The organism is Novosphingobium profundi, from assembly GCF_018491765.1.
GTDB classification, from domain to species: domain Bacteria; phylum Pseudomonadota; class Alphaproteobacteria; order Sphingomonadales; family Sphingomonadaceae; genus Novosphingobium; species Novosphingobium profundi.
Map to the genome: position 1 here is coordinate 54,999 of NZ_JABWCU010000014.1, position 57,671 is coordinate 112,669.

42 protein-coding genes (2 of these 42 cut by a window edge) are annotated in these 57,671 nt (G+C 68.3%); 29 read left to right on the forward strand and 13 right to left on the reverse strand.

Annotated elements, in window-relative coordinates; genetic code table 11:
* Positions 1–768, reverse strand: the 5' portion of a protein-coding gene (locus tag HT136_RS16820) for a methyltransferase domain-containing protein (RefSeq protein WP_214200974.1). The gene continues 432 nt to the left of window position 1, outside the view; the window shows 768 of its 1,200 coding nt (coding positions 1–768); it begins with the start codon at positions 766–768; the stop codon falls past the left edge of the window.
* A gap of 46 nt (positions 769–814) precedes the next feature.
* Positions 815–3,223 (reverse strand): TonB-dependent receptor, encoded by a 2,409-nt coding sequence (locus HT136_RS16825; protein ID WP_214200975.1) that lies wholly within the window; start codon positions 3,221–3,223, stop codon positions 815–817.
* A 228-nt stretch (positions 3,224–3,451) separates the two neighbouring features.
* On the opposite strand from HT136_RS16825, the gene HT136_RS16830 reads away from it, so the two are divergent.
* Positions 3,452–5,137: a carboxylesterase/lipase family protein gene (locus HT136_RS16830; RefSeq protein WP_214200976.1), complete on the forward strand. Its 1,686-nt coding sequence runs from the start codon at positions 3,452–3,454 to the stop codon at positions 5,135–5,137.
* A gap of 12 nt (positions 5,138–5,149) precedes the next feature.
* Here HT136_RS16830 and HT136_RS16835 read toward each other — a convergent pair whose 3' ends face one another.
* A complete protein-coding gene (locus tag HT136_RS16835) occupies positions 5,150–7,531 on the reverse strand; it encodes a mechanosensitive ion channel domain-containing protein (protein ID WP_214200977.1) in 2,382 nt (793 codons plus the stop codon).
* Between the two features lie 316 nt (positions 7,532–7,847).
* Here HT136_RS16835 and HT136_RS16840 point away from each other — a divergent pair, with 316 nt between their 5' ends.
* The 5 genes from HT136_RS16840 to HT136_RS16860 all read left to right on the forward strand — a co-directional run bounded on the left by HT136_RS16840 (position 7,848) and on the right by HT136_RS16860 (position 15,594).
* Positions 7,848–8,462 carry a TetR/AcrR family transcriptional regulator gene (locus HT136_RS16840; RefSeq protein ID WP_214201056.1) on the forward strand — a complete coding sequence of 205 codons (615 nt, stop codon included), beginning with the start codon at positions 7,848–7,850 and terminating at the stop codon, positions 8,460–8,462.
* Positions 8,463–8,952: 490 nt separating this feature from the next.
* Positions 8,953–9,501, forward strand: coding sequence for a hypothetical protein (locus HT136_RS16845; protein WP_246543808.1), 549 nt, complete (start codon positions 8,953–8,955; stop codon positions 9,499–9,501).
* A 13-nt stretch (positions 9,502–9,514) separates the two neighbouring features.
* Entirely contained in the window at positions 9,515–10,837 is a 1,323-nt protein-coding gene (locus HT136_RS16850; RefSeq protein ID WP_214200978.1) for an efflux RND transporter periplasmic adaptor subunit, read from the forward strand.
* Positions 10,838–10,948: 111 nt separating this feature from the next.
* Positions 10,949–14,146, forward strand: a complete 3,198-nt coding sequence (locus HT136_RS16855; RefSeq protein WP_214200979.1) for an efflux RND transporter permease subunit — start codon at positions 10,949–10,951, stop codon at positions 14,144–14,146.
* Between the two features lie 14 nt (positions 14,147–14,160).
* The gene (locus HT136_RS16860; protein WP_214200980.1) at positions 14,161–15,594 is read left to right on the forward strand and encodes an efflux transporter outer membrane subunit; all 1,434 of its coding nucleotides are present in this window, start codon (positions 14,161–14,163) and stop codon (positions 15,592–15,594) included.
* Between the two features lie 22 nt (positions 15,595–15,616).
* Here the strand turns inward: HT136_RS16860 and HT136_RS16865 are convergent, their stop codons facing one another.
* On the reverse strand, positions 15,617–16,399 hold the full coding sequence (locus tag HT136_RS16865) for a 2-keto-4-pentenoate hydratase (RefSeq protein WP_214200981.1): 783 nt from the start codon (positions 16,397–16,399) through the stop codon (positions 15,617–15,619).
* A 26-nt stretch (positions 16,400–16,425) separates the two neighbouring features.
* Positions 16,426–17,322: a bestrophin family protein gene (locus HT136_RS16870; RefSeq protein WP_214200982.1), complete on the reverse strand. Its 897-nt coding sequence runs from the start codon at positions 17,320–17,322 to the stop codon at positions 16,426–16,428.
* Between the two features lie 333 nt (positions 17,323–17,655).
* Here HT136_RS16870 and argS point away from each other — a divergent pair, with 333 nt between their 5' ends.
* The 8 genes from argS to tatC all read left to right on the forward strand — a co-directional run bounded on the left by argS (position 17,656) and on the right by tatC (position 24,511).
* Complete coding sequence (gene argS / locus HT136_RS16875; RefSeq protein ID WP_214200983.1) at positions 17,656–19,404, forward strand: arginine--tRNA ligase; 1,749 nt, start codon at positions 17,656–17,658, stop codon at positions 19,402–19,404.
* 39 nt (positions 19,405–19,443) lie between these two features.
* Positions 19,444–20,334, forward strand: a complete 891-nt coding sequence (locus HT136_RS16880) for an SPOR domain-containing protein (protein WP_343222222.1) — start codon at positions 19,444–19,446, stop codon at positions 20,332–20,334.
* An 89-nt stretch (positions 20,335–20,423) separates the two neighbouring features.
* Positions 20,424–21,437 carry a beta-N-acetylhexosaminidase gene (gene nagZ / locus HT136_RS16885; protein WP_214200985.1) on the forward strand — a complete coding sequence of 338 codons (1,014 nt, stop codon included), beginning with the start codon at positions 20,424–20,426 and terminating at the stop codon, positions 21,435–21,437.
* A gap of 75 nt (positions 21,438–21,512) precedes the next feature.
* Positions 21,513–22,298 carry a segregation and condensation protein A gene (locus tag HT136_RS16890; protein WP_246543840.1) on the forward strand — a complete coding sequence of 262 codons (786 nt, stop codon included), beginning with the start codon at positions 21,513–21,515 and terminating at the stop codon, positions 22,296–22,298.
* Positions 22,295–22,930, forward strand: coding sequence for an SMC-Scp complex subunit ScpB (gene scpB / locus HT136_RS16895; protein WP_214200986.1), 636 nt, complete (start codon positions 22,295–22,297; stop codon positions 22,928–22,930). Before HT136_RS16890 ends, scpB begins: the two co-directional genes overlap by 4 nt.
* Positions 22,931–22,996: 66 nt before the next feature.
* Complete coding sequence (locus tag HT136_RS16900) at positions 22,997–23,233, forward strand: twin-arginine translocase TatA/TatE family subunit (protein ID WP_214200987.1); 237 nt, start codon at positions 22,997–22,999, stop codon at positions 23,231–23,233.
* A 21-nt stretch (positions 23,234–23,254) separates the two neighbouring features.
* Complete coding sequence (gene tatB, locus HT136_RS16905; protein ID WP_214200988.1) at positions 23,255–23,692, forward strand: Sec-independent protein translocase protein TatB; 438 nt, start codon at positions 23,255–23,257, stop codon at positions 23,690–23,692.
* A gap of 15 nt (positions 23,693–23,707) precedes the next feature.
* Positions 23,708–24,511, forward strand: coding sequence for a twin-arginine translocase subunit TatC (gene tatC / locus HT136_RS16910; protein WP_214200989.1), 804 nt, complete (start codon positions 23,708–23,710; stop codon positions 24,509–24,511).
* Positions 24,512–24,568: 57 nt separating this feature from the next.
* Here the strand turns inward: tatC and HT136_RS16915 are convergent, their stop codons facing one another.
* Together HT136_RS16915 and HT136_RS16920 are read right to left on the reverse strand one after the other, a co-directional pair.
* Positions 24,569–26,296, reverse strand: a complete 1,728-nt coding sequence (locus HT136_RS16915; protein WP_214201059.1) for an amidohydrolase — start codon at positions 26,294–26,296, stop codon at positions 24,569–24,571.
* Between the two features lie 53 nt (positions 26,297–26,349).
* Positions 26,350–27,318, reverse strand: coding sequence for an NAD(P)-dependent oxidoreductase (locus HT136_RS16920; RefSeq protein ID WP_214200990.1), 969 nt, complete (start codon positions 27,316–27,318; stop codon positions 26,350–26,352).
* A gap of 122 nt (positions 27,319–27,440) precedes the next feature.
* On the opposite strand from HT136_RS16920, the gene HT136_RS16925 reads away from it, so the two are divergent.
* The 8 genes from HT136_RS16925 (at position 27,441) to HT136_RS16960 (ending at position 35,922) form a co-directional block, all read left to right on the forward strand.
* The gene (locus HT136_RS16925; RefSeq protein ID WP_214200991.1) at positions 27,441–28,694 is read left to right on the forward strand and encodes a threonine ammonia-lyase; all 1,254 of its coding nucleotides are present in this window, start codon (positions 27,441–27,443) and stop codon (positions 28,692–28,694) included.
* 282 nt (positions 28,695–28,976) lie between these two features.
* Positions 28,977–29,813, forward strand: a complete 837-nt coding sequence (locus tag HT136_RS16930) for an arginyltransferase (RefSeq protein WP_214200992.1) — start codon at positions 28,977–28,979, stop codon at positions 29,811–29,813.
* 79 nt (positions 29,814–29,892) lie between these two features.
* Positions 29,893–30,822 (forward strand): LysR family transcriptional regulator, encoded by a 930-nt coding sequence (locus tag HT136_RS16935; RefSeq protein WP_246543809.1) that lies wholly within the window; start codon positions 29,893–29,895, stop codon positions 30,820–30,822.
* A 104-nt stretch (positions 30,823–30,926) separates the two neighbouring features.
* Entirely contained in the window at positions 30,927–32,177 is a 1,251-nt protein-coding gene (locus HT136_RS16940) for an amidohydrolase family protein (protein ID WP_214200993.1), read from the forward strand.
* Positions 32,178–32,181: 4 nt separating this feature from the next.
* On the forward strand, positions 32,182–33,699 hold the full coding sequence (locus HT136_RS16945; RefSeq protein ID WP_214200994.1) for a bifunctional 3-(3-hydroxy-phenyl)propionate/3-hydroxycinnamic acid hydroxylase: 1,518 nt from the start codon (positions 32,182–32,184) through the stop codon (positions 33,697–33,699).
* Positions 33,696–34,148 carry a GlcG/HbpS family heme-binding protein gene (locus HT136_RS16950; protein ID WP_214200995.1) on the forward strand — a complete coding sequence of 151 codons (453 nt, stop codon included), beginning with the start codon at positions 33,696–33,698 and terminating at the stop codon, positions 34,146–34,148. Before HT136_RS16945 ends, HT136_RS16950 begins: the two co-directional genes overlap by 4 nt.
* Before the next feature lie 2 nt (positions 34,149–34,150).
* Positions 34,151–35,035 carry a VOC family protein gene (locus HT136_RS16955; RefSeq protein ID WP_214201061.1) on the forward strand — a complete coding sequence of 295 codons (885 nt, stop codon included), beginning with the start codon at positions 34,151–34,153 and terminating at the stop codon, positions 35,033–35,035.
* Between the two features lie 53 nt (positions 35,036–35,088).
* On the forward strand, positions 35,089–35,922 hold the full coding sequence (locus tag HT136_RS16960; RefSeq protein ID WP_214200996.1) for a fumarylacetoacetate hydrolase family protein: 834 nt from the start codon (positions 35,089–35,091) through the stop codon (positions 35,920–35,922).
* A 97-nt stretch (positions 35,923–36,019) separates the two neighbouring features.
* Here the strand turns inward: HT136_RS16960 and HT136_RS16965 are convergent, their stop codons facing one another.
* The gene (locus tag HT136_RS16965) at positions 36,020–36,490 is read right to left on the reverse strand and encodes an Lrp/AsnC family transcriptional regulator (RefSeq protein WP_214200997.1); all 471 of its coding nucleotides are present in this window, start codon (positions 36,488–36,490) and stop codon (positions 36,020–36,022) included.
* A gap of 187 nt (positions 36,491–36,677) precedes the next feature.
* Between HT136_RS16965 and HT136_RS16970 the strand changes: the two genes are divergently transcribed.
* Complete coding sequence (locus HT136_RS16970; RefSeq protein ID WP_214200998.1) at positions 36,678–37,868, forward strand: aromatic amino acid transaminase; 1,191 nt, start codon at positions 36,678–36,680, stop codon at positions 37,866–37,868.
* Positions 37,868–38,854: a ketopantoate reductase family protein gene (locus HT136_RS16975; RefSeq protein ID WP_214200999.1), complete on the forward strand. Its 987-nt coding sequence runs from the start codon at positions 37,868–37,870 to the stop codon at positions 38,852–38,854. Before HT136_RS16970 ends, HT136_RS16975 begins: the two co-directional genes overlap by 1 nt.
* Before the next feature lie 100 nt (positions 38,855–38,954).
* Here the strand turns inward: HT136_RS16975 and HT136_RS16980 are convergent, their stop codons facing one another.
* Positions 38,955–41,384, reverse strand: a complete 2,430-nt coding sequence (locus tag HT136_RS16980) for a membrane-bound PQQ-dependent dehydrogenase, glucose/quinate/shikimate family (protein WP_214201000.1) — start codon at positions 41,382–41,384, stop codon at positions 38,955–38,957.
* A gap of 304 nt (positions 41,385–41,688) precedes the next feature.
* On the opposite strand from HT136_RS16980, the gene HT136_RS16985 reads away from it, so the two are divergent.
* Both HT136_RS16985 and HT136_RS16990 read left to right on the forward strand, forming a co-directional pair.
* On the forward strand, positions 41,689–43,302 hold the full coding sequence (locus HT136_RS16985) for a GH39 family glycosyl hydrolase (RefSeq protein ID WP_343222223.1): 1,614 nt from the start codon (positions 41,689–41,691) through the stop codon (positions 43,300–43,302).
* A gap of 43 nt (positions 43,303–43,345) precedes the next feature.
* Entirely contained in the window at positions 43,346–44,986 is a 1,641-nt protein-coding gene (locus HT136_RS16990) for a family 43 glycosylhydrolase (protein WP_214201002.1), read from the forward strand.
* Between the two features lie 91 nt (positions 44,987–45,077).
* Here HT136_RS16990 and HT136_RS16995 read toward each other — a convergent pair whose 3' ends face one another.
* The 3 genes from HT136_RS16995 to HT136_RS17005 form a co-directional block, all read right to left on the reverse strand.
* The gene (locus HT136_RS16995) at positions 45,078–46,397 is read right to left on the reverse strand and encodes a TonB-dependent receptor (RefSeq protein ID WP_343222228.1); all 1,320 of its coding nucleotides are present in this window, start codon (positions 46,395–46,397) and stop codon (positions 45,078–45,080) included.
* Between the two features lie 15 nt (positions 46,398–46,412).
* Positions 46,413–47,387, reverse strand: coding sequence for a TonB-dependent receptor (locus tag HT136_RS17000; RefSeq protein ID WP_214201004.1), 975 nt, complete (start codon positions 47,385–47,387; stop codon positions 46,413–46,415).
* A 262-nt stretch (positions 47,388–47,649) separates the two neighbouring features.
* The gene (locus tag HT136_RS17005; RefSeq protein ID WP_214201005.1) at positions 47,650–50,085 is read right to left on the reverse strand and encodes a zinc-dependent metalloprotease; all 2,436 of its coding nucleotides are present in this window, start codon (positions 50,083–50,085) and stop codon (positions 47,650–47,652) included.
* A gap of 219 nt (positions 50,086–50,304) precedes the next feature.
* Between HT136_RS17005 and HT136_RS17010 the strand changes: the two genes are divergently transcribed.
* The 3 genes from HT136_RS17010 to HT136_RS17020 all read left to right on the forward strand — a co-directional run bounded on the left by HT136_RS17010 (position 50,305) and on the right by HT136_RS17020 (position 55,856).
* Positions 50,305–50,805 carry an Lrp/AsnC family transcriptional regulator gene (locus HT136_RS17010; protein ID WP_246543810.1) on the forward strand — a complete coding sequence of 167 codons (501 nt, stop codon included), beginning with the start codon at positions 50,305–50,307 and terminating at the stop codon, positions 50,803–50,805.
* A gap of 504 nt (positions 50,806–51,309) precedes the next feature.
* A complete protein-coding gene (locus tag HT136_RS17015) occupies positions 51,310–54,174 on the forward strand; it encodes a TonB-dependent receptor plug domain-containing protein (protein ID WP_214201063.1) in 2,865 nt (954 codons plus the stop codon).
* A gap of 32 nt (positions 54,175–54,206) precedes the next feature.
* Positions 54,207–55,856, forward strand: coding sequence for an amidohydrolase (locus HT136_RS17020; RefSeq protein WP_214201006.1), 1,650 nt, complete (start codon positions 54,207–54,209; stop codon positions 55,854–55,856).
* Positions 55,857–56,016: 160 nt separating this feature from the next.
* Here HT136_RS17020 and HT136_RS17025 read toward each other — a convergent pair whose 3' ends face one another.
* Positions 56,017–57,671, reverse strand: partial view of a HAMP domain-containing methyl-accepting chemotaxis protein gene (locus HT136_RS17025; RefSeq protein WP_246543811.1) — the 3' portion only. It continues 79 nt past the right edge of the window; the window shows 1,655 of its 1,734 coding nt (coding positions 80–1,734); its start codon lies off the right edge, out of view; the stop codon is at positions 56,017–56,019.

The following is a 57,671-nucleotide window of genomic DNA, read 5'->3' on the forward strand; positions in this document are numbered from 1 at the left end:
GCCGTTTTCGAGCAGCAGCGGCGAGAGGTCGGCGCCGGTAAGCTCGGCCTCGGGGAAGCGTCCATGAACGGCTTTCAGCGTCGAGACGCCGCCGCAACCCGGTTCGTAGATGCGCGCGTAGCTGTCCTTGGGGAACTGGGCGATGGTCTTCACGCGCTGGTTGACGATGTCGTCGCCGATGCCGACCGCCGCGTAGCCGCCCTTGCTGAAGACGTAAGGGCCCACACCGAAGGCGAAGAGCGCGCCGTAAAGGTCGTAGCCATCCCACCCGCCGGGCTCGAGGTGCCATTCGACCCGGGCGTAGTACCGCGGAATTTCAAGCCCTTCGTCGAGCGTGAGCGAACCGGTTTCGGCGCCTGCGTCCCCCGCTTCGCCCGCCGCGTTCTCCATCGCCGCGTCGTAGGCGAGGAACTGCGCGCGCCGTTCCTCGATCGCGGGAATGCCGCGGTTGAAGTTCTCCTCGGCGACGTAGCGCTGGAAGAAGCGTTCGAGGCGGTAGACCGGATCGTCCTCGCACACGGTGCGCGCCTTGGCGATGCGCTCGCGCTGGGACAGCGCGGGGTGCTCGGCCGCGTGGTCGGCGCTGAGAGCCTCGCCCTGCGGGCTGGTGGCGAAGGTGGCGGCGGCGACCGGGCGCAGCGTGCCCGAGGAAAAGGTCTGGATCGCGCCGAGGATCTCGAGCCCGGCACGTCCGCGCTGCGAGAGCGCGAAGCTGGGGGCATGGCCTTGCTTGAGCGATCCGTCGTCGAGGCGGGTGAGGAATGTCACGTCACGAAGCTCCCTTGTGGTGTGGGACGGGGTGAGGCGGGCAGGATCAGTAGTTGAACGTGGCGGTCACGCCGAAGGTGCGCTGCTCGCCAAGATTGACGTTGTACTGGTAGATCGAGGGCACCACGAAGGAGGCCTCGACATAGGACTTGTCGAGCAGGTTCTTGACCCAGAAGAACGCCTTCCAGGTCTCGGCGCGCACACCCACCCGCCCATTGGTAAGGGCATAGGGTGCGATCGAGGCGGTGTTGGTCTCGTCGGTGTACATCTTGCCGCGGTAGATCTCGTCGGCGGCCAGGAAGAACTCGAGCGTGTCGGTTACCGGGGTCTTGTACTCGAAGCCGAAAGTGCCCTGGAACTGGGGGACGTTGCCGAGGTAGTTGCCCGAGACATCGCCGTTGCTGTTGCACACCACGTCGTCGCAGGTCGAGCTGGCGGTTGGTGCGACCGCGCCTTCCTTGGCGGTGGCGTGCTGCCAGGCGAACGTGGCGTTGAGCGAGAGCGCATCGGCGAGCTGGTAGTTGCCCGAAAATTCGAGCCCATAGCTTTCCGCCGCGCCCCCGCTGACGTAGATGCCCGGCACCGCGCCGCCGCCCGAATTGGTATCGGTGGGCGGCACGTAGCCCGAGGGCGGCGCGCCGATCTGGCGCTTCGACCAGTCGATGTAGAAAGCCGCCAGCGTGTAGAACAGGCGGTTGTTCAGCGCCGATCCCTTGGTGCCCACCTCGTACGTCCAGTTCTCCTCCTCGCCATAGGAGCGCTCGTCCTGGGTCAGTGTGATCGAGCCGGTAACGTAGCCGTTGAACCCGCCCGCCTTCACGCCCTTGGCGGCCGAGGCGTAGACCATGAAATCGGGGCTGGGTTCATAGCGCAGCGAGAAGCGCGGGGTGAGGTTGTCGTAACTGGCGGTCAGCGGGGCGAGGTCGGGGGTCTGGTTGTCGACGGTGCGCAAATGGGTGTGGGTGTAGCGGGCCTCGGCGCCCAGCGTCACGCGCTCGTCGAAGAGCTTGTAGGCGACGCGCCCGTAGCCCGAATCGGTGCGGTACTGGGTGGTGCGGTTGTTGAACAGGATCGCATCGCCCGCCGAACTGGGGTCCCAGTTGTCGCTGGTGATCGGCACGCCCGCTTGCTGGCCGAGCGTCAGGCCGAACAGGAAGCTGTCGTCGGCGAAGGAGTGGAAGTAGCCAAAGTCGAAGCTGAGCGCCCCGCCGTCGTCGAAGGTCAGGCGCGCATCGTGGCTGTCGTAAGTCAGCGTGCCCGCCTCGCGCTGGAGCGAGAAGGAAGGGGTGGTGCCCGCGACGCGGTAGGAGCTGGCGTCGAGGTACCAGGAATTGCTGGCGAAGCTCGACTGCTCGATGCCCTCGCCTTCGACGTGGCCGTAGTCGTAGTTGAAGGTCCAGGCCGGGGCGAAGGCGTATTCGCCCGCGACGTGGATCATCTCGGTCTTCGCGCGCATGCCCGGCTGGGGCACGGTGAACAGGCCCTCGGGGTAGTTGTCGGCGTTGAGGCCCGAACGCTTGCCGTCGGGGCTCGCGGGCAGGTTGCCGCACCACAGGTAGTAGCTGCCGTTGGTGCCCTTGTTGCCGCAGTTGAGCTGGTCCTCGAGAAGGTTGCCGTCGATCGTGTAGAAGGCGCGGATCTTCTCGCGGCGGGTCAGGCGGTAGTAGGTGCCGGTGATCGACATGCCCTGGGTCGGCGTCAGCTTGAGCGAGCCCGAGAAATTCTGGCGGTGGTAGCCGCCGAAGTGGCCCAGGCCGGCCGAATCCGCGCCGGGGAAGTTGTTCTTCCAGGTGCCTTCGTATTGCGAGCGGGCGTAGTAGATGCGCCCCGCCAGGATGCCCGGGATGATCGGGCCGCCGATCCCGGCGCGCAAGTCCGAATAGCCCGCGTTGCCGAGCGAGGCGTAGCCATCGACCTTGAGTTCGTCGCTCGGCTGGTTGAGCACGTAGTTGATCGCACCCGAGAAGGTGTTCTGACCATAGAGCGCGCTCTGCGGCCCCTTCACGATCTCGATGCGCTGCATGTCGGCGAGCTGGCTGTCGACCATGTAGCCGCGCTGGAGGTAGATCCCGTCGATGAACACGCCGGTGTTGCCCACCGCCGATTGCACGTTGGTCTGCGAGAGGCCGCGGATCACCGCGTTGCCGTTGAACTTGGAGAGGAAGTCGGTGAAGCGCAGGCCCGGCGTGGCATTGGCGATGTCCTGCAGGTCGGTGACGCCCTTTTCGGCCATGGCCTCGGAGGACAGCGCGCTCAGCGTCAGCGGCACGTCCTGGATGCGTTCCTCGGAGCGGCGCGCGGTGACGATGATGTCGCCCGACGGGGCACCACCCGTGGCGACGGCGTCCGAAGAACGCGACTGGGCGAGCGCCGGAGAGGCGAGGCTGGAAAGGACGACAAAAGAAATCGTGCCGGCAAGCTGCGGTGTTTTACGCGTGCGTTTCGAACGGACCATGACCATTTCCCCCGATTTTGTTGCTGGTATCTCTCCCGCCCGAAAACCCGTGCCGGTTCGTCGGATGGCGTTTGGGTAGGGGGATTGGGGGCAAAGCCGGAAATGGCGTTTGGACACCTGTTCAAGGAGTGAACAGCGCGCGTGCCGGGCGGTGACCGGGAGGGCCACGCGGGCTCACATCCGGCCAGGGCCCCACGCTTGTCACCCCGCCGGGCCAGGAGAGCGCCCATGCCCAGCCGCCGCGACACCCTGACCGCAGGCCTCGCCCTTTCCACCGGCCCCGTCGCCGCAACGCGGGCCTCCACCGGCCATGCGGTCACGCCCGGTGGATCTTCGGCCGCGCTCGCGCCCTCGGCGGTCTCGACCCCGCCTGGCCTCGTCGTCGAGACCACGGCGGGGCGCGTGCGCGGTTACGAAGCGCGCGGCATCGCCACCTTCAAGGGCATTCCCTATGGCGCCGACACCTCGGGCGAAGGGCGCTTCCTGCCGCCGCGCGCCCCGGCACCCTGGAGTGGCGAACGGCTCTGCCTGGTGCCGGGCGCGATCTGCCCGCAGGAGAGCCGCCGCCCCTCGACGAGCCCGGCGGCCTTCCTGATGCCCACCACGCCCGCGATCGAGGACGAGGACTGCCTCAACCTCAACGTCTGGACCCCCGGAACCGAGGCCGCGCGCCGTCCGGTCATGGTGTGGATCCACGGGGGCAATTTCTCGACCGGATCGAGCCTCGCCTTGCGCGCGACCGATGGCGAGGCGCTCGCGCGCCGGGGCGATGTGGTGGTGGTCTCGGTCAACCACCGTCTCAATGCGATGGGCTATCTCGACCTTGGCGCCGTGAGCGGGGATCCCGCTTTCGCCGCATCCGGAAACGTGGGCATGCTCGATCTCGTGCTGGCGCTCGAATGGGTGCAGGGCAACATCGCGGCCTTCGGCGGCGATCCGGGCAACGTCACCATCTTCGGTCAATCGGGCGGGGGGCTCAAGGTCACGACTTTGTGTGCGATGCCGCGCGCACGCGGGCTGTTCCACAAGGCGATCGCGCAAAGCGGGTGCGAAAGCCAGGTCTTCGCGCGCAGCATGACCGAGCCGCTCGCGCGCGGGTTGCTCGACCAGCTCGGCCTCGCGCCGGGGGAGGTGCGCAAGCTCCAGGCGGTGCCGATCGCGCAGCTCCAGGCCGCCGCGAGCGCAGCGCAAGGCGCCTGGTTCGCCAGGGCACGCCCGCGCGACATCTGGCATCTCGTCGGCTGGGCGCCGGTGCGCGACGGCGCGTTGATCCCCACCGACCCCTACAGCGAGGAAGGGCGCGCGCTCTCGGCCGATGTTCCGCTCATGGTCGGCTCGACCCGCCACGAATTCAGTTTGACGACGTTTGCGCTCGAGGCCGCGCAGCGGAGCTGGGCGGACCTTCGCGCCGATCTCGTCCCGGCCTTCCGGGATCCCGACGCGCTGATCGCGGCCTTCCGCGCGGCCTATCCGCAGGAGACGCCGGTCGCGCTCCAGTCGATGATCTCGGCGGCGAGCTTCAACCGCTTCAACGCGCTCCAGCAGGCGCGTGACCAGGCCGCCGCGGGCCGAGCCCCGGCCTTCCTCTACCGCTTCGACTGGCGGACGCCGATCTTCGGGGGACTGCCCGGCGCCTACCACTGCAGCGAATTGCCGCTTGTCTTCGACAGCATCGAGGCGGTGCCCGAGGCGACCGGGACGGGCGCGCGGGCAAGGGCGATGGCCGCCAGGGCTGCGGACGCGTGGATTGCCTTCGCGCGCCACGGCGATCCCTCGCACCCCGGGATCGGGCGCTGGCCCGCGCTCGCGGCGGGGGGCGCGGCGACGATGGTGTTCGACGACAGGTGCCAGGTGGAGGCGGAGAACACCGCGCTGATCGAGCTGGTGCGCGCAAACGCGCTGTGGCTCGGCTGAAGTGGCCGGGGGTCAGCTCGCGGTGGCGGGCTGCGCCGGGGGCCAGCCCTCGGGCACCGTGCGCACGTGCAGATCGCGCTGGGGGAAGGGGATCGCGATGCCCTCCTCCTGGAAGCGCCGGGCAAGCGCGAAGTTGAGCCGGCTGGAGGTGGACAGGCCCTCGGACGCGGCATGGACGAAGGCATACATGCGCAAGTCGATCGCGCTGTCGCCGAAGCGCTCGAGGATCACGCTCGGCTCGGGGAAGGCGAGCACGCCCTCGTCCTCGCGCGCGATCGCCAGCAGCAGCGCGCGCGCCGTCTCGAGATCGGTGCCGTAGGCGACGCCGACCGCGACCTCGATGCGCGAGGGGCCGCCGGTGAAGGTGCGGTTGTGCACCACGCCCGAGATCAGCTGCGAATTGGGCACAATGATCTGGTGGCGGTCGAACGTCTCGATGTGGGTCGAGCGCACCGAGATCTTGCGCACGATGCCCGAATGGCCGCCGACTTCGATCCAGTCGCCCACTTTGACCGGGCGTTCGAGCAGGAGCAGGATGCCGCTGGTGAAGTTCTCGACCACCGACTGCAGGCCAAAGCCCAGCCCGACCGAGAGCGCGCCCGCCACGAAGGCGAGGTTGGAGAGGTCGAGCCCGGTGGTGGCGATGGCGACGAGCGCGGCGAGCGTGATCCCCAGGTAGCCCAGGAACGTCAGCAGCGCGGCTTGTGCGCCCGCGTCCATCGCGAATTCGGGCAGCACGGTGATCCGCAGGAAGCGCTGCAGCCACCGGGTGAGGAACAGGCCGAGCACGAAGACGGTCGCGAACGTCACCAGGTCGCCGATCGAGATCCGCACTTCGCCCAGCTCCACCCCGTTGCGCAGCAGCCGGACCCCGTCGGCGATCTCCGCGCCGCTGAAGCCCCACACCACCGCGATCACCGGCAGCACCAGGACCGTCAGCACGAAGCCGGTGGCGAGCGGGATGAAGTGCAGCGCGCGGCGATAGGGCGCGAGTCGTCCCTCGCCCAGCAGCCCGGTGACGAGCGCGATCGAGCGGTGGAGGTAGACCGCGATGCCCACCAGCGCGAGGGTGATCAGCGTCGAGGAAAACAGGAAGCGCGCAAGCATCGCGTAGCCGATCAGCGCGGCGACGAACGAGGTGAGCGCGAAGAGGCGCATCAGCCGCGAGATCGGGGTAAGGAAGTCGATCGCCTCGTGCGCACCGGGGTCCTGTGCGGGGGCGGCCTCCTGCGCCGCGCGAAAGGCGCTTACCAGCTGCCACAGCAGCCAGGCGCCCCAGCAGGCGAGGATCGCCGAAAGGATGTGCGAGAGATTGGGGGCAAGAGCGTCGTTCGCCTCGAGCGCGTCGAGCACGAGGATCGCGGCGAGCAGCGTGGTCAGGCGCTGCATGATGCGGTTGGCGCGCGGGGCCTGGGCCGGGGGCAGGGTGATCAGGCGCAGCTGCGCGAAGGGGGAGAGCACGGCGCCCCGGCCCAGCCAGCGCCCCACCGCGATCAGCCCGCCTGCGCCGACCAGCGCGGGCAGGATCCCCTTCAGCAGGTCGCGGGGCATCAGCGGCAACAGGAACACCAGCGTCGCGATCAGCACGACGAGAAGCACGATCGCGAAGAGCAGCGTGGCGGCGCCGTCGAGCAGGAGCGTCCAGCCCAGTTTGCCGGCGATCGTGTCCGAGCCCTCGCGGCGCGCCTCGATCCGACGGGCGAGTCGCGTCCAGCCCAAGAAGCCGAGCGCGGGCGTGGCGAGCGCCACGAGCAGCGCGAGGGCCATGGTGCGCAGCAGTGCGATGTCCTTCTTCTGCGCGGTGAAGGCCTGGAAACGCCCTGCGGTGTTGGCGATGACTTCGCCCAGTTCGCGCGCCGCGCGCAGCCATTGGCGGGGATCGAGCGCGGAGACGTCGTGGGTGAACAGGCGTTGCTTGGTGAGCGCCTTCTGGCGCGCGTCGAGCTCGCTGACGAGCACCGCCGCGCGCGCCTCGGCCGCGTCGAGCGCGAGCGCGGGGCGCATCTGCGCGCTGAGCTGGTCGCCCAGCCGCGCGCGCTGCTCGGCGACGCTCTTGGGTTCGCTCGCGCCCTCTTCCGGAAGCGGGCCGAGGGCGTCGATCTGGGCGTTGAGCACGCGCAGTTCGAGCGAGCCGCGCGCGGCGAGCGCGATGGCCTTCTCGCGGTCGGCGGCGAGCAGCTGGCGCAAGTCGTGGAGGCGCGAGGCTTCGCTGCCGGCGGCGTCGGGATCGGGGCGCGAGCGCAGCGCGGACTCGGCGGCACGGGCGTGCGCGTCGAAGGTTTCGAACAGCGAGGGCGCGTGGCTGGCGGGGGGCGAAGCGGCGGGTGCGGCGCGGGCGGGGGGGCAGAGCAACGTGCAAAGGGTGGCAAGCGCGAGCAGGAGCAGGACGCGCACGGGTTCGCGCAAGACCCCAGGCGCAGGGCACGGGACCCGGCATTCGATTCGCGGCGCTGGCGGATTGGGATGGGGGCGCGGCGCGGGCACCGGTTCTCCTCGGATCGTGGACAGGGAGGCGAGCACGCCTGCACGCACACATAGCCCGCCCGAGAAGGGGCGCACTTCGGTTCTTTCCCCGAATTCCGGCGTGGTTTTGTTGGTAGGGAGGCGACGCCCGGGCCCAAGCTGTGCGTGCCGGCTGCAGCCGCGCTTGCACGCAAGGGCATGCGGTATGACTGGACGCGCGGCGAAAGCTCCCTATATACCGATCGGTATGGAATGTTCGGCAACCAGTACGAAGACGCGTGGCCGGCCTCGGGAATTTGATCCCGATGCCGCGCTCGGGGCTGCGTTGCAGGTATTCTGGAAGCACGGCTACGACGGCGCCTCGCTTGCCGAGCTGACCGAGGCGATGGGCATTACCAAGCCCAGCCTCTATGCCTGCTTCGGCAACAAGGAAGCGCTCTTCAAGAAAGCGCTCGACCTCTACGAGCGTGACAAGCTGGCCTATATCCGCAGCGCGCTTGAGGCGCCCAGCGCGCGCGGCGTTGCCGAGCGGCTGTTCAAGGGCGGAGTCGAGACGTACTGCGGCGCGTCCGAAAGCCAGGGGTGTCTGGGCGTCATCAGTCTGGTAGCCTGCACCAACGAGGACAGCTCGATCCGCGACCACGTGATCGCGCGGCGCCAATCGTCCGAGGCTGCGCTCGTCGCGCGCTTCGAGGAGGCGCTGGCCGATGGCGACCTGCCCGAGGGCACCGACCCCAAGGTCCTCGCCCAGTGCCTCACCACGATGCTCCAGGGCCTCGCCATTCGCGCGCAGGCCGGGGCCGAGCGGGCCGATCTCGAGAAGCTGATTGCGGGATTCCTTGCGATGTGGCCCGGCCGCTGAGCGACGCCCGGGCCCGCCGCCGAGCGGAATGGGGCCCTCGAATCGCGACGTTTCGCACCCGGCCGTCGCGGGATTAAAAAAATTTCATTCATTTCGCGTTCAGCCCCTTGAAACGCGTTTTCCCAGACTAATATACCGGCCAGTATAAAAACTGCTTGACGGATTGGTGCATCGCAATATATACCGACCAGTATAGAATGATGCGACACACTTCGAAGACCTAGGGGAAGCGCCGATTCCCCGTCCCGCGTTCGCGGGGCGGACCGGCTGAAGCGCACCCGGCCTCGCCGCGAGCGGGGCAGGGGGCATACCCGAACCGAACAGATCGGCCGTGGCAGGCTGCCGGATTTTCGTGATCCGACAGGTTCCTGCGGCTGCCTTTTGACACCCGTTTCCCGGCCCCCTTGCGCCGGGGAGCACCCCGGCGCGCGCCCTATCCCCCCTCATTCCGCCGGGGTGCGCGTCGGGCCTTGTTTCAGGGAGCATAGACATGGCCTTTCTCGATTGCCGGGACGGGACGCTTCACGCGCTGCCCGATACCGCGACCACCCCCGAGCTGCACCGCGCAGCACCCTCTGGCGAAGCGCCCCGCAGCGAGATCGCGCCGGTTCTCGGGCCGCTCTACGGACCGATCAGCCGGCTTGTCGCGGGCACGGCCGAGATGCTGGAGCCGCGCTCCGTGCCGGCGCCCGCGTCGGTGCGCGTGGCGCTGGCCGATCCGCTGGCGGGCCTTGCCCCCATCGAACGGCGCGTCGTCGCGATTGCCCGCGAGGACGGGCTCGACAGCCTGCGCACGCCCCGCAAGCGCGGCTGGCTGGCCCGCCTCGTGCTTGGCCCCACCCCGCCCTCGCGCCAACTTGCCAACGAACGGCTGGAGGCCTTGCGGCGCCTTGCCGTCCAGGCCTGGCACAAGGGCCATCTCCTGCCGGTCTCGGCGCTTCGCGAGGCGTCTCACGCCGGCTTCAGCGAAGACCAGGTCGGCGCGGTCATCGACACCATCGGGCGCGCGCGCAGCGCCCGCCAGTTTGCTCCTCTCTGATAAGGAGTTCCTCGTGAACTTTTCGCCCACTTTCGAAACCCCGGCCGAACCCGCATCGGCCGGGACCGACGGCGCTGTCGAAGGCCGTCTCGTCTACGATCCCCAGCCTGCGCGCCGCTTTTCCGGGCGCACGCTCGCGATCGGCGCGGTGGTCCTGCTCGCCGCGGCCGGGATCGGCTGGAAGGCCTTCCACGGCGGTCCGGCCGAGGCCGTGGCGCCGCCCATGGCCACCGTCCAGGCCGCCCATCCGCTGGTGCGCGAGGTGACGCAGTGGGACGACTATGTCGGCCGCTTCGCGCCGAGCAAGACGGTCGAGGTGCGCCCGCGCGTTTCGGGCGCGATCACCGCGATCCACTTCGCCGACGGCGACTACGTGCGTCAGGGCCAGGTGCTCTTCACCATCGATGCGCGGCCCTACCGTGCGGCGCTGGCCGAGGCCGAGGCCGAGGCGGCGCAAGCGCGCAGCGGTCTGGCGCTGGCCAAGTCCGACTACGACCGCGTGGCGGGCCTGACCGGCGACGAGGCTATGGCCGCGAGCGAGGTCGACCAGCTGCGCAGCCGCGTGCGTTCGGCCAGTGCCGCGCTCGCGGCGGCGCAGGCACGCGTCAGCCAGCGCCGTCTCGACGTCGAGTTCGCCACCGTGCGCGCACCGATCTCGGGGCGCATCTCGGACCGGCGCGCCGATGTCGGCAATCTGGTCTCGGGCGACAACAACGCCAACGCGACGCTGCTGACCACGATCAACGCTCTCGACCCGATCTATTTCACCTTCGATGCCTCCGAGGCGCTGTTCCTCAAGACCCAGCGCGACCGCGAGTCCCACCGCGATCCCGCGCAAGTCCAGGTGCGGCTGCAGGACGAGGCGCAGTATCGCTGGCAGGGCAAGCTCGACTTCACCGACAACGGCATCGATCCGCATTCGGGCACGATCCGCGTGCGCGCGGTTCTGGCCAATCCGGAAGGTTTCCTGACGCCGGGCATGTTCGGCAACATGCGGCTTTCCGAAGGGGGCAGTGTCAAGGCGCTGCTGGTGCCCGACGATGCGGTCCATCCCGACCAGGCGCGCAAGGTCGTGCTGACGGTGGGCAAGGACGACACCGTCGTCGCCAAGCCGGTCGAGACCGGCCCTCTGGTGGGTGGCCTCAGGGTCATCCGCAGCGGGCTTTCGCCGCAGGACCGGGTGGTGATCTCGAACTACCAGGCCGCGATGGCGGGCGCCAAGGTCAAGACCGCGCGCGGCGCGATCACGCTCGATCCCAAGCTGGGGGCGACACCTTCGCCCACGGCCGAGGCGGCGAGCGAGCCCGAGGCCGCGCAGGCGACGCTCACGCGGTAACGCAGGACGCGCGGCCAGCGGGCCGCGCCGTCCCTCCCGACTTCTTCCCGAAACGGCCGAGGCCGCACCCTTCGTGGTGCCCGGCTGCGGCGCAGACAGGGCCAATTCCCCATGCGATTTTCCCGGTTCTTCATCGACCGGCCGATCTTTGCAGGCGTCATCGCGGTGTTGATCACCGTGGTGGGCCTCATCGCCTACCTCGGCCTTCCCGTCACCCAGTACCCCGAAGTGGTGCCGCCGACCGTGACGGTCAGCGCGCAATACCCCGGCGCCTCCTCCGAGACCGTGGCCGACACCGTCGCCGCGCCGATCGAGCAGGAGATCAACGGCGTCGACGACATGCTCTACATGAGCTCGCAGTCGACCGGCGACGGCAAGGTCGTCATCACCGTCACCTTCAAGATCGGCACCGACATCGATGCCGCGCAGGTCCTCGTGCAGAACCGGGTGGCGATTGCCGAGCCGCGCCTGCCCGAATCGGTGCGCGCGATGGGCGTGGTTACCAAGAAGGCCTCGCCCGACTTCCTGATGGTGGTGAACCTCCAGTCGCCTGACGGCACGTATGACCGTGATTACCTGTCGAACTACGCGCTGACCCAGGTCAAGGACCGCCTCGCGCGGATCGACGGCGTGGGCGACGTGCAGATGTTCGGTGCGCGCGACTACGGCATGCGCATCTGGATCGACCCCAACAAGGCCGCCGCGCACGACCTGACGGCGGGCGAGATCGTCGCGGCTCTGCGCGCGCAGAACGTGCAGGTATCGGCCGGCGCGCTCGGACAGCCGCCGTTCGACCGGGGCAACGCCTACCAGGTCGGCGTCGAACTGCAGGGGCGCCTGACCAGCCCCGAAGAGTTCGGCAATGTCGTCATCCGTTCGGACGCCGATGGCGGCCAGGTGCGCGTGCACGACGTCGCGCGCGTCGAACTGGGCGCGCAGGACTACACGCTCAACACCTACCTCTCGGGCAAGCCCACGGTCGTCCTCGCGGTGCTCCAGCGCCCGGGTTCGAACGCGCTCGCGGCCGCCACGGCGGTGCGCGGCGAGATGGACAGCCTCCAGGCCTCGTTCCCCAAGGGCCTCGAATATTCGATCATCTACAACCCCACCGAATTCATCGGCCAGTCGATCGACGCGGTCTACCACACGCTGTTCGAGGCGGTGGTGCTGGTCGTGCTCGTCATCCTGGTGTTCCTCCAGAACTGGCGCGCGGCGGTGATCCCGATCGTCGCGATCCCGGTGTCGCTGGTGGGCACCGCGATCATGCTGGCGGCGACCGGCTATTCGCTCAACAACCTCTCGCTGTTCGGCCTCGTGCTCGCCATCGGCATCGTCGTCGACGACGCGATCGTCGTGGTCGAGAACGTGGAGCGCTACATCGAGGAGGGCATGACCCCGCTCGAGGCGGCGCGCCGGTCGATGGACGAGGTTTCGGGGGCTCTGGTCGCCATCGTGCTGGTGCTCTGCGCGGTGTTCCTGCCCACGCTTTTCATCGGGGGCATGTCGGGCCAGTTCTACAAGCAGTTCGCGGTGACCATCGCGACCGCGACGGTGCTTTCGCTGATCGTGTCGCTGACGCTATCGCCCGCGCTCGCCGCGCTGCTCCTCAAGCACCGTGAGCGCCTGCCCGAGACGGCACCGCGCTGGAAGCGCGTGCTGGAGAAGGCGGGTGACCGCTTCAACCACGGCTTCGAGCGGATGAGCCAGGGCTATGCGCACCTGACTTACGTGCTGGTCAAGCGCCCGGCGCGCATGCTCATGGGCTATGCGGCGCTGCTCGCGGCCACCGTCGGCCTGTTCTGGGCAACGCCTGCCGGCTTCATTCCGCAGCAGGACCAGGGCTACTTCCTTGCCGCGATCTTCCTGCCGCCCGGCTCCTCGCTCTCGCGCACCGACGCGGTGACGCAGGAAGTCGCGCGCCGCATCCTGCCCGTGAAGGGCGTCAAGGGCGCGGTGATGTTCGCCGGTCTCAACGGCCCCTCGCAGACCGCCTCGCCCGATTCGGCGGCGATCTATTTCCCCTTCGACAGCTTCGCCGACCGCAAGAAGCTTGGCGTGACGTATGAGGGGATCATGGCGCAGGCGCAGAAGGCGCTGGGCGGCTACGACGCCGCGCAGATCATCCTCGTGCCCCCGCCGACCATCAGCGGCATCGTCCCTCCGGGTGGCTACCGCATGATCGTCGAGGACAAGGGTGGCCAGGGCTATGGCGAGCTGGAAAAGGCGACGCAGGCGCTGATCGCCAAGGCCAACCAGGAGCCCGCGCTCCAGCAGGTCTACACCCTGTTCAACCGCGCCTCGCCACGCGTCCACGCTGACGTCGACCGGCGCAAGGCGGACCTCCTGGGCGTCGCGCCCGAGAAGGTCTTCGAGACGCTCCAGACCTACCTCGGCTCCACCTTCATCAATGACTTCAACTTGCTCGGCCGCACCTACCGCGTCACCGCGCAGGCCGATGCGCCCTTCCGCGGCTCTTCGGCGGACCTTGCCAACCTCAAGACCCGCTCGACTTCGGGAGCCATGGTGCCGATCGGTTCGGTCGCCACCTTCGAGGACGTGACCGGCCCCTACCGTGTGGTGCGCTACAACCTCAATCGCGCGATCGAGGTCGACGGTTCGGTGGCGCCCGGCCACGCGACCGGGCAGGCGCTCGCCACGATGGAGAAGGTGGCGGGTGAGACGCTCCCCTCGGGCTACTCCACCGAGTGGACCGGCATCGCCTGGCAGCAGACCCACGCGGGCAACACTGCAGGGGTGGTCTTCGGCATGGCCGTGCTCTTCGTCTTCCTCGTGCTGGCTGCCCAGTACGAGAGCCTGACGCTGCCGCTTGCGATCATCCTGATCGTGCCGATGTGCCTCTTCGCGGCCATGCTGGGCGTGAACCTCAGGGGCATGGACAACAACATCCTGACGCAAATCGGCCTTGTGGTGCTGATCGCGCTCGCGGCCAAGAACGCGATCCTGGTGGTCGAGTTCGCAAAGCAGGCCGAGGACGAACGTGGGATGTCGCCGGTGGAGGCCGCGGTCTACGCCGCGCGCACCCGCCTGCGCCCGATCCTGATGACCAGCCTCGCCTTCATCCTGGGCGCCGTGCCGCTGGTGATCGCCGAAGGCGCGGGCGCCGAACTGCGCCAGGCGCTGGGGACCGCGGTGTTCTTCGGCATGGTGGGCGTGACCGGCTTCGGCCTCCTCTTCACGCCGACCTTCTACGTGGTGTGCCGCGCGCTTGCCGCAAGGCTCGGGCGCGGGCGCAAGCCCCGCCACGGCCACCACGATCGCGAGAGCCACGCGCTCCAGCCTGCCGAATGAAAGGAACTATCGCCATGAACCTTCGCCTTTCGCTGGCCTCGCTACTGGCCGCGACCAGCCTTTCGGCTTGCGCGGTGGGGCCCGACTACGTCGCCCCCGCCGCGCCCCCTTCCGCACAAGCGCCCTTCCTCGGCAGTGGCGTTGAGGACGCCGGGGTGACCAGCGCCGCGCCCGTGGCGCAGTGGTGGAAGCTCTACGACGACCCCGTGCTCGACGATCTCGTGCGCGAGGCGCTTGCCGCCAACACCGACATTCGCGTGGCGCTGGCGCGGATCGAGAAGGCGCGCGCAAGCCTGCGTGGCAGTCGCGCCGATCGTCTGCCGCAAGGCGCGATCGACGCGCAAGGCGGTTACCGCCGGGCCTCGGAAAGCCAGCTCCTGCCGGGCATGGACCGCGAGGCGCGCTCGGTCGACGGGCAGCTTGCGGTCCAGTACGAGCTCGACCTGTTCGGGCGCGTCAAGCGGGGGATCGAGGCAAGCCGCGCGGATCTGGGCGCGGCACAGGAGGACGCCGATACGGTGCGCGTGACCGTCGTCGCCGATACCGTGCGCGCCTACGTCGATGCCAGTAGCGCGGCCGAGCGCATCGCGGTGGCGCAGCGCACCGTCGACTTGCTCACCAATTCCGAGCGGATCACCCAGGCGCGTTTCGAACGCGGCCTTAACGAGAAGCTCGACGTCATCCGTCTGACCCAGCTGAAAGAGCAGCAGGCGGCCGCGATCCCGGCGCTTCAGGCCGAGCGTGACGCGGCGCTGTTCCGGCTGGCCACGCTGACTGGGCGCACCCCGCAGGACCTTCCGCAAGCCGTCCGCACCCGTACCACCACGCCCGACGTCGCGCAGGCGATCCCGGTGGGCGACGGGCGCGCGCTGCTGGCGCGCCGGCCCGACGTCAAGGCGGCCGAGCGGCGGCTCGCGGCCGACACCGCGCGGATCGGCGTCGCCACCGCCGATCTCTACCCGACGATTTCGCTCGGCGGCACGATCGGCACCACCGCGATCGGCGCGAGTGACGTGCTGGGTGGCGGTCCCTTGCGCTGGATGCTGGGACCGCTGATTTCCTGGGCCTTCCCCAACCAGGAGGCGATCCGCGCGCGGATCGGCGGCGCGCGCGCCGACGCCCAGGCGGACCTCGCCACCTTTGACGGCGCGGTGCTCACCGCGCTCGAAGAGACCGAGACCGCGCTGTCGGCCTATCGCGGGGCCTTGCAGCGCCGCGCGCGGCTTGGCGAGGCGCGCGACGCGGCCGAGCGTGCCGCCAAGGTCAGCCTCGCGCGCCAGAGCCGGGGGCAGATCGACGCGCTCGGTGCGCTCGACGCGCAGCGCACGCTGGCTGGGGCCGAGGCCGACTACGCGACCGGTGTGCGCGACGTCGCCTTCGCGCAAGTCGACCTGTTCCGCGCACTCGGCGGAAGCTGGAGCGCGGCGCCGGAGGCGGCGGGCGACTAGCGGGTGGTGAAGGCGAAGGGCCTCAGGCGGCGACGACGCGACAGGCGAGCGTCCCGCCCGGGGTGAATTCCACGGTGCAATCCTGCCCTTCGGCGACGACGTGGACCCCGGTCACCGCCCCGGTCGAGATCAGGCACCCTTGCGCGACGTCGTGGCCGAGCGCGGCGAGCTTGTTGAGCGCAAAGGCGATCGCCTCGAGCGGGCCGCCCGGGAGCTGGCCCGCCGCGCGCGGCCCGAACCGGCCCTCGCCGATCACGGTTTGGCAGGTCACCGAATCGATCGCCTCGGGCGTGGCCAGCGCGACTTCGGGGCCCAGGATCAGCCCCAGGTTGTTGCCGTAGCCCGCGATCGAGGCGAGCGGCCCCAGGTCGTTGATCGGCGCGAGCGCGCTGCCCGCGACCTCGATGCCGATGTGCCAGGCCGCGACGAGCCCGGCGCAATCGGCCGCGCTCCAGCCCTCGCGCGCGGGGGCGGGGGCGAGGCGGGCGACGAGTTCGGCCTCGAGCGCGGCGAAGCCGCCGCGCGTGGCGGGGAAGGCGGCCGTCTTGCCCGGCTTCGCAGGCCAGACGTCGGGCGCGAAGATCGGCCCGAGGAAGCGATTTTCGCCATGCGCCTCTTCGTGCGCGCCGGTGATCCGCCCGACCTTCCAGCCCGCGATCGCCTCACCCCACAGGTCGATCGCCTCGCGCTGGATCGCGTAGGCCGCCTCCAGCGTCGTGGGCATTGCGCCCGGGAAGGCATCGAAGCCGGTCGCGGTGCGGCGGTGCTCGGCGAAGACGCGGGCGGCGTCGGCGGGGGAAGTCATGGCGAAATGGGTCCTTTCGGCGCGGGTCAGTGCAGAACGAAATCGCGCGGTTCGAGCGCGGGGGGCAGCGCGGCGTGTCCTGCGGCGTGGAGCAGTTCGCGCTCCATCGTGCGCACCATAGCGCTCAAGGGCAGGTCGTTCTCGTCGGTGCCGAAGGGATCGCCCAGCTCGTCGCCCAGCGCGTCGAGCCCGAAGAAGGCGTAGCTGACGAGGAACACGGGGACGATCGTCCACCAGTGCAGCGTCGTCGCCAGCGCGAAAGGCAGCAGCAGGCAGAAGGCATAGGCGGTGCGGTGGAGCAGGAGCGAATAGGAGAAGGGGACGGGCGTCGCCTTGATCCGCTCGCACCCGCCCTGGACGCTCGCCATTTCCGAAAGCTGGATCTCGAGTACGGTGTAGTGCATCGCATCGATCACCCCCGCGTCGGTGAGCTGGCGGCAGGCCTGCCCGACCGCCGAGAGCGCGGCGTCGGTGGGATTGGGAGCCGTGGCCCAGGGGCCGTTCCCGGCCAACCCGGTAATCGCGCGGGTCTCGTCCTCCTCGCGCAGGCGCGCACCGAGCCCGGCGACGAAGCCGGCCACGGTCTCGAGCAGCGGGGCCGCGTCGCCGCGCTCGAGCGTGGCGAGCTGGCGCGCGAAGCTGCGCGTGGCGATGATCAGGCGGCCCCAGAGCTGGCGGCCTTCCCACCAGCGGTTGTAGCACACCGTGTTGCGAAAGCTCATGAAGATCGAGAGCGCGATGCCGATGAGGGTGAAGGGCATGGGCGCGAGATCGGCGAGCAGGGCGGGGGCGGCCGCGCTCAGCACCACCGCGCCGATCGAGACGGCGACGATGAGGGCCAGCGGGCGCACGATGCGCGGCAGGATCGAGCCGCGCAGCGCGGTCAGCACGTCGCGCAGGCGGGGCGTTTCGCGAACGATCATGGGAGGGGAGACTCGGACAGGAAAAAAGGGGCTTGGCACATGGATGGCGCGCCTATGCGCCCAAGCCTCGCGCGAGGCAATGGCACAAGCGCGAGACCCGACGGGGACATGGCAAGGCGTGGCCCGTGCACGCCGGATGGTCGTGCTCGAGGCGCCTTTTCCATGTGTTTTCCGGCACGGAGCGATCGGTGGCAGGCCGCGTGTCGTAGTGCTGCGCTCTCTGCCCCGGCCCCGGCCCAGCGTGCGAAGGTGCCACACCCGGCCCGTTCCCCGCAGGCACGCGCGTTTTGGCCGGTTCCCCTTTGCCCGAACTTGGGCTATCCGCGCGCCATCATGACTGAGATCCAGACCCTTTACGCCGCCTTCGCTGGCCACCTCTCGACCGCACTCGACGCGCTGGAAGCCGCGGGCACGCTGCCCGCAGGCCTCAAGCGAAGCGCGGTCACGGTCGAGCCGCCGCGCGATGCGAGCCACGGGGACCTCGCCACCAACGCGGCGATGGTGCTGGCCAAGCCCGCCGGAATGAAGCCGCGCGACCTAGCCGAAGCGCTCGTCGCCGAACTGTCCAAACTCGAGGCGGTGACTTCGGCCGAGATCGCCGGTCCGGGCTTCATCAACTTGCGCCTCGCGCCCCAGGCCTGGCTCGATGAACTGGGCGCCATCGCCGCGCTTGGCACCGACTACGGCCGCTCGACGCTGGGCGGGGGTACCACCGTCAACGTCGAATACGTCTCGGCCAACCCGACCGGCCCGATGCACATGGGCCACTGCCGCGGCGCGGTCGTCGGCGATGCGCTGGCGACGCTGCTCGAATACGCCGGACACAAGGTCATCAAGGAATACTACGTCAACGACGCGGGCGCGCAGGTGCAGGTCCTCGCGCGTTCGGCGCATATCCGCTACCGCGAGGCGCTGGGCCTTGGGCAAGCGGTGATCCCCGAGGGGCTCTACCCGGGCGACTACCTCAAGCCCGTGGGTGAAAAGCTCGCCGCCGAATTCGGCGATACATACGCTGACGCGCCCGAATCGGAGTGGCTGGCGCTGTTCCGCGTGAAGGCGGTTGCCGCGATGATGGACATGATCCGCGCCGACCTCGCGCAGCTGGGCATCCACCACGACCTGTTCAGCTCCGAAGCCGAACTGCAGGCGAGCGGCAAGCCCGCCGAGGCCGAGGCCTGGCTGCGTTCCAAGGGCCTCGTCTACGACGGCGTGCTCGAGGCGCCCAAGGGCAAGACCCCCGAAGACTGGGAGCCGGTCGAGCTGCCGCTGTTCAAGTCGACCCAGTTCGGCGACGACCAGGACCGCCCGATCAAGAAGTCGGACGGCAGCTGGACCTACTTCGGCGCCGACCTCGCCTACCACTTCCAGAAGGCCCAGAGCGCCGACGCGCTCGTCGACATCTGGGGCGCGGACCACGCCGGCACGGTCAAGCGCATCAAGGCCGCGGTCAAGGCGATGACCGGCGCCGAGGGCGAGGCGACGCCCTTCGAGATCAAGCTGGTGCAGATGGTCCAGCTCCTGCGCGACGGCGAGCCGGTCAAGATGTCCAAGCGTTCGGGCAACTTCATCACCATCGCCGACATGGTCGAGGAAGTGGGCAAGGACGTGGTGCGCTTCACCATGCTCACCCGCAAGCCCGACGCGCAGATGGACTTCGACTTCGCCAAAGTGGTCGAGACGAGCAAGGACAACCCGGTCTTCTACGTCCAGTACGCCCATGCCCGCATCCAGTCGATCCTGCGCAAGGCCAAGGCCGAGCTCGACACCGTCGCCTCGGCCGCGCATCTGGCGCTCCTGGGCGCGGACGATCTCGAGCTGGCCAAGCTGCTCGCGCAGTTCCCGCGCGTGATCGAGGCCGCCGCCGCCGCGCGCGAGCCGCACCGCTTGGCCTTCTACCTGCACGACCTGGCGGCCGCGTTCCACGGGTACTACAATCTGGGCAACGATAGTCCGGACAAGCGGATTGTTAACGCCTCGGATGTTAACCTTACGTCGGCGCGGCTGTTCCTGGCCGTGCAGGTGGGGCAGATCGTGCGCAACGGCCTGGCACTGCTGGGTGTCGAGGCCGTGGAGGAAATGTAACTTATGGCGAATGCGGATGCGGGCAGGACCGGGGAGGGCGTGCCCCTGGACCAGGAACCGGGCACCGGCTCTTCGGGAACCTTCGGGTCCGCGTCCGGGCAGGCCTCGTTTCGCGCCGATCCGTTTGCGCCCGAGAGCGCGGAGCTCGACGATCCTTTCGGCGACGAGACCGATCCCTTCGCGCTTCCGCCGCGCCCCGCCGCGCCTGCCGCCTCGACCTCCGGCTACGAGGCGGGCAGCGAACTTGACCTCGGCGATGGCGAGATGCGCCTGCCCTGGCTCGAGGGCGATGACGAGGACTACGAGGACGAGCGTGGCGGCCTTGGCCAGACCACGCTGCTGCTGATCCTGGCCGTGGTGGCGATCGCGCTGCTCGCGGGCGGCATCGTCTGGGCGCTCAAGGGGCGTTCGGGCGAGACGCTGGTGGCCGATGGCGGCGTGATCGAGGCGCCGGCCGAGCCCTACAAGTCGCGCCCCGCCAATCCCGGCGGCGAAGTGGTCGAGGGCACCGGCGACACCAGCTTCGCGGTCGCCGAAGGCCAGACGCGAACCCCGCAGATCGCCGAGAACACCAACGTGCCCCCGGCACCGGGCTTCAGCACCATGACCGGAAAGGGCGAGAGCCCGGCCGCGTCCAAGCCTGACGCCGCGACGGCGCCGGCCGCTCCGGCCAAGGTCGAGGAACCGGCGGTTTCGGGCGTGGGCGTCCAGGTCGGGGCCTATACCTCGAAGGAAAGCGCGGAGAAGGGCTGGCTCACGCTCAAGGGGCAGTACGCGCCGCTCGCCGAGATGAAGCACCGCATCGTCCAGGGCCAGGCCGACATCGGCACCGTCTATCGTCTCCAGGCGGTTCCGGGCGATCTCCAGGCGGCACGGTCGCTGTGCTCGGGCATGCGTGGCGCGGGGCTGTCCTGCCAGGTCAAGAACTGAGCGCAGGCCCGCGCGCGGCTTGCCGCGTCATCCACACCCCGGGACGCGCGCTTGCTTGCGCGGGGGGCGGGATTGGGCGATAAATCGCCATGGTTCCTGCGATTTTCGGCCTTTCCGGGCTAGCTCTCACGGCGGACGAGACCGCCTTCTTCCGCGACGCCGATCCGGCCGGCTACATCCTGTTCGGACGCAACGTGGAAAGCCGCGCGCAGATGCGCGCGCTTACCGACAGCCTCAGGGCGATCCACGGGCGCGAGAACCTGCTCATCAGCATCGACCAGGAAGGCGGGCGCGTCGCGCGCATGAAGCCGCCGGTATGGCCCGCCTACCCGACCGGCGAGGCCTTCGACCGGCTCTACGACACCGCACCCGCGAGCGCGATCGAGGCGGCGCGGGCCAACGCTGAGGCGCTTGGCCTCGATCTCGCCGAAGTGGGCATCACGCTCGACTGCTATCCTTCGCTCGACGTGCGCCAGAGCGGCGCGCACGACGTCATCGGTGACCGCGCCTTCGGCCACGACCCGATGCGCGTCGCCGCGCTGGGGCGGGCCGCGCTCGATGGCCTGTCGCGCGCGGGCGTGGTGGGCTGCATCAAGCACATTCCCGGCCACGGCCGCGCGATGGCCGACAGCCACAAGGAGCTGCCCACCGTCACCGCCAGCGAGGAGGAGCTGGAGATGGACCTGCGCCCCTTCCGCACGCTGGCCAGCGCGCCCGTGGGCATGACCGCGCACGTGCGCTACACCGCCTGGGACGCGGAAAATCCCGGTACGCTCTCGCCTTTCGTGGTGGGCGAGATCATCCGCAAGCGGATCGGCTTCGACGGGTTGCTGCTCACCGACGATCTCGACATGCAGGCGCTCTCGGGGGCAGTGCCCGAGCTGGCCGCGCGCGCACTGGCGGCGGGGTGCGACATCGCGCTCAACTGCTGGGCGAAGATGGACGACATGGTGGGCATCGCCAAGGCCGTGCCCGCGATCACTGCCGAGGCACAGCGCCGGCTCGAGGCCGCGCTCGGCTCCTGCCCGCAGGGTGTGGGCACGTCCGATCACGCCGCGCTCGTCGCCCGGCGCGACGCGCTGCTGGCCCAGGGCGTCGCCTGAGGCGTGGCGCACGAGCCGGTTCCCGCCGGGCCCTCTGCGCAGGAGGGCGCGCGCCCGTCCGATCCCGGCATCGCGCTGGGCGAGGCGGAAGCGGTGTGGGAGGCGGTCTCCCCGGCCGAACAGCGAAAGCAGGCCCTCTATCTCGAGATCGACGGCTGGGAAGGTCCGCTCGACCTCCTGCTCGACCTTGCCCGGCGCCAAAAGGTGGACTTGCGCCGCATTTCGATCCTCGAGCTGGTCGACGCCTATCTCGACTACATCGACCAGGCGGGCGAAATGCGGCTGGAACTCGCCGCCGACTACCTCGTGATGGCGGCCTGGCTCGCCTACCTCAAGTCCGCGCTGCTGCTGCCCAAGGAGGAACAGCCCGATCCCAGCCCCGAGGAACTGGCGCTGCGTCTGCAACTGCGCCTTCAGCGCCTGGGCGCCATGCGCGAGGCCGCCGCGCGGCTGATGGCGCGCGATCGGCTGGGGCGCGACGTCTTTACGCGCGGCGCGCCCGAGGGCCTGCGCGTCGAGCGCCTCCATCGCTGGCAATGCTCCTGGTTCGATCTCGTGCGCGCCTATGGCGAGGTGAAGCTGCGTTCGCAGCCGGTGGTGCACATGGTGCGCGAGCGCATGGTCATGACGCTCGACAGCGCGATCGCGCGCGTCTCCTCGATGGTCGGCGTGGCGATCGACTGGATGGAACTGCGCGAGTTCGTGCCTCCCTCGCAGGAGGCCTGGAGTCATCCCCAGCTGCGCAAGTCGGCGCTCGCCTCCAGCTTCGTTGCCGCGCTCGAGCTCGCCAAGGCGGGCAAGGTCGAGATCGTCCAGGACACCGCCTTCGGCCCGCTCCAGGTGCGGGCGCTGCGCGCATGAGCCAGGAGGACGAGCTGCTGCGCGCGCTCGAGGCGACGCTGTTCGCGGCCGAGGCACCGATGAGCGTCGAGCAGCTCTCGCGCCATCTGGGCGAGGCCGACGTGCGCGCGGCCTTGCGCGCGTTGCAGGACCATTACGCGCCGCGCGGGGTCAATCTCGTCGAGCGTGGGCGACGCTGGCACTTCGAGACCGCGCCCGACCTTGCGCATCTCCTGCGCCGCGAGAAGGAGGAGGTGCGCCGCCTCTCGCGCGCGGCAACCGAGGTGCTTGCGATCGTTGCCTACCACGAGCCGGTCAGCCGCGCCGAGATCGAGGCGATTCGCGGGGTGCAGACCGCCAAGGGCACGCTCGACGTGCTGCTCGAGGCGGGCTGGGTGCGCGTGGCCGGACGGCGCGAAGTGCCCGGACGCCCGGTGATCTACGCGACTACGGCCGAGTTCCTTGCCCATTTCGGGCTGCAGACGCTTAAGGAATTGCCCGGAATCGACGAATTGCGCGCGGCGGGGCTGCTTGATCCGGTCGATGATGCTATGATCGAGGACGCGCTGGGACCCGAGAATCCGCCGGTCGCCGAGGAAGGTGACCGTCCTGCGACCGAACCGGGTCCAAACGATGACAGGCTTTCAACTTAATCGGAAAGCGCCTAGACGGGCCCAAAGGGGCCGGACTCGGTCGCGCATATATTTGGAGTTGGGATAATGGGTAGCTTCTCGATCTGGCACTGGCTGATTGTCCTGGTGATCGTGCTCGTGCTGTTCGGTCGTGGCAAGGTCTCCGAAATCATGGGTGACTTCGGCAAGGGCATCAAGAGCTTCAAGGAAGGCATGAACGAGGACGACGACAAGCCCGCGAAGCCGGAAAGCAAGCCCGCGCAGATCGCGTCCGGCGAGCCCGCGCCGAGCGCGAGCGAAACCGTCAAGTCCGACCAGGCCTGAGCCTGACGGCCGCGCACGGCTATGCTGGATATCGGAGCCTCCGAACTCCTGATGATCGTCATCGTGGCGGTCGTGGTGATCGGCCCCAAGGACATGCCTCTGGCGATGCGCACCGCGGGTCGCTGGATCGGCAAGATGCGCAAGATCACCGGCCATTTCCGCGCCGGGATCGACGCCATGGTTCGCGAGGCCGAGCTTGAGGAAATGGAAAAGAAGTGGCGTGAGCAGAACGAGGCGATCATGAACGCTGCGCCCAAGCTGCCGAGCGCCGAGGACATGCAGGCGCCCACGCGCGCCAAGACCGACGCGGAGAAGGCGAATTTCGTCGAGGACGCGGCGGGTGGGGAGCCCGCGCTGCCGGCGCCCGCAGAGCCTGAAGGGATGCAGGACACACCCGCGTCCGAGCCCACCGAATCCAACCTGGCGCCGGTCTCCGACCCGGCCCGCAGCGCGTCCTGACCGGGAACGAGGCTCATGGCTTTCAAGATTTCCGACATCGACGACACGCAGGCGCCGCTGCTCGAGCACCTCGTCGAGCTGCGCGCGCGGCTGGTGAAGGCTTTCCTCGCCTTCGGCGTGGCCTTCGCGATCTGTTTCTACTTCGCCAACGACATCTTCGCGATCCTCGTGCGCCCGCTGACCGAGGCCTTCCCGCCGGGTGAGGGCAAGCTGATCTACACCAAGCTCTACGAGGCCTTCTTCGTGGAGGTGAAGATCGCGGTTTTCGCGGCCTTCTTCATCAGCTTCCCGTTCATCGCCAACCAGATCTGGGCCTTCATCGCCCCCGGGCTCTACGCCAAGGAGAAGAAGGCCTTCCTGCCCTTCCTGGTGGCAACGCCGATCCTCTTCACGATGGGCGCGGCGCTGGCCTACTTCGTGGTTATGCCCACGGCCTTCCACTTCTTCCTGGGTTTCCAGGGCAATGCAGGCGGGCTCAAGCTCGAGGCGCTGCCGGGTACGGGTGACTACCTGTCGCTGGTCATGCAGTTCATCCTCGCCTTCGGCATCAGTTTCGAGCTGCCGGTGCTGCTGATGCTGCTCAACCGCGCCGGGATCATCACCCGCCAGCAGGCGGTGGGGGCGCGTCGCTACGTGATCGTGGGGATCTTCATCGTGGCCGCGATCGCGACGCCGCCCGATGTGATCTCGCAGGTCCTTCTCGCGGTGCCGTTGCTGCTGCTGTACGAAGGCACGCTGCTCCTGATGTGGTTCACCGAGCGGCGCGAGGCAAAGGCCGCGACGATCGATGGCGCGGCGGTGGAAGCCCCGGCCGAATAACGAAAAAAGCCCTCGTCCCGATCGGAAAGAGGGCTTTTTTGATGCGGCTTGGCGGCGTCAGCGGTCGGGCGCGGGATCCCCGCCTTGCGAAGCGGGCGCATCGGCCTCGGGCGGACGGATCTGCGCTTCGTCCTGCTGGCTTTGCGCGGCGGCCCAGGCGCGCTGGCCGCCGATCCAGGTTTCCCTGACCGTGATCGTACGCAGCGCCTCGGGGCTGGCGAGCATCGGGTCCTTGTCGAGGAACAGGAAGTCCGCGCGGTAGCCCTTGGCGATGCGGCCGAGGCGGTCCTCGGCGAACATCGCGTAAGCCGCGCCCGTGGTATAGGCGCCAAGCGCGGCCTCGCGGCTGATCGCCTCCTGCGCCTGCCAGCCACCGACCGGCTGGCCATCGGCGCCCTGGCGCGTGACGGCGACCGCCATGCCCACGAAGGGCCGCGCGGGCTCGACCGGAGTGTCCGAGCCGAAGGCCAGCGTTGCCCCGGTCGCGGCGAGCGATTTCCACGCATAGGCGCCGGCCAGGCGCTCGGGGCCGAGGCGCGCTTCGGCCATGGTCCGGTCACTCGCCTCGTGCTGCGGTTCCATCGAGGCGATCACGCCATGCTGGCCAAAGCGCGCGATGTCGGCAGGCGAGACGATCTGGGCATGCTCGATGCGCCAGCGCCGGTCGCCGGTGTAGGTCTGCGAGAGTTCGGCGATGGCGTCGAGCACGACCGCGTTGGCCTTGTCGCCGATGGCGTGGACCGCGACCTGGAAATGGTCGAGCGCGGCCCGGCTCATCAGGTTCGAAAGCTGCGTCTGGTTGAGCAGCGGCAACCCGCTGGTCTCGGGGGCATCGGCGTAAGGGGCCTTGAGCCAGGCCCCGCGCGAGCCGAGCGCGCCGTCGAGGAACAGCTTGACGCCATCGAGCCTCAGCCGGTCGTCGTAGAGCCAGGGCGTGGGCTTGGGGCCGCCGATCAGCTCCATGTTGGCGATCGAATCGGCATAGGCGACGATGCGCAGGCGCAGCCGCCCGCTGTCCCCGGCGCGGCGGAAGGCCTGCCAGTCCTCGATGCTCGTGCCCATGTCGGCCACCGCCGTCACGCCGTGCTCGAGCAGGTCGAGCTGCGCTTCGGCGAGCGCCGCATCGCGGTCCTCGGGGCGCGGGGTCGGGAGCTTGGCCGCGACGAGCGCGGTCGCCGCATCGACGAGCACGCCTGCAGGCTTGCCCGCGCCATCGCGCACGATCCGCCCGCCCTTGGGGTCGTTGGTCTTCGCGGTGATCCCGGCCGCCGTGAGCGCGGCGCTGTTGGCCCAGCCCGCGTGGCCGTCGACGCGCGTCAGCCAGGCAGGCTTGCCGCCGGAGACCGCGTCGAGTTCGGTGGCTGTCGGCAGGTCGGCCGAGGCCCACTCGGTCTCGTTCCAGCCGCCGCCCAGGATCCAGGGCGCGTCGGGGTGGGCGGCGGTCCAGGCCCGGATCCGGGCCAGGGCCTCCTCGCGCGAGCGGGTTCCCGAAAGGTCGAGCGTCAGCTTGGAGAAGCCCAGGCTCATCACGTGGCCATGGGCATCGATCATTCCGGGCACGACCACCTGGCCCTTGCCGTCAAGCCGGTAGTCGGCGTATTTCGGCCGCTTCTCGCCCTGGTGGTAGACTTGCGCGATATGGCCGTCGGGGGTGATCAGGAAGCCGTCGAAGTGTTCGATCCCGCCCTTGCCGTCGCCGGTCAGGCCATCGACGTTGTCGATCAGCGTGCCGGGCACGGCCTTCTCGGGTTCCTCGGCCTTCTTCTTGCGGGCATGGGCGGGCATCGCGACGAGCGCGCTGGAGAGCAGGGCGGCGAGAACCGCCTTCTTCGCGAATGTCACGGACGGCTTTTCCTTGGCAGTCGCTTGATGATCGCGCTGGTGTCGAGGCGGCCCCCGCCCATCGCCTGGATCTCGGCGAAGAACTGGTCGACGAGGCCCGCCACGGGCAGCGAGACGCCCAGGCCCCGGCCTTCCTCGAGGCTGAGACCGAGGTCCTTGCGCATCCAGTCGATGGCGAAACCGAAATCGAACTCGTCGGCGTCCATCGAGGACCAGCGGTTGTCCATCTGCCACGATTGCGCCGCGCCGCCCGAGATCGCCTCGTAGACCTTGTCCATGTCGAGGTGCGAGGCCTGCGCGAAGCGCACCGCCTCGGCCAGTGCGGCGATGTTGCCCGCGATGCAGATCTGGCAGGCCATCTTGGCGGTCTGCCCCGCGCCCGCCTTGCCGACGTGGACGATGCGGCTGGAATAGGCCTCCATCACCGGGCGCGCGGCTTCGATCGCCTCGTCGCGCCCGCCGCACATCAGCGTGAGCGTGCCCTGCTTGGCGCCGCTCTGCGAGCCGGTCATCGGCGCGTCGACGCAGCGGATCTGCAGGTCGCGGGCCTCGACCGAAATCTGGCGGGCGATGCGCGCCGAGACGGTGGTGTGGTCGATGAAGGTCGAGCCCTTGCGCATCGTGCGGAACGCCCCGTTGGGGCCGAGGACGACGTCGGCGAGGTCGTCGTCGTTGCCGACGCACGTGATCACCACGTCGGCGTCGAGCGCGGCGTGCGCCGGGTTGGCCGCGACCCGCGAAGCGAGACCGGGATTGGCCTCCTGCCAGCGCTTGAGGCGATCGGGCGAGCGGTTGTAGATGGTCAGCTCGTGCCCCGCCTCGGCGATGTGCCGGGCGATCTCGCCGCCCATCACGCCAAGGCCGATGAACGAGACTCGCTTGGGGTCCACGGGCGGGCGTTCCACGTTCGTCGCGGTGTCGGCCTCGGGCTCGTCGGGGAGCGGATCACTCAACTGTTCGGTCATGGCCTTGTCCTTAACGTGTTTTGGCCAAATGCAAACCGTCGGCTAGACGGGACTGGAGCGAATGACGATAGGCTGCCCTTTGCCGCCTTTCAATTCCCCGGCAATTCCTTTAGGCGCGCCTAATGGAACAGACCGTATCGAAATCCGCTCCCGCGCTCGCCGAGGCGACGCTCACCCTCGCAGATGTGCGCGGCGCCGCGGAGCGAATTTCGGACAAGATCGTGCGCACGCCGACGATGCGCAGCCAGACGCTGAGCGACATCATTGGCGCCGACATCTGGCTCAAGTTCGAAAACCACCAGTTCACGGCCTCCTACAAGGAGCGCGGGGCGCTCAACGCGCTCATGCAGCTGAGCGAGGAACGCAAGGCGCGCGGGGTGATCGCGGCCTCGGCGGGCAACCACGCGCAAGGGCTCAGCTACCACGGCACGCGGCTTGGCATCCCGGTCACGATCGTCATGCCGCGCACGACTCCGCTGGTGAAGGTAATGCAGACCGAGAGCGTGGGCGGCAACGTCGTGCTCGAGGGCGAGAGCTTCGACGATGCCTACGCGCATGCGCGCAAGCTCGAGGCCGAACTGGGCCTGACCTTCGTCCATCCCTTCGACGATCCGCACGTGGCGGCCGGGCAGGGCACCGTCGCGCTCGAGATGCTCGAGGACGTGCCCGATCTCGACACGCTGGTCGTGCCGATCGGCGGGGGGGGCCTCAGCTCGGGGATGGGCACCGCCGCGCGCGGGATCAAGCCGGACATGCGCATCTTCGGCGTCGAGGCGCAGCTCTACCCCTCGATGTACAACCACCTCAAGGGCACCAACCTGCCGATCGGCGGCGACACGCTGGCCGAGGGCATCGCGGTGTTCTCGCCCGGGCAGTTCACCTCGCGCACGCTGCGCGGACTGCTCGACGACATCCTGCTGGTGAGCGAGCCCGCGATCGAGAGCGCGCTCGCGCTGCTGCTCCAGATCGAGAAGACGCTGGTCGAGGGGGCGGGCGCCTGCGGCCTCGCCGCGCTGATGGACAACCGCGACCTGTTCAAGGGCCGCAAGGTGGGCATCGTGCTCTCGGGCGGGAACATCGACACGCGCCTGCTCGCCAACGTGCTCCTGCGCGACCTGGCCCGCTCGGGCCGCCTCGCGCGTCTGCGCATCGGCCTGCAGGACCGCGCCGGCGCGCTGTTCAAGGTGGCCAAGGTGTTCCACGAGCAGAACGTCAACATCATCGAGGTGTTCCACCAGCGCATCTTCACGCACCTGCCCGCCAAGGGCCTGGTCACCGAGATCGAGTGCGAGGCGCGCGATTCGGCGCAGCTCGATGCGTTGATCGCCGCGCTCCATCGTGAAGGCTACGAAGTGCGCCGGGTCGAAACCGACTGAGTCTCGCAAGTGGAGCGCGCGCTTGGGTTTGGCTCTTATCGTTTGCAAGGCAGGCGGTTAACACATCGCCCCGTGTAACTACCCGGAACCGGGACGCTTCGTTCCGGGACAAACGCAAGGGAAAAGCTCGATTTTCGGGCCAACCGCTGGTGCGCGCTGCCGATTTCGTGGTTAAAACGCTTTCAACGCAGGGCCCGCTCCTGCATATTTGTCTGAACGCAGGCGCCCCCCGGGGGAGGCGATCGCGCAAGCCTGCAAGAGACTAGAGGACGCAACGCTCCCGTGACGGCACCGGTTCGATTTCCCCGCTTCTTCGTTACCAGCCCTGCCCCGTGCCCTTATCTGCCGGGGCGCAACGAGCGCAAGGTCTTCACCGAACTCAAGGGGCCGCACGCGGATTCGCTGAACGACGCGCTCAGCCGGATTGGCTTTCGTCGCAGCCAGACCGTCGCGTATCGGCCGTCCTGCGTGGATTGCAGCGCTTGCGTCTCGGTGCGTGTCGTCGCCAGCGATTTTGCCGCATCGGGCTCGCAGAAGCGCGCGCTCAGGGCCAACGACGATCTGGTCGCCACGGTGTGCCGTCCCTGGTCCACCAGCGAGCAGTTCGAACTGCTCCAGGCCTATCTCGCCGAACGCCATCCCGAAGGCGGCATGACCAGCATGGACGAAATCGACTATGCCGACATGGTCGAGCATACGCCGGTCACCAGCTACGTCGTCGAATACCGCGAGCCCTCGGCCGACGGCGTCACCCCGGGCAAGCTCATCGGCGCCTGCCTGACCGACCGGCAGTGCGACGGTCTGTCGATGATCTACAGCTTCTATGATCCGCAAAGCCGCCGCAAGGGGCTGGGCAACTACATCATCCTCGACCACATCCGCCGCTCGCACGACATGGGCCTGTCCTACGTCTATCTCGGCTACTGGGTCGAAGGCTCGGCGCGCATGCAGTACAAGGTGCGCTACCGTCCGCTCGAAAAGCTCGGCAGGACAGGGTGGGAGCGCATCGCGCGCGAGGAGCAGGAACGCCTGATTGCCGAGGCCGCCCGTCCGCACGGCACCCCGGTGCCCGCAACGGGCGCGGGCAAGGACGGCCTGCCGACGATTTCGCAGGGCTGAGGGCGCGCCGCGCGTTCCGGCACCTGGCGGGAGGCGCTGCGGGCGTGACCATGCCCGCCCGGCCTGCTAGCGCTAGGCCATGAGCACTTCGGACTTTCGCGACGCCCACCGGCATCCCATGATCGATCCCCGCGCGTTGCTGACGTTCCGGGCCATTTGCCGCAGCGGTTCGATCACCGGCGCGGCCCGCGCGCTGAACTTGTCGCAACCCTCGGTCTCGAACCAGATCGCCCAGCTCGAGCGGCGCCTGGGCGTCGTGCTGTTCGAACGCAGCCGCACCGGGATCAGCCTGACGCCCGAGGGCGAGGCGCTTGCCCGCCGGGCCGATGGCCTCGCCATCCTCCTGCGCGATGCCGCCAGCGACGTCCAGCACGCCCACCACCATGTCGCCGGGCCCTTGCGCCTCGGGGGAACCCCGGGGGCGCTGGTGACGCTGCTGCCCGGCGCGATCGCGCGCCTCGACGCGCGGATCGGTGAATTCGCGCTCTCGCTCCAGGAACGCCCCGACCACCTGCTCCTGGAAATGCTGCGCCAGGACGAGATCGAGCTGGCCTTCGTGACCACCGGCATCGACCAGGTGCCCAGCGACATGGTCGAGATCGAATGCCTGCAGGATCCCTTCGTGCTGCTGGTCGGCGCGGCGCACGATGGCCTGCCCGACAGCGTCTCGCTCCATGACCTCGAACACCTCGCCTGGGTGATGCCCGAGGCGCGCGGCGCGTTCCGGCGCCAGGTCGATGCGTTGTTCGTCGCCGCTGGCGTCGCCTTGCCGCGCGTGACCATCCGGTCCGATTCGCTGCTGACCACGCGCGCAATCGTGCGCGAGACCGCGCGCGTCACCGTGCTGCCGCGCACCGTGGCGCTCGACGACGGCAAGAGCGCGGGTCTGCGGGTGATCGCGATTCGCGAGGCGCAGCAGGAACGCACGGTCGGCTTGCGCCACCGCGCCGACGCGGCGCTCAGCCCGCTGGCGCAGGCGATGATCGATGTCTTGCGGCAAGACGCATAGCTTGATGCTATGTTAGCTGAAAATATCATTATTTTACGCAAGGTATGATCCGCGTCTAAACCTGTCCCACGAACCGAGATGATAACCGGATGTGGGAGAGCGCGATGCGGACAGTCATCCGCGATTGTTTCATTTTTGACGGAACGGGGGCGCCTGCGCAGCGCGGAAGCGTGCTCGTCGAGGGCGAACGCATCGCCGCCGTCGTGCTGGGCGAGGCCGCGCTGGCGGACGCCTCGGTGGACAGGATCATCGACGCTTCGGGCATGACGCTGATGCCCGGCATGGTCGACGCGCACACGCATCTGACCTGGGCTTCCTCGACCGAGCAGGTCTACCACCAGTTCATCCTCCCGCCCGAGGAATTGCGCGAGGCGGCAAGGCGGAACGCGCGGGTCCTGCTCGACCACGGCTTCACCTCGCTCTATTCGGCAGGCGCGCTCGTCGACCAGATCGAGCCCGAGCTGTGGCGCGCGATCGAGGCCGGCGAGACACCGGGACCGCGCCTCATTCCCTCGACGCTCGAGCGCAGCCCCGAAGGCGGCGAGGGTGTCGATACCGGCGGCGTCTTCAACGGGCGCGGGCCCGAGGCGATGCGGGCCTTCGTCGCCTATTGCAAGGACGAGGGCGTCCGCTCGATCAAGCTCGTTGTTTCGGGCGAGGATGCGCTCAAGCCCGAGACCGCGATGGACGTGCTCTACACCCGCGAGGAAATGCTCGCGGCGGGCGAGGCCACGCGCGAGGCGGGACTGTGGATCGCCTGCCATGCCTATTCGACGCAGGCCGTCGGCCTGGCGCTCGATGCGGGCGCGCGCATCCTCTACCATTGTTCCTTCGTCGATGCGGCGGGCATCGAGCGCATGGCCGAGTCGCGCGCGAATTTCTTCTACGCGCCGGGTCCGGGCGTTTCGGTTGGCGCGATCGAGGCGAATCCGCCGCCGCACGTCGACATGACCCACATGAAGGCGAGCGCCCAAGCGCGCCTCAAGGCCGAGTCCGTGCTCGTCCCCGAACTGCACAAGCGCGGCGTGCGCGTGCTGATCGGCGGCGACTACGGTTTTCCGTTCAACCCCAACGGCCGCAACGCGCGCGATCTCGAGCACTTCGTGAACTACTACGGTTTTACGCCGGGGGAAGCCCTGCGCGCCGCGACTCAGTACGGCGGCGAGCTGATGGGGCTCGAGGTCGGCCTCGTGCGCGAAGGCTATCTTGCCGACCTGCTGTTGGTCGACGGCGACCCGCTCGCGGACATCGCCATCCTCCAGGACAAGGATCGCCTGGCGATGATCATGCTGGGCGGATCACTCCACAAGGCTCCCCGCCCTCGCGAAGCCCTTGCCGCCACCAATGCGAGCTGAAATCATGCAGTACGATACCGTCATCGTCGGATGTGGCCCCGTGGGTGCCACCGCCGCCAACCTTCTGGGGCGCAGTGGACTGCGCGTCCTCGTCCTCGAAAAGGAACTCGAGCACTATCCCCTGCCGCGCGCGGTCCATCTCGACCACGAGATGATGCGCCTGTTCCAGTCGGCGGGCGTGATCGACCGGGTCGCCGGCGACATGGTCGCGACCGATGGCCACCTCCACGTCGGCGCCGACCATGGCGTGATCCGCTACATGGGGACCGTAGGCAAGCCCAAGCCCTATGGCTGGTCGAACGACTACTTCTTCTACCAGCCCGAACTGGAAGCGCACTTGCGCGAGGGGCTGGGCGAGCTGGAAACGGTCGAGCTGCGCCTTGGCGCGACCTTCACCGCGCTTGCACAGGATGACGAGGGGGTCACCGTGCGCTTCCAGCAGGATGGCGCCGAGCAGGTCGCGACCACGCGCTGGGTGATCGCCACCGACGGCGCGCGCAGCGCCGTGCGCAAGGGCCTTTGCGTCGCGCTCGACGACCTCGATTTCGAGGAACCCTGGCTCGTCGTCGACGCCGAAGTCGAAGGGCCGGTCAGCTTCCCCGAGATCGCCGGAGTGCCCGCCGATGCCGATCTGCAGCGGCTTTCGGTGATGATGTGCGACCCGGCGCGTCCGGCGACGATCGTGCCCGGACGCGGCAACCATCGGCGCTGGGAGTTCATGCTCCTGCCCGGCGAGGACGACACCGCGATGATGGCGCCCGAGAAGGTGCAGGAGCTGGTCGGCGCCTGGATGAAGGACGTGCCCCACGCGATCGTGCGCGCGGCGACCTACCGCTTCCACGGGCTCGTCGCCGAGCAGTGGCAGGTGGGCAACGTCTTCCTCGCGGGCGATGCCGCGCACCAGACCCCACCCTTCTTCGGACAGGGCATGTGCCATGGCCTGCGCGACGTCGCGAACCTCGCCTGGAAGATGGCGGCGATCGTCAACGAGGGGGCCGAGGCGGCGCTGCTCGAGACTTACCAGCCCGAACGCGACCCGCACGTGCGCGCGGTGATCGGCGCGGCCGTGGCGGCCGGGCGCTACATCTGCGAGCTCGATCCCGCCAAGGCGGCGCAGCGCGACGGCGAGATTCGCGCAAAGGCGCGTGCGGGCGAAACCGCGCACGACCTCATCCCCGCGCTCGCCACGGGTGTCATCCACGCCGGAAGCCCGGCGGCGGGCGCGCGCTTCGTCCAGCCCATCCTTGCCGATGGCCGCAAGCTCGATGACTTTACCGGCGGTGGCTGGCGCCTGTTCGTGCGCGACGCCGCCGTTGCCGGTGAAGCCAGCTGGGCCAGCCGCTGGGACGCATCGCAGTTGCCTGATGGCGGGGCGGTGCTAGCCTGGCTCGACGCGCAGGACGTCGATGCCGTGTTGCTGCGCCCCGATCATTGCGTCTTCGGCACCGCACGCACCGGCGCGCAGGACTTGCTCGCCGCGCGCGATGCGGCCCTCTACCCGCACAAGGAGATCGCGGCATGAATCTCACTCTCGCCCAGGCCCAGGGCGTAATCGCGGCGGCGCTGGCCGCCGCGCGCGAACAGGGCGCCAAGCCACTTGCGGTCGTCGTCCTCGACGCCGGGGCGCACCCGGTCGCCTTCGCGCGCGAGGACGGGGCAAGCCTGTTCCGCTTCGACATCGCCCGCGCCAAGGCGACCGGCGCGCTCGGCATGGGTGTCGACACCGGTCTCATCGCGGCGCGCGCGCGGGAGAACCCGGTTTTCTTCCAGAGCCTTGCCGGCGCCGTGGGGGGACAGATCGCGTTCTCGCCGGGCGGCGTGGTGATCCGCGCGGCCGACGGCAGTGCGCTCGGTTCGGTCGGCATCAGTGGTGATACCGGGGAATGCGACGAGGCTTGCGCCAGGGCCGGTGTCGCGGCCGTGTTCCCCGCCGAACTTCGCGCCGAATTTCCCAAGGAGACCCAGTCGTGACCATCCGCCTGCGCAGCATCGAACTCGCGCTTCCCGATCCCGCCGCCGCCGCGGCCTTCATGACGCAGATCTGGGGCATGGCCGAGGCCGGGACCCGGGGTTCCACGCAATACCTGCGCGGATCGGGCCCCTATCCCTACCTCGTCGCCTTCGACCGTGCCGAGGACGAATACGTGCGCTCGACCACCTTCGTGTGCGACGAGGACGAACTTGCCGCGCTCACGCAGCGAGCCGCGAAGGCCGGCTGGCCCTGGCGTTCGGTCACCTCGCAAGACCTGGGTGGCGGGCACGGCATCGAACTCGAGATGCCCGAAGGCGTGCTGCTGCGCTTTCTGGCGGACAGCGAGGACGCGGCGCCGCTCGTCGGGCGTGACCTGCCGGTCAAGCTCACCCACGTGGTGTTCAACGCGGCCGATGCCGAGGCGGTCGGCGACGCCGCCGAAGCGGTGCTCGGCTTCAAGGTTTCCGACCGCACCAAGGGGATGGTCTTCGTGCGCTGCAACGAGAGCCACCACTCCACCGCTTTCGCGCGCGCCGGTTTCACCAGCCTCAACCACATCGCCTTCGAGATGGAGGACATCGACGCGGTCATGCGCGGGATCGGGCGCCTTCGCGATCACGCCCAGACCCCGGCCTGGGGCCCGGGTCGCCATGGCCCCGGCGCCAATGTCTATGCCTACTACATCGCGCCGTTCGGCCCGGTGATCGAATTCTCGACCGCGGTCGAGAAGGTCCCCGAGGACTACAAGGTCGGTGCGCCCGAGGACTGGACCTGGCCGGAGGGCCGGATTGACCAGTGGGGCCTGTCGGACAAGGATTTCGACGGTTTGCGCCAGGCCGAGGAGCGCTTCCGCTTCCGCCGGACCTGGACGCCCGAAGTCGCCTGATCGCTCTGCCGAATACCAGGAATGCCAAAGAAACGCCCCCGGAGTACCCTTCCATGACCCAGTACATCAGTTTCACCCGCCCCGACGGCACCGCCAGTTTCGGCCGGCTCGAGGGCGAGAACGTCGTCGATCTCGGCGCTGCGGGCGCAGACGCCTACCTCAAGGATGCGCTGGCGGACGATCTCGCGGCCCTGCCTGCGACGGGCACCATCGCGCGCACGGCGGTGACGCTGCTGCCGGTCGTGCCCAACCCGGGCAAGATCCTGTGCGTGGGCCTCAATTACGCCACCCACGTCGCCGAGACCGGGCGCGAGCAGAAGGAGCATCCCGCGATCTTCACCCGCTGGGCCGACAGCCTGATCGCCGATGGTGCGCCGATGGTGCGTCCGCCGGAGAGCGTGCGCTTCGACTACGAGGGCGAACTGGCCGTCATCATCGGCAAGGGCGGGCGTCGTATCGCGCCCGCGGACGCCTGGGCGCACGTCGCGGGCTATGCGCCCTTCAACGACGGCTCGATCCGCGACTGGCAGCGCCACAACATCCAGTTCACGCCCGGCAAGACCTGGCCCGGCACCGGGGGCTTCGGGCCCGCGATGATCCCGGCCGGCGAAGTCGAGGACCTCGCCGCCCAGCGCGTCCAGACCCGCGTCAACGGCGAACTGGTGCAGGACCAGCCGATCTCCGACATGATCTGGGACATCCCCACGGTCATCGCCTACTGCTCGACCTTCGTCGAACTCCAGCCCGGCGACGTGATCGCCAGCGGCACGCCTGGCGGCGTGGGCGACAAGCGCAAGCCCCCGCTCTATCTCAAGGCGGGTGACACGGTGGAGATTTCGGTGGGCGTGATCGGTACGCTCTCCAACCCCGTCGTCGACGAGGCTTGAACCCGTCTCGCTTCCTCCTCGGTCTCGAGGAGACGGCGTCAGGATAGGGCCAGGGTCGCGGTCTTAGCCTGACGCCGGCGGGGCGTGATGCCCCGTCTCAGCAGAATTCCAGCGGCAGCGCGGTGGTCTGCTTGAGCCCCTTCATGATGATGAAGCTGCGGACATTTTCGACGACATCGTCGCGCAGCCGGGTCGAGAGCAATTCGCTGAACGATTCGAGGTCGCGCGTGTGGACCTTGAGAATGAAGTCGAATTCGCCGGTGGTGTAGTCGCACGAGAGTATCTCGTCGAGCGCCATGACCTTGGCGTGGAAGGCGCGTTCGGCCTCCACGCTCTGCGAGCGCAGCCGGATCGCGATGAAGGCCGAGATGCCCAGGTTCAGCCGCTGTGGTTCGAGGATTGCGGCGGTCTTGCGGATGTAGCCGTCGTCCTTGAGCCGTTGCAGGCGGCGCGAGCACTGCGAGGGCGAGAGGTGGACCCGGCCGCTCAGCTCGCTGGGGCCCAGGTCCCCCTCGTCCTGAAGGTGCTCGAGGATGCGGCGATCGAAGCTGTCGAGCTTGTCTTTCATGGGCGGGGTCCTTGCGATCGGGCGCGCGGCGATGGGGCCGGGTTCGAACCTGATGGCGAAAATGATCGCACTTTTGGATAATCATGCAACCGATTTGTGATCTGGTGGCAAATCGCGCGTAGAACGCACACCTCGTGCGGGCCCGGCGGACTATGACGTGCTCCTGTTCCATTCCACAGGATGTCGCATGTCTCTCCGCTTTCTCACGCCCCAGCCCGCCGACCCGCTGCTCGCGATGATCGCGGCTTTCGCGCAGGATCCCCGCCCCCACCGCATCGACCTTTCGGTCGGCGTCTACCGCGACGAGGCGGGGCGCACTCCGGTGCTGCAGGCAGTAAAGGAAGCCGAGCAGCGTCTGGTCGAAGCGCAGGCGAGCAAGTCCTATCTGGGGCCAGAGGGCGATCACGCCTTCGTCGAGGCGCTCGTCCCGACCGTGTTCGGGACAGCACCCGGCGTGTTCGTCGAAGGGTTGCAGACCCCGGGTGGCACCGGCGCGCTGCGCGTCGCGGCCGAACTCCTGGCTCTGGGCGGGCAGGGGCGCACCGTCTGGCTGGGCCTGCCGACCTGGTCCAATCACGCCCCCGTGCTGCGGGCGGCGGGCCTCGCCTTGCGCACGTTCCCGCAGGTTGACGTGGCATCGCAGGCTTTCGACCTGCCCGCGACACTCGCGGCGCTCGAGCAGGCCCGCGCGGGCGACGTGCTCGTCCTCCAGGCCTGCTGCCACAACCCGACGGGGATCGATCCCGAGCCCCACGAATGGCGACAGGTGGCCGAATGTGCCGCGCGGCGCGGGCTGATCGTGCTGCTCGACATGGCTTACCAGGGCCTTGGCGAAGGGCTCGAGGAGGATGCGACCCTGCTGCGCGAATTCGTCGCGCGGGTCCCCGAGGTGCTCGTGGCCTACTCGTGCAACAAGAACTTCGCGCTCTACCGCGACCGGGTCGGTGCGTTCTTCATCGCCAGCCATTCGGCCACGTGCAGCACCAACGCCCGCAGCAACGCGCTGGCTCTGGTGCGCGCGATGTGGTCGATGCCGCCCGACCATGGCGCCGCGGTGGTGCGCACGATCCTGCACGATCCGCGCCTGGAGGCGCTCTGGCGCCGTGAACTCGATGCGATGCGCGACCGGATCGCAGCCGTGCGCGGAGCGCTGGGCACGCACCATGCCGCACCGGCATTGTCGCTCGGGGCGATCGCCGGGCAGAAGGGGATGTTCGCGACGTTGCCGCTGTCGGCCGAGGTGATCACGCGTCTTCGCGGGGACCATGGCGTCTATCTCGCGCCGGGCGGGCGGGCCAACCTCGCCGGGCTGCCGCTGGGAGCGGTCGACCGCTTCGTTGCCGCGCTCGAGGACGTGCTGGCGTGTCAGGCGGCGTGATGCCGGGAGCGCGTGCGCCGCGCATCGCGGTCTTCGGCGCGGGCTCGGTGGGGGCGCTGGTGGCCGGGCGCCTGGCGGCGGCGGGTCGGCAGGTCACGCTCGTCGCGCGCGGTAGCCGCCTTGCGGACGTTCGTGCGAACGGCGTGCGCCTGGCGGACGAGGGCGGACCGGTTTCCCGCATCGAGGTTGCGGCCTGCGCTGCGGATGAGGCCGGGGTGCACGACATCGTCTTCATCGCGCTCAAGGGCGGCGACGTTCCGGCCGCGCGCGCGGACATCGCGCGCCTTGTCGGGCCTGCGACCCTGGTGGTGCCGCTGCTGAATGGCATTCCCTGGTGGTACCGCCAACCGACCGGCACGGCTCCGGTGCGCGCGGTCGACCCCGAGGGCGCGCTGGCCCTGAGTTTCGCGCCCGAACGCCTTGCGGGTGCGGTCCTGTTCCTTACCAGCGCATTGCACGCGGACGGAGTGGTTCACGTAAGGGGACGGCCGCGCATCGTGGTGGGACCGGTGGTCGAGGGGAACGGTCGCGCGCTCGAAGGGCTCGCGGCGGTTTTCGCGGGGTCGGGCATCGATCTTGCCCTTGTGCCCGACGTGCGCGCCGACATGTGGAGCAAGGTCGCGCTCAACCTCGCCACCAATCCGCTTTCGGTGGTGGCCGAGGCGACGCTGGAGGCGCAGTTCCACGATCCGGCGCTGCTGGCGGTGGTGCGGCAGGTTCTCGAGGAAGTGCTTGCGCTGGCGCGCGCCGAGGGTTGCGAGCCCCGTCTCGGACTTGAGGAGATGATCGCCGTCGGCGCGCGGCAAGGGCCGTTCCGCACCTCGATGGCCCAGGATTTCGCGGCGGGTCGTGCGCTCGAGCTCGGGGCGATCTGCGGCTCGGTGTTCGAACTGGCCGAGGAGGCGGGCATGGCAATGCCCGTCGCGCGCGCGCTTCACGACCTTTGCGCCTTCAAGGCCGCGCGGCGGGCCTGCGCGTCGGCCTGAAGCGGCTCGGGCGGCGGCTCCCGCGGGGAAGCCGCCGCCCGGATAGCGCCGCCTGATGTGTCCCGAACGGATGTGGGCCAGTATCAGGCGCGGGCCAGTATCAGGCGCTCGGCAGCGCATAGGCGACGAGGTAGTCGCCCGTCTTCGTGCCGAGGCCGCCGTGGCCGCCTGCCGCGATCAGCACGTACTGCTTGCCGTGGACCGAATAGGTCATCGGCGTGGCCTGTCCGCCTGCGGGGAGCTTGACTTGCCAGAGCACCTTGCCGGTCTTCTCGTCGATCGCGCGGAACATGTCGTCGGCGGTCGCGGCGATGAAGTCGACGCCGCCGGCGGTCACCATGTTGCCGCCGATGTTGAACACGCCGGTCGGCAGCGGCAGGTTCGTGTGGGTACCGCCCAGGCCCGTCGCGCGGGTGTCGCCGATGGGGTGCTGCCACACGATCTTGTGCGTGACGAGGTCGATGGCGGTGAGCGTGCCCCATGGCGGCGGGTTGCAGGGCACTCCGATCGGGTTGAGCCAGGGATGGACCTTGCCGACGTAAGGCGTGCCGTACTGCGGGGCGAGGCTGCCGCCGATCTTGGGCTCGTTGCCCGAGCCGTCCCAGGGCGGCACGTCGCCGTTCTTGACGTAGGGCTCACGCGGCTTGAGCGTGATCAGGAACGGAATGTAGTTGGAGTTCGCGATCAGCAGCTTGTGCACCGGATCGATGGTCGCGCCGTGCCAGTCGATCACGCCGTCGAAGGCGGGGTAGACGATCGTCTGCTTGAGCTGGGGCGGCGTGAACTGACCCTTGTAGTACGATTGCCGGAACTGGATGCGGCACATCATCTGGTCGACAGGTGTCGCGCCCCACAGGTGATTCTCGACGAGGTCGGCCGGGGTGACCGAGGGCATGCCCACCGGATAGGGCTGCGTGGGCGAGAGACGGTCACCGGGCACCCCATTGGTCAGGACCTTCTTCTCGATGGTCTTCACGATGGGCTTGCCGGTGCGCCGGTCGAGCACGAAGAACTCGCCACGCTTGTTCGACTGGACGAGCGCGGGGACCATCTTCCCGTTTACCGGCAGGTCGACGAGCGAGGGGCCGATCGGCAGGTCGAAGTCCCAGACGTCGTGATGGACGGTCTGGTAGTGCCACTTGGGCGCGCCGGTGGTGATGTCGAGCGCGACGATCGAGGAACTGTACGCGTCGTCGAACGGCCGACGATTGCCGCCGAAATAGTCGGGCGTGGCGTTGCCGGTGCCCAGGTACACGGTATCGGTCTCGGGGTCGGCGGTGTAGACGCCCCAGGCGTTGGGCGTGCCGCGCGTGAGCACGGTCTTGTCACCGGGCTTGATCACCGTGTCGGGATGGCCCACGTCCCAGGCCCAGACGATCGCGCCGGTCACCGGATCGAAAGCGCGCACGGCGCCGGAAGGCTCGTTCTCGGCCTGGTTGTCGTAGATCCAGCCGCCCAGGATCATGCGGTCGTGCAGCACCAGCGGGGGCGAGGTGACGAAGTGGAAGCCGGCCGGAACGTGGCCGAGGTACTTGGTCAGGTTGATGAAACCGTGCTCGCCGAAGTCCTCGCAGGGCTTGCCGGTCTCGGCGTCGAGCGCGACCACGCGCGCGTCGAGCACGGGCGAGAGAATGCGGTTCTGGCACGCCTTGCCGGACACCTTTCCGGCGGGGGCCTTGTAATAGGCGACCCCGCGGCAGGCGAGGTAGACGTCGGCATCGGTGTTGGCGTGGGGATCGAACTTCCACTTGATCTTGCCGGTCGCCGGGTCGAGCGCCTCGACCCAGGAATGGCCGGTGCACACAAAGACGGTGTCGCCGACCTTGATCGGGGTGTTCTCGAAGTTGAACTCGTGGCCGGCGTCGGTGCCGCCCTCGTCCTCGCCCGGGCGCATGTGATCGCCGGTCTCGGCGGTCCAGGCGACCTTGAGGTTCTGCACGTTGCCCGCGTTGATCTGGTCGAGCGGGGAGTAGCGATCGCCCTTGGGGGTGCGTCCGTAGAAAGGCCAGTCGGACGCGGGAATGGAGCTTGTGTCGTTCGCCGCGAAATGGCGCATCTGCGCCGTTCCCGCGATGCCCGTGGGCTGGAGGAAGCCGGTGACGAGCACCGCGAGCGCGGCCAGCGTGGCCAGCGCCGGGCCGGCCCAGGCGAAGCGGGCGAGCGGGCGGCGGTCGGTGGCCGCCACGATGCCCCGGCGCACCCAGGGCAGGAGCAGCCAGATCGCGATCGCGGTGGGGGCCACCAGTCGCGGTTCGAGCCCCCAGCCGTTGAGCCCGACTTCGCCCAGTGCCCAGACGATCGTGCCCGCCAGCACCAGCGTGTAGAGCCACAGCGCTTCGTATCGTCGCATCAGCGCCAGCGCTCCCGTACCGATCAGGCCGAGGCCTGCGATCAGGTAGTAGGGCGACCCGGACAGGGCGATGAGCCAGACGCCGCCGGCGGCAAGAGCCGCACCGACGAGCAGGCAGAGCGCGCCTGTGAACCAGGGCCGACGGCGCAGAGGCCGGTAACCGGCTGAGGCTGGGGGCATGATAGTTCTCCTTGTCTCAGAGAATGCAGGTCGTCGCAAATCGTTGCCGGACAATCGAAAAAGGGCCAAACAGGAGGCAACCCCCGGAGACCCGGCTGGCAAGGTTCGGGGCAGGCGCACCGGGAGAACCGGTCGAGCGGATCCTGGCGAAGGGGGGCAGACACCGTCGGCACGCGATGTGCGGTCTGGTCTCGTTATCGCTATCTTTGGTGCGTGTCCCATCGGTCGGATACTGTCCGAAACGCTGCTTGATCTACGCAATGATTGCGCTACCATTATGGCAAATCAGGGCGGAGGAGAGGGTGTGACGAAAGCGTGGATCGCGGTGGGGGCGCTGTTGTTGGCCAGTAGCCAGGCCGCAGTTGCGCACGAGTCCGGCTCCCGGCCCGGCTCCGAGATCGTGTCCGGCACGCCATCCGCGGCGAGGCCCCGCTCGATCGCCGTCGATGCCGAAGCTGTGCAAGGGCCGATCGACCGCTTCTTCGATCTCTCGGTGGGCTCGGACTATCCCGGAACGCTGATCCGCGCCGACAGCCAGGCGCAGTTGCAGACGGTGTCGGACGAACTGGGCTTTCGCACCATCCGCTTCCACGACATCTTCCACGACACGCTGGGCACGGTGAAGGAGGTAGACGGCCGGATCGTCTACGACTGGACCGGTATCGACCGGCTCTACGACGCGCTCTTGGCCAAGAACATCCGGCCTTTCGTCGAGCTGGGCTGGACTCCGGCGGCGCTGCGCACCTCGGACCTCCAGCTGTTCTACTGGAAGGGCAATACCTCGCACCCCCAGCCCGACAAGTGGCGCGCGCTCGTCGCGGCGTTCATCACGCATCTTCGTGCGCGCTACGGGGCTGAGGAAGTGCGCGGCTGGTATTTCGAGCTGTGGAACGAGCCCAATCTCGACGGCTTCTGGGAGCACGCCGACCAGGACGCCTATTTCGCGCTCTACGCCGACACGGTTCGCACGATCAAGGCGATCGACCCGGCGCTCAGGGTGGGTGGACCGGCGACGGCCGGCGCGGCCTGGGTGCCCGAGTTCCTCGCCTATGCCTCGGCCCACGCGCTGCCCGTCGATTTCGTTGCCACGCACACGTACGGCGTCGAAGGCGGCTTCCTGGACGAGGAGGGCAAGCAGGACACCCGCCTCTCGCCCTCGCCCGACGCCGTCGTGGGCGATGTGCGCAAGGTGCGGGCCGAGATCGAGGCCTCGGCCTTTCCGGGCATTCCCTTGTTCTTCACCGAATGGAGCACGAGCTACACCCCGCGCGACTTCGTGCACGACAGCTATGTCTCGGCGCCCTATATCCTGAGCAAGCTCGCCGGGGCGAAGGGATTTGCGCAAGGCATGAGCTATTGGGCCTACAGCGATCTGTTCGAGGAACCGGGCCCGCCCCCCACGCCCTTCCACGGCGGGTTCGGCCTGATGAACCGCGAGGGCATCCGCAAGCCCGCCTGGTTCGCCTACAAGTACCTCCACGCGCTGCGCGGCGATACGCTGGCGGTGGACGACCCCGAGGCGATCGTCACGCGCGAGGGTCAGCGGCTGGCCGCGCTCGTGTGGGACTGGCAGCAGCCGGTCCAGGACGTGAGCAACAAGCCCTTCTTCACCCGGCTCGTACCCGCGAGGGCCAGCCGCACGGTCCATTTCGCCTTTGCGCACCTGGCGCCGGGGACATATCGCCTGCAGGTCCATCGCACTGGCTATCGCCGCAACGACCCGCTCTCGCGCTACATCGACATGGGTTTGCCCGAGGCGCTCGACGCCGATCAGCTCGCGCAGATGCGCGCCGAGACCGCCGATGCCCCCGAAACGGATCGCCGCGTGCGCGTGCCCGCCTCGGGTGCTTTCACCCTCGACCTTGCCATGCGCAGCAACGACATCGCCCTCGTCACGCTCGAACCGGCGACGCCCTGACCCACCCTTGCGCCTTCCGGCGTTTCTCCAGGAGACCTTTCCCGTGACCTTCTCCCGCCGCACCCTGTTCAAGGGTACCGCCGCCGCCGGAGCCCTTGCCGGCACTCTCGCCAAGGGCGCGGGCGCCGCGCGAGCACTCGCCGCCGCGCCGAAGGACTGGGGCACCGGCACCAACGGGCAGCGCCGCGCCGACCTCGGTAATGGGTATTTTCGCAATCCGATCGTGCCCGGCGACCATCCCGATCCATCGATCCTGAAGGACGGCGATGTCTATTACATGACCTTCTCCTCGTTCCGTTCCTACCCGGGGCTGGTGATCTGGCGCTCGACCGATCTCGTCAACTGGGCGCCGGTCGGTCCGGCGCTGCACACCGACATCGGCGAGGTCTGGGCGGTCGACCTGGTCAAGCACGAGGGGCGCTACTTCATCTACATCCCGACCGCGCCGACCGACAAGGGCTGGTCGATCTACGCGATCTGGGCGGACGACATCGCGGGCCCGTGGAGCGAGCCGGTGGACCTGGGCATCGCGGGCTGCATCGATCCGGGCCACGTGGTGGGCGAGGACGGCAAGCGCTATCTCTTCGTCAACGGCATCCGCAAGGTGCGGCTCACCGACGATGGGCTTGCCGCCGACGGACCGCTCGAACCCGCCTACGAGCCCTGGCGCTACCCCGAGGACTGGGTGACCGAGAACTTCGCTCCCGAGGGCCCCAAGCTGCTGCGCCGGGGCGAATGGTTCTACATTGTCACCGCGGTGGGCGGGACGGCGGGGCCGGTCACCGGCCACATGGTGATTACCGCGCGCTCGCGCTCTGTTCACGGCCCCTGGGAGCACTGCCCGCACAACCCCATCGTGCGCACCACGAGCGTCAACGAGCCCTGGTGGTCGCGCGGCCACGCCACGCTCGTCGAGGGACCCTCGGGCGACTGGTGGATGGTCTATCACGGCTATGAGAACGCGATGGTCACGCTCGGCCGCCAGACGCTGCTGGCCCCGATCCGCTGGACCAGCGACGGCTGGTTCGAGGCGCTGGGCGGCGATCTCTCGCAGCCCCTGCCGATCCCGCGCGGGGGCAGGCCCTCACCGCCGCCGCCCGCGCTCTCGGACGATTTCACTTCGGACCGGCTCGGCACGCAGTGGTCCTTCCACGCCCCCGGCGAAACGGACGGGCAACGCGCGAAGTACCGGGGCAACGGCCTCGAGATCGCCGTGCGCGGGAATTCGCCCGCCGACAGCAGTCCGCTGACCTGCCTCGTCCCCGACCGCAGTTATGAAGCCGAGATCACGCTCGACCTGCTCGATGCCAACGCGCAGGCCGGATTGCTGCTCTACTACAACGACAAGGCCTTCGTCGGCCTCGGCTTTACGGCGGACCGGCTCAAGTTGTTCGAATATGCGCAGGACCTGGTCTGGGCGGGGGCTCCGCTGTCGACCCGCACGCTGCGCCTGCGTGTCACCAACGTCGAGAACGTGGTGACCTGGCATTATTCGACCGACGAAGGGGCCAGCTGGAAGCGCCACGACACGCGCATGGAGGTTTCGGGCCTCCACCACAATGTCTTCGGGGGGTTCCTGGCGCTGCGGATCGGCGTCTACGCGGCGGGCTCGGGCGCGGTGCGGCTTCGCGATTTCACCTACAAGGGCCTCTCGGCGCCGCGGAACCGGCTGGTCCAGGCCTGACCGATCCTGTCCACGCGGCAAACGCCGCAAGCGCCGCCGGAGAGGTTCCGGCGGCGGCGATAACGGTCAGGGGCGCAGTCGCGCGTCCGGCTCAGAACTCGTAGCCGAAAGTCGCGCCGTAGGTGCGCGGCGGCATCAGCGTGCCGCCGATCGTGCGGCTTGTGGCGACCGCGTAGCTGCCCGCCCAGACGAGCTTGTCGGTGACGTTCTTGACCCACAGGTTGAGCGAGGCGTGCCCGTCCGAGTGGCGGTAGCGCACGTTGGCATCGACCATCGTGTAGGCGTCCTGTGCCAGGCGATCGTCGTTGAACTCGGTGTGGTACTGCTTGGACTTGTAGGCGACGTTGGTGCCCAGCGTCACGCTCGCCCCGCTGTCGAACGGGATGCGGTAGGTCGGGTTGAAGTTGAACGTCCACTTGGGGCTCATGCGGGTGTAGTTGCCCGAAAGGTCGGACGGGGCCACGCTCGAGCCGTTGGGGCCGAACAGGGTGGGATCGAGCGGATCGATCGAGGTGAAGTCGGTGAACTTGGAATTGAGGTAGGCGCCCGAGAGGTCGAGCATGAGCGCGCGCGTCGCCTGCCAGCGGAATTCGACTTCGGCGCCATAAGCCCGGCTGGCCGCCGCGTTGTCGAGCGTGCTGGCGAAGTAGGGCGGGTTGGGGATCGGGAAGGAGCGCTGGAACTGCCCGTTCTTGAGCGTCTGGTAGAACACCGCGAGGTTGGTCTGCAAGGTGCCCGCATCGTACTTGATGCCGCCCTCGAAGGCCTCGACCTTCTCCGGGTTGACGAAGGGTGTGGTTGCCGTGGCGCTGCGGCGCGAACCGATCTCGGCGGTGCCCGACTTGAAGCCGCGCGACCAGTTGAAATAGACCATCACGCCATCGTCGGGCCGGTACTCGAAGCCGGCCGAGGGGGAGAAGTTGTCCCAGGACTTGGACGTGTCCCATTGCAGCGCGTCGAGCACGAAGCCGGTCGCGGCGGTGCCGATCCCCGAATTGTTTTCGAGGTGGCGCTTCTCCCACGAATAGCGCCCGCCCAGTTTGAGCGAGAGCTGGTCGGTGAGGTCGTAGGTGGCGTTGGCGAAGACCGCCCAGGTCTCGATCCCGAGCTGGCCGTCGAACTGGACGCGGTAGGGGTCGGTGTCCTCGAGCACGTCGTAGCCGATGTGGTTTTCGACGCGGATGTGCTCCTTCAGGTAGAATGCCGCGACGATCGCGTGGAGACGGTCGGTCTCGATGCTGGTCTGCAGTTCCTCGCTGAACTGGTGCTGCCATACCGGCTGCCAGTGGTTGGCGCTGGTCTGGAGCGCGTTGGTCTGCGCCAGCGGATAGCCGAGGTAGCTCGACATGTCGAAGTCGTGGAAGAAGTAGGCGCGGAAATTACGGTAGGAGGTGAGCGACTTGACCGAGATGGCGTCGCTGGCGTCCTAGGTCGCGATGCCGGTGAAGGCGTATTGCTTGCGGTCGTTGATGGGGTCGAAGTTGGTGTTGAGGTTGCGCACCTTGCTGGCGAAGGCGGCCTGGCTGCCGTCGGCGTTGGTGCGCTGGCCCAGCGCGGTGAGGCTGGCGATCGTCGTGTCCGGGAACGAGACTTCGCGGAACTTGACCGCCAGCGCGCGGTCGTCCTCGGTGTGCAGCTCGCCGGTCAACAGCAGCGAGAGCTTCTCGGTCGGCTGGAGCATGAGGTGGCCGCGCAGCGACCACTGCTTGGCGTTGTCGATCTGGCTGCCGGTGTATTCGTTGTGCCCGTAGCCGTCGCGGTCGATGCGCTGGACGGCGATACGCGCGAGCACGCCCTCGGCCAGCGGGCCGCTGATCGCCGCGTCGGTCTGGAGCAGCAGGGCATCGCCGCCGATGGTCTGGCGTACATAGCCCGAGAGGTAGTCGGTCGGCTTGGCGGTGATGAGGTTGACCGCGCCGCCCGTGGCGTTGCGCCCGTAGAGCGTTCCCTGCGGGCCGCGCAGCACTTCGACGCGTTCGAGGTCGAACATCGATCCCAGCTGCGCCTGCGGCAGCGAGACGACGACGCTGTCGACGTGGAGCGCGACCGAAGGATCCACGCCAGGCAGCGAGCTCGACAGGCCGATGCCGCGGATGAAGAGCTTGGCGAAGTTGAAGTCGTTGCCGAAGCTGATCGAGGGCACCAGCGTCTGCAAGCCCTCGAGCGTGACGGTGTTGTTCGCGGCGAGCTGTTCGGTGCCCACCGCCGCAACCGAGAGCGAGACGTCCGACAGCGCCTGCGCGCGCTTCTGCGCGGTCACGATGATCTCGCCGGAGCCGATTGGCGGGTTGCTGGCCGTTTCCTGCGCACTGGCGGGCTGCGCGGCCAATACCGCAGCGCCCGACCCGAAAATCACACTCGCACGAAGCCACCCGCGCGTGAATGCACGTGCCTGTTTCATTGAAAATCCCCTCCTTGAACCGACCCCTTGCCCGGGCCGCCGCGCTCTATTCGGCGCATTCCTTTATTTAGGCCGTTCCTGCGGTGGGATCAACGGTATTGTAATGAATAATAGCAAAGTTGATCATGACAATTTGGTAATTCGTTACTTTTCAGAAGCTTTTGCAGAGAAGGCTTGGCAATTCCCATGTGTCCTCTGTGAGGGGCGCAGGGTTGGGCGAGGAGCGCAGGCCGCAAGGCCGCGCGCTCCTCGCCCCGATGCATCAGATCGGCATGCCTTGCGGGACTTGCGGGCTGGCGGCGGGAGCAAGGGCGCGGGTGAGCGCGTCCTTGTCGGAGAGCATGGCGGCGGTTCCCCTTGCCCAGCGGGCGTCCTCGCCGGGCCCCTTGGTGGCGGCGAGGTCCGCTGCGATCGCGTGGAGGCGATCGCCAAGGATCGCGGCGACGTCGGCCGGGGTCGCGGGATCCCGCGCGGCCCTGGCGAGGCTGACGAGGGTGCGGGTGGCGATCCGCCGTCCCACCGCCCCGGTACGCGCGCCGAGCGTTGCGGCGACGAGCTTGTCGAGCACTTCGTCCAGCCCCGGAAGGCGTGTGTCGGCCTGGTGTTGAAGGTAGATGCGCTGGAGACGTGCGGGGGCGAGCAGCGAGGTGAGCGTCACTTGCGCGCCCACATCGGCGGCCACCAAGGGATCGAAGGCACCCGCGCCTGCGGTGTCGAGCACTTCGACGTCGTACTGCGCGTCGCTGCGCCCGTTCTGGCCCGATGTCAGCAGCGGCAGGAGCCTTGCCGGCACGGTAAGCTCCTTCTCCGACAGCGTTTCGAGCAAGGCGTCGAGTGCGGCTTCCTGTTTTTCCGCCGTGGCCGGTGCGGGCAGGGGACTGCCGTCACCCGCCAGCGCATACGTGTATTCGACCCCGCCCAGCAGCTTGCCCACCGCGTCGACCTCGTAGCGGTGGAGCAGCCAGAGGGGTACGAACTTGCGCCTGAGGTCGGCCATCGGCTCGCCGGCATGGAGCACGCCCGGGCCGAACGTGCCGAGCGCGATGCGGCGCACGTTCAGGATGTGCAGAAGGTCGGGGGCCTCGTCGGCGCCCTCGGTCCACATGCTGTCGCCGGGCACGGCAAGGTCCGCGCTGCGCCCGTCGATGTCGGTCATGAAGCGCATGCCCGAGGCGACGATCGCGTCGGCCTTGGCCTTGGCGACGCCTTCCGGGTCGGTGCCGGGGGCGCCCTGGCCGTAGAGCCAGTCGACGGTGAATTTGTCCCAGCTGCCGATGCCGCTGGCGTAGGCGTCGGAAAGATCGATCGCACCGTCGCGGATGGCCATGCGCGCGATCGGGTAGTCCATCACCGAAGTGCGGTCCTGGGTCGAGCCTTCGAAGTTGTGCACGAAGCCGATCGCGTGCCCCACTTCGTGCGCGCCAAGCTGGCTGAGCCGGGCAAGCGCGATGCGCACCGGGTCCTGGGGGCCGCCGGTGTTTTCCTGCGCGGTGCCGACCAGGCTCTCGTAGAGGATCACGTCCTGGCGCACGCGCAGCGCGCCGAGCACGACGTTGCCCTTGATGATCTCGCCCGTGCGCGGATCGATCACGCCGCCGCCATAGGACCAGCTGCGGGTCAGTCGGTCGCCCCAGTTGACGACGTTGTAGCGCACGTCCTGCGGGTCGGCACCGGGGGGCAGCGTCTTGACCTGGAAGGCGTCGATGAAGCCGGCGGCCTCGAAGGCCTGGTTCCACCAGGCGACGCCGGTGGCCAACGCGGTGCGGATCGGCTCGGGGGCGGCGCTGTCGATGTAGAAGACGATCGGCTTCTTGACCTTCGAGCGGGGAGCGGCGGGATCGATCTTGTCGAGGCGGAAGTGATTGGCGAGCTGGACCTCGACGTCCTGGCCGAGCGGCGTGCCGAAGTCGTAGACTTGCGTGCCGTGCGCGCCCGAGCGGATGTCGAGGCGGCGGACCTGGAAGCCGGGCCCGGGCAATTCGACGAGCGAGTGGTGGACGACGAAGCTGACCTTGCGGCTTTCGGGTGCGATATCGCCCACTTCGCGGCCCGGCTTGTCGTTGACGAAGGTTTGAACTGCTTCGAATTCGACGTTCTTCGGGAAGACCTTGACCGCGGAAGGGTCCGCCACGCTAAGCGCCGGGTCGAGCTTCCAGCCCGGGGCATCGGCGCCCAGCGCCTGCGCGATGTTCATGGTGTCGCTGGCGAGGAAGGGGGCAAGGTCGATCGTTGCTGAGCCGTCGGGCGCGGTCGCGACGATGTCGACCATGGCGAGCGTGCTGAAGGGAAAGCTCTGGCGCGCGCCCTGTTCGATTTCGGCGGGGCCACTCGCGCGAAAGCGCGGGTTCTCGAAGGTGATCGCCATCTTGCGCCCGTAGCGGCGGAAGGCGAGCACGTGCGTTTCGCCGAGCATGCCGTGGTCGAGGCGAACCGGAGCCGAACCGAGCCCGACCTTGAGCGCGGTGGCGTAGAGGTAGCGCCCGCTTACCCCTTGCGCGTCCGGCGCGGGCAGGGTGACGAGGACCTGTCCGGTCTGCTTGTCGACGCGTACGGGCAGGAGCGTGCCGTCCGAAGTGCTGGCGACGGTCTGGACTTGCGCGTGCGCAACGTGGGGCAGCGCGACCCCCGCAAGGAGCGGCGCGCAAAGAGTGCCCGCAAGTAGGACGCCGCGCAGATGGCGCGAGACGGAAAGGCGCATGTAAATCCCCCTGGAAACGACACGAAGGTGGATCCGCCCAAATCTTGGTCATGCATTAACCAGGGTCTCGGGCGGTTTCTGGCGAAACGGACAAGAGCTTGTCCGAATTTTTTCAAGGTAACATGCAAGGACTTGCATTATCTAGGAATTTTCAGCAGCATTTTGCTGAAATTTGATGGAATCGCGGGTCGACAGAACATTAGTTGAAGGATTCGGAACTTGGACATCGAGCGCACCGATTATCGCATCCTCAACGAGCTCTCGCTCGACGGGCGCATGCCCGACGTGACTTTAGGCGAACGCGTCCATCTCTCCAGCACTGCGGTCGCGCGGCGCCGAAAGATCCTCGAGGAAAAGGGCATCATTCGCGGCTACGAGGCCGATCTCGACCTCGGCAAGCTCGAACTTGCCATGACCGTGGTGGTGATGATCGAACTCGCGAGCCAGGCCGAGCATGTCCTCAACGAGTTCGAACAGGCGGTGGTCGCCTGTCCCTCGCTGTCCTATTGCAGCTTCATCTCGGGCGAGACCGATTTCCTGATGATCCTGCACGTGCGCTCGTTCGAGGACTACGACCGGGCCTACCGGCGCGAGCTTTCGACGCTGCCGCACGTCGCGCGCATCCGCAGTAGCTTCGTGATGCGCAACGTGCTCGACCACCGGCTGCCCCCGGCGCTGTTCGAGCCGATGACGAATCCGGCGCGCAAATCGCGGCGATGAACATGGATGCGGCAGCGCAATCGGTCGTCACCGGGCGCGCGAATAGGGAATTTCTCCGTAGAAGCGGGGCTGGACGATGAATTCCGGCAAATCGACCTGAAATTCGCCCGCAATTTGCGAAGATGCAACGAGGCAAGCCTGTTATACATTTCATGTCGATTGCGAAATATTAAGTCGCTTTAGCGCGATCGAGAGGGCTTTTAGACAAGAGGCGCAAGGCGCGCCATGGGGGGACACGAGGACGTCGCCGTGATTACACGGCGCGGAGCAACAGGCCGCGCCGCCTTAATGGGATCAATCCGAAAATGAATTCGTGCGCTCCGATAGGGGGAGCGCGCGCGGCGGGGCGCACGTCCTTGCCGCGGGGGAGAGGTGTGTCCGCGAGAGGCCTGTCGTTTGATCGCTAACGAAGAGGGCTCAACCATGAATGCACGCAGCGTATTCCGGCTCGGCGCCGGGACGGGGGACAGCCGTGTCCCGTCGATCCGCCCACGTCCCGGCCTGATGAGGAGCACGGCGCTGGCCGCGCTCGGCCTGGGCCTGCTGGCGGCGGGCACCGCGCGCGCGGCCGATGCGGCGGACGCGGCCACTGCCGCCGACGCCGCCGCGCCCGCGCCGGAGCCATCGGAAGCCATCGTCGTCACCGGCTCGCGCATCGTGCGCGATGGCTATAGCGCGCCGACGCCGGTCACCGTGCTCGGTTCCGAGCAGATCGCGGCGCAAGCGCCCGCCAACATCTCCGACTTCGTCAACCAGCTGCCCGCGATCACGCAAGGCAGCACTTCGGCGAACAGTTCGGGCAGCCTCTCGAACGGCAATGCCGGCATCGCCTCGGTCAACTTGCGCGGGCTGGGCGCGAGCCGCACGCTGGTCCTGCTCGACGGGCAGCGCTCGGTCGCCTCGAGCGTCAACGGCACGGTCGACGTCAACACCATCCCGCAGGATCTCGTCGAGCGGGTCGAGGTGGTCACCGGCGGCGCCTCGGCGCAATACGGTTCGGACGCGGTGGGCGGCGTCATCAACTTCATCCTCGACAAGAAGTTCACCGGGCTCAAGCTCACCGCCGACGACGGTCTCACCACTTATGGCGACGGCTTCAACTACCGCCTCTCCGCCAGCGCGGGCTTCTCGCTGCTCGACGATCGGCTGCACCTGCTGTTCAACGCCAGCTACTTCAAGCAGGAGGCGGTCTCCTCGATCAAGCGCTCGTGGAACGACAGCGCCTACTTCATGATCACCAACCCCAACTACGACGGGACCAACGGCGAGCCCGAGCGTCTCGTCGGGTCGGGCTATGCGCCTTACACCTATACCAAGGGCGGGCTGATCACTTCGGGGGCCCTGAAGGGCACCTACTTCCTCGGCGAAGGGCAGACCGGGCAGCTGAATTACGGCGACTACAGCTCGACCTCGAGCCCGTGGATGATCGGGGGCGACACGGACGTCACGCTCGATGGCCATGCGGGCACCAACTCGCTGCTGCCCGACGAGAACCGCATCGCGGCCTTCAACCGCACTTCCTTCGACGTGACCCCCGACATCGAGATCTTCGGGCAGGTCTCGTACAACCGCTACCACGGGCGCAGCTATTACCAGCAGACCCCGAGCACGGGCGTCACCATCCAGTCGGACAACGCCTACCTGCTCAGCCAGTATCCCTCGGTGGCGGCGGCGATGGCGGCCAACAATCTCTCCAGCATCACCATCGGCACCAGCAACGCCGGGTTTCCGGTGCCGGGCAGCAACAACACGCGCGAGGTCTACCGCTTCGTGGGTGGCGGCGATGGCGCGTTCGACGCGCTGGGGCGCAACTGGCGCTTCAACGCCTACTACCAGCACGGGGTGACCAAAGCGCACGAGGAACTGCAGAACACCTGGAACAATGCGCGCATGGCGCTGGCGCAGGATGCGGTCTACGATTCTTCGGGCAACATCGTGTGCCGCTCGACGCTGACCGATCCCGACAACGGCTGCGTGCCGATCGATCGACTTGGCACCGATGGCCCCTCGGCCGCGGCGCTGGCCTACATCTACGGCGATGCCCAGCCCCAGCGCGACCAGACGATCAAGGAGGACGTCGCCTCGGTCAGCTTCAACACCACCGCCTTCGACATGCCCGCTGGGCCCGTCGACGTCGCCTTCGGCGGCGAATGGCGGCGCGAAGGGATCGACGGCCACGTCGATGCGGAATTCAATTCGGGCTGGCTCTACGGCAACTATCTGGTCAACCAGGGCTCCTACAACGTCAAGGAAGGCTTCATCGAGGTCTCGCTGCCCTTGTTCTCCGGCTTCGATCTCGACGGTGCGGGGCGCTATACCGACTATTCGACCTCGGGCGGGGTCGCCACCTACAAGTTCGGGGCGACCTGGCAGCCGATCGAGGACGTCAAGTTTCGGGGCACCTACAGCCATGACATCCGGGCGCCCAACCTGCAGGAGCTGTTCGCGGCGGGCACCGCGCGCACCAATACCGTCATCCTGCCCGGCAACGCGCCGATCTCGGGCTCGCAGCAGTTCACCGAGAACACGGTCGGCAATCCCAACCTGAAGCCGGAGAAGGCCAATACCTGGACCGCCGGGCTCGTGCTCACGCCCGGTTTCCTGCCGGGCCTCAGCGCCTCGTTCGACTACTACGACATCAAGATCACCGACGCGATCGGCACGGTGACCTCGCAGGACACCGTCGACAACTGCTACGATCTCGGGCTCCAGGAGTATTGCAACAACATATCCTACGTGAACGGCGCGCTTTCCGGGATCACCGTGCAGCCCTTCAACTTCGCCAGCCAGCACGAGAAGGGCTTCGACGTCGCGGCCAGCTACCGCACGCCGCTCTCGGCGATTTCCGAAAGCCTGCCCGGAAACTTCAGCATCAGTGGCGACCTCACCCACTACATCTCGAACGTCGTCGACAACGGGGTCTTCCCGATCGACTACGCCGGGGTCAACGGGGGCAGCCTATCGGGCACGTACAGCTCGCCGAGCTGGGTCTACCGCATCAGCACCTTCATCGAGGTCGACCCGGTGCTGTTCAACTTCGTGGTGCGCGGCTTCAGCGACGGCGTCTACGGCAACGACTATATCGAATGCACCAGCGATTGCCCGGCCTCGACCACGCAGTACCGCACGATCAACGACAACCACATCAACGGTGCGATCTACTACGACGCCTCGGTGCGCTTCAAATTGCGCAGCGCAGGGCGCGAGGCCGCGCTGACCTTCATCGTCAACAACCTGCTCAACCGCGACCCCGAGCTAATCGGCAACGGGCCGAGTGGCAACAACGTGCCCGCCTACGCGCAGACCAACCGCTCGCTCTACGACGTGCTGGGCCGCACTTTCCGCGCCTCGCTTTCCTTCACCCTGTGACCTTGTTCACCCGATCCGGGAGCCTGAAGACCATGTCCAATCCGTTCCGTTCCACTCGCCTGCTGGGGGCGCTCGCGCTCGGCACGGCGCTTGCCGTGCTGCCCTTGCCTGCCCTTGCCGCGCCCGACGAGGCGAGCCTCAAGAAAGAGGCGATAAGCGATGTCGAGGCCCATGCGACGATGATCCAGAAGGGCGTCGATTCGCTCTTCAGCTTTGCCGAACCCGGCTTTCAGGAAGTGCGCAGTTCGGCCTATCTTGCCGATCTGCTGGAAAAGAACGGCTTCAAGGTGACGCGCGGCGTGGCGGGCATTCCCACCGCCTTCACCGCGACCTGGGGCAGCGGCGGTCCGCTGATTGCGCTGGGCAGCGACATCGACGGCCTTCTCGGCGTCTCGCAATATCCCGGACTGCCTTACGCCAAGCCGATGGTCGCGGGCGCGCCCGGGCATGGCGAGGGGCACAATTCGGGCATGCCGATGATGATCGCGGCGGCGATCGCGGCCAAGGACATGATGATCAAGTACAAGATCCCCGGGCGCCTGATGGTCTGGCCGGGAATTGCCGAGGAAAACCTGGGCACCAAGGCCTATTACGTGCGCGAGGGAATGTTCAAGGGGGTCGACGCCAACATCTTCGCGCACGTCGCCAACAGCTTCGGCACCGCCTATGGCGAGATGGGCATGAACGGCATGGTCTCGGTGGAGTACACCTTCACGGGCAAGACCGCGCATTCGGCGGGCGATCCCTGGGACGGGCGCAGCGCGCTCGACGCGGTCGAGATCATGGACACCGCGTGGAACTTCCGGCGCGAGCACCTGCCGGTGACCCAGCGCTCGCACTACGTGATTACCGAAGGGGGCGGTCAGCCCAACGTGGTTCCGGGCGAGGCCAAGGTCTGGTACTTCTTCCGCGATCGCACCTTCGGCGCGGTGCGCGAGATGTTCGAGACCGGCAACACGATTTCCCAGGCCGCCGCGATGGCGACGGGCACTACCGTCAGCCACCGGATTCTGGGCTATGCCGCGCCCAACTACGGCAACAAGCCGATGGCCGAGGCCGCGCAGGCCAATATCGAGGCGGTCGGCATGCCCACCTGGAGCAGCGACGACCAGGCCTTCGCCAAGGCCGTGCAGACCAATTTCGGCCGCACGATCGAGCCGCTGCGCGACAAGGTCGAGCCGCTCTCCACGCCCGAAACGCGCGAGCGTTCGATCGGCGGGGGCTCGGACGACATCGGCGACGTGATGTGGACGGTGCCCACGATCACCATCCGCTACCCCTCGAACATCCCCAACATGATCGGCCACAACCTGACTTCGGCGGTCGCGATGGCGACGCCGATCGCGCACAAGGGCGCGGTGGCCGGGGCCAAGGCGGTGGCGATGACGGTGCTCGACCTGATGTTGAAGCCCGAACTGCTGGCGCAGGCCAAGGCCTATTTCGCGGACGTGCAGACCAAGGATGAAAAGTACGATCCGGTGATTACCGCGTCCGACAGCCCCGCGATCTGGCTCAACCAGGAGGCGATGGCGCGTTACCGTCCGCTGATGGAGCCGTTCTACTACCAGCAGGAGAAGTACCCGAGCTATCTCAAGCAGCTCGGCATTTCCTATCCGCAGCTGGCCGCGCCGCCACAGGCCAGCGCAACGGGCGAAGCCGCGAACCGCGCAGGCGGGGAGTAACCTCTCGGAAAGGCGAAGATGCCTTCGGTCCGGAAGGCGGCGGACGGTTGAGCCCCCGATCCCGTCGCGGGACGCGGCGTCCCGGTTCCGGACCCGTCACCGGCGCTGCCTGGGGAGCGCCGGTGACGAATCGGATGGGGGGCTTTGGCGGAGGGCAGGCTCAGGCGGCCGAGAGGTAGCGTGCCTGCATGGCCGAACCGGTGCGGAACTGGGCCGCCTGTTCGGCGAGCGTGGTCACCTCGCTCGAGAGGTTGCGCGCGGCGGCCGAGGTCTGCTCGACCATCGCCGCGTTCTGCTGGGTCGACTGGTCCATCGTGCCCACCGCCACGCTGATCTGGCCGATCGCGGTGGACTGGGCCTGGTTGTCGGCGGCCATCTGCCCCAGCAGTTCGTGCACTTGCGCGACGTCCTGCGAGATCTCCGCAAGCGCGCCGTCGACGCGTTCGACCATGCCGACCGCGGCGTGGATGTCGTTCTGCGTCACGGTAAGCTGCTCGCGGGCGCGCGAGGCCTCTTCCTCCGAGCGCATCGCGAGCGCCGAGACGAGATCGGCGACGACCGCGAAGCCGCGCCCTGCCTCACCCGCGCGGCCCGCCTCGACCGCCGCGTTCATGGCGAGGACCCGGGTCTGGAAGGCGATCTTGTCGAGGCCCTCGATCACGCTGTCGATGCCCTTGGCCCCTTCCGCGACGCGCGACATGGCCTGGACCGTCTCTTCGGCGATCGAGCGGCCGTTGCGCACCGTGGTGATCGCGCCGTCGGCGCGCGAGACGGTGCGTCCGGCGGCCTGTGCGGTGGCCTTGAGGCGTCCGTCCATCTGGGTGACGGCGGCCGCAGTCTGCTCGAGGCTGGCGGCGTTGGCTTCGGTGCGACGGGCGAGGTCCTCGGAAGCCTGGGCGATTTCGCCCGAGCCGGTGCGGATTGCCGCCGCGCTCTCGGTCACCGAGCCGATCAACCCGCGCAGGCTGGTGAGCGCCTCGTTGAAGTTGGTCTTGAGCTCGGCGTAGTCGGCGGGATAGTCGGCCTCGATGCGCGCGGTGAGGTCACCCTTGCTGAGCTGCTCGAGGCCCTCGCGCAAGGTGGAGGTGATGACGCGCTGCGCCTCGGTAGCACGCCGGTCGGCCTCGGCGCGGTTGACCGCGGCCATGCGGAACATCTCGACCGCCTGCGCCACTTCGCCCAGTTCGTCGGCGCGGTCGCGATGGGGCACGGCTGCATCGCCACCTTCGGCAAGGGTGGTGGTGGCATGGGCGAGTTCGGCCATGGGCTGGGAGACCGTGCGCGCGACGAGGTACCAGATCGCGACCAGTCCGCAGAGCGCCAGGATCGAGAGTACCAGCACGGCCCAGAAGGCGTTGGCGGCGAAAGTCTTGCCCCGCTCGTTGGCAGCATTGGCGCGGTCGCGGTGGGCGACGAGCAGCGCCTCGACGCCATCGAGCGCATCGTGCGAAGCTTCCTTGCCCTCCTTGCGCGAATAGGCGAGCGCTTCGTCGTAGCGGCCCTGGCGTGCCATCGACATGACGTTGGCGTTCGTCATCTCGAGCGTCTCGAGCGTGCCCTTGAGCGCATCGAGCTGCGGGGTGAGTTCCTGTGCGAGCGGCGCGTAGTCGGCAAGCGCCTTGGCGACGCCTTCCTTGTTCTTGACGTAGCGCTCGGCGTACTTCTGGTGGTCCTCGGCGGTGCGCACGAAAAGGTCGGCCATGATGATGATGCGGTGTTCGCGGATATGGCTCATCAACCGGCCGAGCGCCTCGGTCCCGGCGATGCCACGCTCGACGTGGTTGGTGGCGATGCTGCCGAGCTGCGACATCACGT

Excerpts from the sequence above, each read along its gene's own strand:
- HT136_RS16825 (WP_214200975.1), bottom strand. The coding sequence starts at position 3,223 with ATGGTCCGTTCGAAACGCACGCGTAAAACACCGCAGCTTGCCGGCACG.
- HT136_RS16830 (WP_214200976.1), top strand. The coding sequence starts at position 3,452 with ATGCCCAGCCGCCGCGACACCCTGACCGCAGGCCTCGCCCTTTCCACC.
- HT136_RS16840 (WP_214201056.1), top strand. The coding sequence starts at position 7,848 with ATGGAATGTTCGGCAACCAGTACGAAGACGCGTGGCCGGCCTCGGGAA.
- HT136_RS16845 (WP_246543808.1), top strand. The coding sequence starts at position 8,953 with ATGGCCTTTCTCGATTGCCGGGACGGGACGCTTCACGCGCTGCCCGAT.
- HT136_RS16855 (WP_214200979.1), top strand. The coding sequence starts at position 10,949 with ATGCGATTTTCCCGGTTCTTCATCGACCGGCCGATCTTTGCAGGCGTC.
- HT136_RS16860 (WP_214200980.1), top strand. The coding sequence starts at position 14,161 with ATGAACCTTCGCCTTTCGCTGGCCTCGCTACTGGCCGCGACCAGCCTT.
- HT136_RS16865 (WP_214200981.1), bottom strand. The coding sequence starts at position 16,399 with ATGACTTCCCCCGCCGACGCCGCCCGCGTCTTCGCCGAGCACCGCCGC.
- HT136_RS16870 (WP_214200982.1), bottom strand. The coding sequence starts at position 17,322 with ATGATCGTTCGCGAAACGCCCCGCCTGCGCGACGTGCTGACCGCGCTG.
- argS (WP_214200983.1), top strand. The coding sequence starts at position 17,656 with ATGACTGAGATCCAGACCCTTTACGCCGCCTTCGCTGGCCACCTCTCG.
- nagZ (WP_214200985.1), top strand. The coding sequence starts at position 20,424 with ATGGTTCCTGCGATTTTCGGCCTTTCCGGGCTAGCTCTCACGGCGGAC.
- scpB (WP_214200986.1), top strand. The coding sequence starts at position 22,295 with ATGAGCCAGGAGGACGAGCTGCTGCGCGCGCTCGAGGCGACGCTGTTC.
- HT136_RS16900 (WP_214200987.1), top strand. The coding sequence starts at position 22,997 with ATGGGTAGCTTCTCGATCTGGCACTGGCTGATTGTCCTGGTGATCGTG.
- tatB (WP_214200988.1), top strand. The coding sequence starts at position 23,255 with ATGCTGGATATCGGAGCCTCCGAACTCCTGATGATCGTCATCGTGGCG.
- tatC (WP_214200989.1), top strand. The coding sequence starts at position 23,708 with ATGGCTTTCAAGATTTCCGACATCGACGACACGCAGGCGCCGCTGCTC.
- HT136_RS16915 (WP_214201059.1), bottom strand. The coding sequence starts at position 26,296 with ATGCCCGCCCATGCCCGCAAGAAGAAGGCCGAGGAACCCGAGAAGGCC.
- HT136_RS16920 (WP_214200990.1), bottom strand. The coding sequence starts at position 27,318 with ATGACCGAACAGTTGAGTGATCCGCTCCCCGACGAGCCCGAGGCCGAC.
- HT136_RS16925 (WP_214200991.1), top strand. The coding sequence starts at position 27,441 with ATGGAACAGACCGTATCGAAATCCGCTCCCGCGCTCGCCGAGGCGACG.
- HT136_RS16935 (WP_246543809.1), top strand. The coding sequence starts at position 29,893 with ATGAGCACTTCGGACTTTCGCGACGCCCACCGGCATCCCATGATCGAT.
- HT136_RS16940 (WP_214200993.1), top strand. The coding sequence starts at position 30,927 with ATGCGGACAGTCATCCGCGATTGTTTCATTTTTGACGGAACGGGGGCG.
- HT136_RS16945 (WP_214200994.1), top strand. The coding sequence starts at position 32,182 with ATGCAGTACGATACCGTCATCGTCGGATGTGGCCCCGTGGGTGCCACC.
- HT136_RS16950 (WP_214200995.1), top strand. The coding sequence starts at position 33,696 with ATGAATCTCACTCTCGCCCAGGCCCAGGGCGTAATCGCGGCGGCGCTG.
- HT136_RS16960 (WP_214200996.1), top strand. The coding sequence starts at position 35,089 with ATGACCCAGTACATCAGTTTCACCCGCCCCGACGGCACCGCCAGTTTC.
- HT136_RS16965 (WP_214200997.1), bottom strand. The coding sequence starts at position 36,490 with ATGAAAGACAAGCTCGACAGCTTCGATCGCCGCATCCTCGAGCACCTT.
- HT136_RS16970 (WP_214200998.1), top strand. The coding sequence starts at position 36,678 with ATGTCTCTCCGCTTTCTCACGCCCCAGCCCGCCGACCCGCTGCTCGCG.
- HT136_RS16975 (WP_214200999.1), top strand. The coding sequence starts at position 37,868 with ATGCCGGGAGCGCGTGCGCCGCGCATCGCGGTCTTCGGCGCGGGCTCG.
- HT136_RS16980 (WP_214201000.1), bottom strand. The coding sequence starts at position 41,384 with ATGCCCCCAGCCTCAGCCGGTTACCGGCCTCTGCGCCGTCGGCCCTGG.
- HT136_RS17000 (WP_214201004.1), bottom strand. The coding sequence starts at position 47,387 with ATGAAACAGGCACGTGCATTCACGCGCGGGTGGCTTCGTGCGAGTGTG.
- HT136_RS17005 (WP_214201005.1), bottom strand. The coding sequence starts at position 50,085 with ATGCGCCTTTCCGTCTCGCGCCATCTGCGCGGCGTCCTACTTGCGGGC.
- HT136_RS17015 (WP_214201063.1), top strand. The coding sequence starts at position 51,310 with ATGAGGAGCACGGCGCTGGCCGCGCTCGGCCTGGGCCTGCTGGCGGCG.
- HT136_RS17020 (WP_214201006.1), top strand. The coding sequence starts at position 54,207 with ATGTCCAATCCGTTCCGTTCCACTCGCCTGCTGGGGGCGCTCGCGCTC.